The organism is Methylobacterium sp. 1A, assembly GCF_058072805.1.
In genome coordinates, this window is sequence record NZ_JBYQVE010000001.1 from 2,922,603 (window position 1) to 2,978,790 (window position 56,188).

Annotated in this window: 52 protein-coding genes (1 of these 52 running past the window's edge); 39 read left to right on the plus strand and 13 right to left on the minus strand. The window is 72.4% G+C overall.

Translation table 11 applies throughout. The features are described 5' to 3' along the window. The first annotated feature begins 100 nt into the window (after positions 1–100). Positions 101–499, plus strand: a complete 399-nt coding sequence (locus tag ACX9MN_RS14325; RefSeq protein ID WP_489724747.1) for an MAPEG family protein — start codon at positions 101–103, stop codon at positions 497–499. 45 nt (positions 500–544) lie between these two features. Here the strand turns inward: ACX9MN_RS14325 and ACX9MN_RS14330 are convergent, their stop codons facing one another. Beyond that, the gene (locus ACX9MN_RS14330; protein ID WP_489724748.1) at positions 545–1,876 is read right to left on the minus strand and encodes a bifunctional 2-C-methyl-D-erythritol 4-phosphate cytidylyltransferase/2-C-methyl-D-erythritol 2,4-cyclodiphosphate synthase; all 1,332 of its coding nucleotides are present in this window, start codon (positions 1,874–1,876) and stop codon (positions 545–547) included. Between the two features lie 171 nt (positions 1,877–2,047). Between ACX9MN_RS14330 and dusB the strand changes: the two genes are divergently transcribed. From dusB to ntrC, 3 genes are read left to right on the plus strand one after another with little or no spacing between them, the layout of a single operon-like run. Beyond that, positions 2,048–3,082, plus strand: a complete 1,035-nt coding sequence (gene dusB / locus ACX9MN_RS14335; protein ID WP_489724749.1) for a tRNA dihydrouridine synthase DusB — start codon at positions 2,048–2,050, stop codon at positions 3,080–3,082. Beyond that, positions 3,079–4,221 (plus strand): two-component system sensor histidine kinase NtrB, encoded by a 1,143-nt coding sequence (locus tag ACX9MN_RS14340; protein ID WP_020095410.1) that lies wholly within the window; start codon positions 3,079–3,081, stop codon positions 4,219–4,221. Before dusB ends, ACX9MN_RS14340 begins: the two co-directional genes overlap by 4 nt. Positions 4,222–4,269: 48 nt before the next feature. Further along, complete coding sequence (ntrC, locus tag ACX9MN_RS14345; protein ID WP_012319142.1) at positions 4,270–5,736, plus strand: nitrogen regulation protein NR(I); 1,467 nt, start codon at positions 4,270–4,272, stop codon at positions 5,734–5,736. Positions 5,737–5,836: 100 nt separating this feature from the next. Here ntrC and ACX9MN_RS14350 read toward each other — a convergent pair whose 3' ends face one another. After that, positions 5,837–6,106 (minus strand): hypothetical protein, encoded by a 270-nt coding sequence (locus ACX9MN_RS14350; protein ID WP_489724750.1) that lies wholly within the window; start codon positions 6,104–6,106, stop codon positions 5,837–5,839. A gap of 88 nt (positions 6,107–6,194) precedes the next feature. Here ACX9MN_RS14350 and ACX9MN_RS14355 point away from each other — a divergent pair, with 88 nt between their 5' ends. The 10 genes from ACX9MN_RS14355 to ACX9MN_RS14400 all read left to right on the plus strand — a co-directional run bounded on the left by ACX9MN_RS14355 (position 6,195) and on the right by ACX9MN_RS14400 (position 15,751). After that, positions 6,195–6,368 carry a ribosome modulation factor gene (locus ACX9MN_RS14355; protein WP_012319140.1) on the plus strand — a complete coding sequence of 58 codons (174 nt, stop codon included), beginning with the start codon at positions 6,195–6,197 and terminating at the stop codon, positions 6,366–6,368. A 107-nt stretch (positions 6,369–6,475) separates the two neighbouring features. Continuing rightward, positions 6,476–7,666, plus strand: coding sequence for a cystathionine beta-lyase (gene metC, locus ACX9MN_RS14360; protein WP_132367446.1), 1,191 nt, complete (start codon positions 6,476–6,478; stop codon positions 7,664–7,666). Between the two features lie 165 nt (positions 7,667–7,831). Beyond that, positions 7,832–9,553, plus strand: coding sequence for an ArnT family glycosyltransferase (locus tag ACX9MN_RS14365; protein WP_489724751.1), 1,722 nt, complete (start codon positions 7,832–7,834; stop codon positions 9,551–9,553). Continuing rightward, entirely contained in the window at positions 9,550–10,341 is a 792-nt protein-coding gene (locus ACX9MN_RS14370; protein WP_489724752.1) for a glycosyltransferase, read from the plus strand. The genes ACX9MN_RS14365 and ACX9MN_RS14370 overlap by 4 nt, the downstream gene beginning before the upstream one ends. Next, on the plus strand, positions 10,335–10,667 hold the full coding sequence (locus ACX9MN_RS14375) for a lipid-A-disaccharide synthase N-terminal domain-containing protein (protein WP_020095404.1): 333 nt from the start codon (positions 10,335–10,337) through the stop codon (positions 10,665–10,667). The genes ACX9MN_RS14370 and ACX9MN_RS14375 overlap by 7 nt, the downstream gene beginning before the upstream one ends. Next, on the plus strand, positions 10,664–11,266 hold the full coding sequence (locus ACX9MN_RS14380) for a pyridoxamine 5'-phosphate oxidase family protein (protein ID WP_489724753.1): 603 nt from the start codon (positions 10,664–10,666) through the stop codon (positions 11,264–11,266). Before ACX9MN_RS14375 ends, ACX9MN_RS14380 begins: the two co-directional genes overlap by 4 nt. 146 nt (positions 11,267–11,412) lie before the next feature. Continuing rightward, entirely contained in the window at positions 11,413–12,309 is an 897-nt protein-coding gene (gene rarD, locus ACX9MN_RS14385) for an EamA family transporter RarD (RefSeq protein ID WP_489724754.1), read from the plus strand. Positions 12,310–12,361: 52 nt separating this feature from the next. After that, entirely contained in the window at positions 12,362–14,752 is a 2,391-nt protein-coding gene (locus ACX9MN_RS14390; protein WP_489724755.1) for a hybrid sensor histidine kinase/response regulator, read from the plus strand. After that, positions 14,749–15,030 (plus strand): hypothetical protein, encoded by a 282-nt coding sequence (locus tag ACX9MN_RS14395; RefSeq protein WP_020095400.1) that lies wholly within the window; start codon positions 14,749–14,751, stop codon positions 15,028–15,030. Before ACX9MN_RS14390 ends, ACX9MN_RS14395 begins: the two co-directional genes overlap by 4 nt. A gap of 106 nt (positions 15,031–15,136) precedes the next feature. Then, positions 15,137–15,751 (plus strand): NIPSNAP family protein, encoded by a 615-nt coding sequence (locus ACX9MN_RS14400; RefSeq protein WP_489724756.1) that lies wholly within the window; start codon positions 15,137–15,139, stop codon positions 15,749–15,751. A gap of 66 nt (positions 15,752–15,817) precedes the next feature. On the opposite strand, the gene ACX9MN_RS14405 is transcribed toward ACX9MN_RS14400, so the two are convergent. Both ACX9MN_RS14405 and ACX9MN_RS14410 read right to left on the minus strand, forming a co-directional pair. Next, positions 15,818–16,084, minus strand: coding sequence for a GCG_CRPN prefix-to-repeats domain-containing protein (locus ACX9MN_RS14405; protein ID WP_100252347.1), 267 nt, complete (start codon positions 16,082–16,084; stop codon positions 15,818–15,820). A gap of 122 nt (positions 16,085–16,206) precedes the next feature. Then, positions 16,207–17,229: a P1 family peptidase gene (locus tag ACX9MN_RS14410; RefSeq protein WP_489724757.1), complete on the minus strand. Its 1,023-nt coding sequence runs from the start codon at positions 17,227–17,229 to the stop codon at positions 16,207–16,209. Here ACX9MN_RS14410 and ACX9MN_RS14415 point away from each other — a divergent pair. Together ACX9MN_RS14415 and ACX9MN_RS14420 are read left to right on the plus strand one after the other, a co-directional pair. Further along, on the plus strand, positions 17,182–18,207 hold the full coding sequence (locus tag ACX9MN_RS14415) for an NAD(P)-dependent oxidoreductase (protein ID WP_489724758.1): 1,026 nt from the start codon (positions 17,182–17,184) through the stop codon (positions 18,205–18,207). The genes ACX9MN_RS14410 and ACX9MN_RS14415 overlap by 48 nt on opposite strands. Positions 18,208–18,304: 97 nt before the next feature. Continuing rightward, positions 18,305–20,023, plus strand: a complete 1,719-nt coding sequence (locus ACX9MN_RS14420) for a methyl-accepting chemotaxis protein (RefSeq protein ID WP_489724759.1) — start codon at positions 18,305–18,307, stop codon at positions 20,021–20,023. 4 nt (positions 20,024–20,027) lie between these two features. On the opposite strand, the gene ACX9MN_RS14425 is transcribed toward ACX9MN_RS14420, so the two are convergent. Beyond that, complete coding sequence (locus ACX9MN_RS14425) at positions 20,028–20,885, minus strand: S49 family peptidase (RefSeq protein WP_091977340.1); 858 nt, start codon at positions 20,883–20,885, stop codon at positions 20,028–20,030. Positions 20,886–21,130: 245 nt separating this feature from the next. Here ACX9MN_RS14425 and ACX9MN_RS14430 point away from each other — a divergent pair, with 245 nt between their 5' ends. The 6 genes from ACX9MN_RS14430 (at position 21,131) to ACX9MN_RS14455 (ending at position 26,576) form a co-directional block, all read left to right on the plus strand. Continuing rightward, the gene (locus ACX9MN_RS14430; RefSeq protein ID WP_020095393.1) at positions 21,131–21,460 is read left to right on the plus strand and encodes a hypothetical protein; all 330 of its coding nucleotides are present in this window, start codon (positions 21,131–21,133) and stop codon (positions 21,458–21,460) included. Between the two features lie 213 nt (positions 21,461–21,673). Next, positions 21,674–24,406, plus strand: coding sequence for a DNA gyrase subunit A (gene gyrA / locus ACX9MN_RS14435; protein WP_091927538.1), 2,733 nt, complete (start codon positions 21,674–21,676; stop codon positions 24,404–24,406). 49 nt (positions 24,407–24,455) lie between these two features. Continuing rightward, a complete protein-coding gene (gene coaD, locus ACX9MN_RS14440) occupies positions 24,456–24,959 on the plus strand; it encodes a pantetheine-phosphate adenylyltransferase (protein WP_020095391.1) in 504 nt (167 codons plus the stop codon). Between the two features lie 27 nt (positions 24,960–24,986). Next, positions 24,987–25,535, plus strand: coding sequence for a peptidylprolyl isomerase (locus ACX9MN_RS14445; protein WP_020095390.1), 549 nt, complete (start codon positions 24,987–24,989; stop codon positions 25,533–25,535). A 7-nt stretch (positions 25,536–25,542) separates the two neighbouring features. Next, positions 25,543–26,040 (plus strand): UCP034077 family protein, encoded by a 498-nt coding sequence (locus tag ACX9MN_RS14450; protein WP_020095389.1) that lies wholly within the window; start codon positions 25,543–25,545, stop codon positions 26,038–26,040. A gap of 77 nt (positions 26,041–26,117) precedes the next feature. Next, complete coding sequence (locus ACX9MN_RS14455) at positions 26,118–26,576, plus strand: peptidylprolyl isomerase (protein WP_489724760.1); 459 nt, start codon at positions 26,118–26,120, stop codon at positions 26,574–26,576. A 152-nt stretch (positions 26,577–26,728) separates the two neighbouring features. On the opposite strand, the gene mobA is transcribed toward ACX9MN_RS14455, so the two are convergent. The 3 genes from mobA to ACX9MN_RS14470 form a co-directional block, all read right to left on the minus strand. After that, positions 26,729–27,277 (minus strand): molybdenum cofactor guanylyltransferase MobA, encoded by a 549-nt coding sequence (gene mobA, locus ACX9MN_RS14460; protein WP_489725227.1) that lies wholly within the window; start codon positions 27,275–27,277, stop codon positions 26,729–26,731. 70 nt (positions 27,278–27,347) lie between these two features. Then, the gene (gene apbC, locus ACX9MN_RS14465; protein ID WP_020095387.1) at positions 27,348–28,496 is read right to left on the minus strand and encodes an iron-sulfur cluster carrier protein ApbC; all 1,149 of its coding nucleotides are present in this window, start codon (positions 28,494–28,496) and stop codon (positions 27,348–27,350) included. Positions 28,497–28,651: 155 nt separating this feature from the next. Then, a complete protein-coding gene (locus ACX9MN_RS14470) occupies positions 28,652–28,954 on the minus strand; it encodes a hypothetical protein (RefSeq protein WP_489724761.1) in 303 nt (100 codons plus the stop codon). Positions 28,955–29,081: 127 nt separating this feature from the next. Here ACX9MN_RS14470 and ACX9MN_RS14475 point away from each other — a divergent pair, with 127 nt between their 5' ends. From ACX9MN_RS14475 to ACX9MN_RS14510, 8 genes are all read left to right on the plus strand, one after another. Continuing rightward, the gene (locus tag ACX9MN_RS14475; RefSeq protein WP_010686116.1) at positions 29,082–29,585 is read left to right on the plus strand and encodes a pyridoxamine 5'-phosphate oxidase family protein; all 504 of its coding nucleotides are present in this window, start codon (positions 29,082–29,084) and stop codon (positions 29,583–29,585) included. A gap of 122 nt (positions 29,586–29,707) precedes the next feature. Then, entirely contained in the window at positions 29,708–31,000 is a 1,293-nt protein-coding gene (gene pncB, locus ACX9MN_RS14480) for a nicotinate phosphoribosyltransferase (protein ID WP_489724762.1), read from the plus strand. Between the two features lie 279 nt (positions 31,001–31,279). Continuing rightward, entirely contained in the window at positions 31,280–32,734 is a 1,455-nt protein-coding gene (locus tag ACX9MN_RS14485; RefSeq protein WP_489724763.1) for an MmgE/PrpD family protein, read from the plus strand. Between the two features lie 114 nt (positions 32,735–32,848). Further along, positions 32,849–34,936, plus strand: a complete 2,088-nt coding sequence (locus ACX9MN_RS14490; RefSeq protein WP_489724764.1) for an AI-2E family transporter — start codon at positions 32,849–32,851, stop codon at positions 34,934–34,936. Positions 34,937–35,043: 107 nt separating this feature from the next. Further along, on the plus strand, positions 35,044–35,832 hold the full coding sequence (hisN, locus tag ACX9MN_RS14495; RefSeq protein WP_489724765.1) for a histidinol-phosphatase: 789 nt from the start codon (positions 35,044–35,046) through the stop codon (positions 35,830–35,832). A 46-nt stretch (positions 35,833–35,878) separates the two neighbouring features. After that, positions 35,879–37,006 carry a hypothetical protein gene (locus tag ACX9MN_RS14500; RefSeq protein WP_489724766.1) on the plus strand — a complete coding sequence of 376 codons (1,128 nt, stop codon included), beginning with the start codon at positions 35,879–35,881 and terminating at the stop codon, positions 37,004–37,006. A gap of 87 nt (positions 37,007–37,093) precedes the next feature. Beyond that, the gene (locus ACX9MN_RS14505; protein ID WP_489724767.1) at positions 37,094–38,539 is read left to right on the plus strand and encodes a YcjX family GTP-binding protein; all 1,446 of its coding nucleotides are present in this window, start codon (positions 37,094–37,096) and stop codon (positions 38,537–38,539) included. A 28-nt stretch (positions 38,540–38,567) separates the two neighbouring features. Further along, positions 38,568–39,596, plus strand: a complete 1,029-nt coding sequence (locus tag ACX9MN_RS14510) for a YcjF family protein (RefSeq protein ID WP_489724768.1) — start codon at positions 38,568–38,570, stop codon at positions 39,594–39,596. An 8-nt stretch (positions 39,597–39,604) separates the two neighbouring features. Here ACX9MN_RS14510 and ACX9MN_RS14515 read toward each other — a convergent pair whose 3' ends face one another. From ACX9MN_RS14515 to ACX9MN_RS14525, 3 genes are all read right to left on the minus strand, one after another. Next, on the minus strand, positions 39,605–39,832 hold the full coding sequence (locus ACX9MN_RS14515; protein ID WP_012319110.1) for a hypothetical protein: 228 nt from the start codon (positions 39,830–39,832) through the stop codon (positions 39,605–39,607). 154 nt (positions 39,833–39,986) lie between these two features. Next, positions 39,987–40,538, minus strand: a complete 552-nt coding sequence (locus tag ACX9MN_RS14520; RefSeq protein ID WP_489724769.1) for an RBBP9/YdeN family alpha/beta hydrolase — start codon at positions 40,536–40,538, stop codon at positions 39,987–39,989. Between the two features lie 46 nt (positions 40,539–40,584). Continuing rightward, complete coding sequence (locus ACX9MN_RS14525; RefSeq protein ID WP_091680382.1) at positions 40,585–41,658, minus strand: apurinic/apyrimidinic endonuclease family protein; 1,074 nt, start codon at positions 41,656–41,658, stop codon at positions 40,585–40,587. Positions 41,659–41,771: 113 nt separating this feature from the next. Between ACX9MN_RS14525 and ACX9MN_RS14530 the strand changes: the two genes are divergently transcribed. The 6 genes from ACX9MN_RS14530 (at position 41,772) to ACX9MN_RS14555 (ending at position 48,332) form a co-directional block, all read left to right on the plus strand. Further along, positions 41,772–42,962 carry a YihY/virulence factor BrkB family protein gene (locus ACX9MN_RS14530; protein WP_091680380.1) on the plus strand — a complete coding sequence of 397 codons (1,191 nt, stop codon included), beginning with the start codon at positions 41,772–41,774 and terminating at the stop codon, positions 42,960–42,962. A 99-nt stretch (positions 42,963–43,061) separates the two neighbouring features. Next, a complete protein-coding gene (gene msrB / locus ACX9MN_RS14535; RefSeq protein WP_020095375.1) occupies positions 43,062–43,472 on the plus strand; it encodes a peptide-methionine (R)-S-oxide reductase MsrB in 411 nt (136 codons plus the stop codon). A 318-nt stretch (positions 43,473–43,790) separates the two neighbouring features. Next, positions 43,791–44,780 (plus strand): hypothetical protein, encoded by a 990-nt coding sequence (locus ACX9MN_RS14540; protein WP_091680378.1) that lies wholly within the window; start codon positions 43,791–43,793, stop codon positions 44,778–44,780. Positions 44,781–45,011: 231 nt separating this feature from the next. After that, a complete protein-coding gene (locus ACX9MN_RS14545; RefSeq protein WP_026605282.1) occupies positions 45,012–46,385 on the plus strand; it encodes a dicarboxylate/amino acid:cation symporter in 1,374 nt (457 codons plus the stop codon). After that, on the plus strand, positions 46,385–47,323 hold the full coding sequence (locus ACX9MN_RS14550) for an ROK family protein (protein WP_489724770.1): 939 nt from the start codon (positions 46,385–46,387) through the stop codon (positions 47,321–47,323). The genes ACX9MN_RS14545 and ACX9MN_RS14550 overlap by 1 nt, the downstream gene beginning before the upstream one ends. Before the next feature lie 112 nt (positions 47,324–47,435). Next, complete coding sequence (locus ACX9MN_RS14555; protein ID WP_100252332.1) at positions 47,436–48,332, plus strand: bestrophin family protein; 897 nt, start codon at positions 47,436–47,438, stop codon at positions 48,330–48,332. A 3-nt stretch (positions 48,333–48,335) separates the two neighbouring features. Here the strand turns inward: ACX9MN_RS14555 and ACX9MN_RS14560 are convergent, their stop codons facing one another. Then, positions 48,336–48,917 (minus strand): histidine phosphatase family protein, encoded by a 582-nt coding sequence (locus ACX9MN_RS14560; RefSeq protein ID WP_489724771.1) that lies wholly within the window; start codon positions 48,915–48,917, stop codon positions 48,336–48,338. 186 nt (positions 48,918–49,103) lie between these two features. Between ACX9MN_RS14560 and ACX9MN_RS14565 the strand changes: the two genes are divergently transcribed. The 3 genes from ACX9MN_RS14565 to metH all read left to right on the plus strand — a co-directional run bounded on the left by ACX9MN_RS14565 (position 49,104) and on the right by metH (position 55,151). After that, complete coding sequence (locus ACX9MN_RS14565) at positions 49,104–50,129, plus strand: ArsR/SmtB family transcription factor (protein WP_020095369.1); 1,026 nt, start codon at positions 49,104–49,106, stop codon at positions 50,127–50,129. 56 nt (positions 50,130–50,185) lie between these two features. After that, positions 50,186–51,106 (plus strand): methylenetetrahydrofolate reductase [NAD(P)H], encoded by a 921-nt coding sequence (gene metF, locus ACX9MN_RS14570; protein ID WP_489724772.1) that lies wholly within the window; start codon positions 50,186–50,188, stop codon positions 51,104–51,106. Positions 51,107–51,398: 292 nt separating this feature from the next. Further along, entirely contained in the window at positions 51,399–55,151 is a 3,753-nt protein-coding gene (metH, locus tag ACX9MN_RS14575) for a methionine synthase (protein ID WP_489724773.1), read from the plus strand. A gap of 129 nt (positions 55,152–55,280) precedes the next feature. On the opposite strand, the gene ACX9MN_RS14580 is transcribed toward metH, so the two are convergent. Beyond that, positions 55,281–56,188, minus strand: partial view of an SMP-30/gluconolactonase/LRE family protein gene (locus ACX9MN_RS14580; protein WP_489724774.1) — the 3' portion only. Its footprint extends 97 nt past the window's final position; 908 of the gene's 1,005 nt are visible here — the last part of the coding sequence; its start codon lies beyond the right edge, outside the window; the stop codon is at positions 55,281–55,283.

The window sequence follows — 56,188 nt, forward strand, 5'->3', positions numbered from 1 at the left end:
GAACGGGCTCCCCTCGGGCGCCGCCGCCCTATCTCCTGTTGTGACCCATGGCCGAGCCCGGCTCAAGGACCGGCGGCCGCCGACTGGAGACAGCCCTTCCATGATCTTCCCCGCGACCACGGCCTTCTACGCCGGGCTGCTCGCCCTCGTGTATCTCGGCCTCTCGGGATGGGTGATCGGGGCCCGCGTCTCCGGGAACGTGCTGCTCGGCGACGGCGGCGACGACACGGTCCTCAGGCGCGTGCGCTCGCACGCCAATTTCGCGGAATACGTGCCGCTGGCCCTGATCGTCATCGGCCTGCTGGAGGCGAGCGGCGGCAGCCACGGGCTCGTCCGGGCGCTGCTGGTCGCCCTGCTGGTCGCCCGGATCCTGCACCCGTTCGGGATGTTCGCGCCCCCGAACTCGCCGCGCCAGTTCGCCTGCCGGGGCGGCGGCATCCTGCTGACGATGGCGGTCCTGGGCGTCGCGGCGATCGCGCTGCTGGTGCGGGTGGCCTGACACCGAGCGCGACGCGCCCGGTCCTGGCCGCCCGGTCCTGGCCGCTCAGCCCTGCCGCATCGCCGTCTCGGCCTGCGCGTCGAGGGCGGGGCCATCCTCCTCGGGCAGCCGGACCGTCGCGGCCGCCTGGGCGGCGAGCCCCTCCGCCCGGCCGACGAAGCCGAGCTTCTCGGTGGTCGTCGCCTTGATGGAGACCGCCGAGAGCGGGACGCCCGCGATGGCGGCGATGCGCGCGCGGATCTCCTCGCGGTGCTTGCCGATGCGGGGGGCCTCGGCGAGCACGGTGATGTCGAGGTGGTCGATGCGGCCGCCGCGGGCACGGACGAGGTCGCAGGCATGGGCCAGGAACTGGTCCGAGGAAGCCCCGCGCCAGCGCTCGTCGGAGGGCGGGAAGTGGGTGCCGATATCGCCGTCCGCGATGGCCCCGAGCAGGGCGTCGGTCAGGGCGTGCAGCGCGACGTCGCCGTCCGAGTGGGCGAGCACGCCGCGGTCGGCGGGGATCTTGACCCCGCCCAGCCAGACATGGTCGCCGGTGGTGAAGGCGTGCACGTCGAAGCCGGTGCCGAGGCGGGTCACGTAGGTGGTCATGGCGCGGGCTCCCGGCGCTGGCAATGCGGTGGTCTCGGTCGCGAAGGCGCGGTCCGCCTCGATCAGGTCGGCGGGCTGGGTGATCTTGCGGTTGGCGACGTCGCCCGCGAACACCACCACCGGCAGGCCGGCCCATTCGGCGAGGGCGCCGTCGTCGGTGAAACCGTCGAGGCCCTGCGCGGCGGCGTCCCGGTGGGCGCCGAGCAGCGGGCCGAACACGAAGGCCTGGGGTGTCTGGACCGCGCGCAGGTGCTCCCGCGGCGGGGTCTCGTGCACCCGGCCGATGCCGGGCGCGATGTCGACGACGCGCTTGACCGTGTCGGTGACCGGCACGCCCGGAACGGCCGCCCCGTGGTCGCGGCCGGCCGCGATCGCCCGGGCGATCAAAGCGGAATCCACGTAGGGGCGGGCGGCATCGTGGACGAGCACGATCTCGGGCGCGTCGCCGGCGGCCAGGGCCTCGAGACCGGCGCGCACGGAGAGCTGGCGCGTCGCGCCGCCCTCGACCGGCGGCGCGACCTTGGCGCGGATCGCGGGGGCGAGTTCCTCCAGGCAGTCGCGGAAGAACTCCGCCGCGTCGGCGGCGATCACAGGCTGGATCCGCGCGATCGCATCGTCCGCCGCGAGCGCCGCCAGGGTGCGGGTGAGGACCGCCTGGCCGCCGACGCGGCGGTACTGCTTGGGGGTGCCGCCGCCGATGCGGATGCCGCGTCCGGCCGCCACCACCACCGCGGCGACGCCGGCTTCCGCGCTGGCGGGTCCGGTGGCTGGCGTGCCGGTGGCGGGCATGGGCAACGAGCTCGTGACGTCCTGAGGGGCGGAATGGCGGCCAGCGTGCGGGCCAGGCGTGCCGCCGTGACCCTGCCGCGGAGGGTGCCCGTCGTTTAAGCGGGGGAGGGCCCGAAATCAACGCGCGGTCCCGCTTGCCAGCGGACCGGCTTTGCCTCATTGTTGTGCAGAATGACGACTGACCAATATTTGAGCGCGCTGCGCCGTGCGGAAGCGACCGCGGAGGGGGCAAACGGGACCGATCCCGCCCCGCTCTGCCTGCTCGCGCCGCTCTCGGGCGTCACCGACCTGCACATGCGCCGCATCGCCCGCCGCTGCGGCGCCGACGCGGTCGTCTCCGAGATGGTGGCGGCCCGGGAACTCGCGCGCGGGTCCGGCGAGGCCGCGATGCGCGCCGAGGGCTCCGGGGTCGACCTGCACGTGGTTCAACTGGCGGGCTGCGAGGCGGGCCCGATGGCGGAGGCCGCCCGGATCGCAGAGGCCGGGGGCGCCGACGTGATCGACGTGAACATGGGCTGCCCGGCCAAGATCGTGACGGGGATCGCCTCGGGCTCGGCCCTGATGCGCGACCTCGACCACGCCGAGCGCCTGCTCGCCGCGGTCCGGGGCGCGGTGTCGGTCCCGGTGACGGTGAAGATGCGCCTCGGCTGGGACGACGCGAGCCGCAACGCCGCGGATCTCGCCGCCCGGGCCGAGCGGCTGGGCCTGAACGCCGTGACGGTTCACGGGCGGACCCGGCAGCAATTCTACAAGGGCAGCGCCGACTGGTCGGCGATCCGGGCCGTCGTCGCGGCGGTGTCGATCCCGGTGATCGCCAACGGCGACGTGACCGACCTCGCCAGCGCCCGCGCCTGCCTGGACGCCTCCGGCGCCGCGGGCGTCATGATCGGCCGTGCGGCGACCGGCCGCCCCTGGCTGGTCGGCCAAGTCGCCGCGGCGCTCGCGGGCCGGCCGGCCGCGGAGCCGTCCCGGGCCGCGCAGGCCGCCCTGGCCGCGGAACACTACGCGGGGCTGCTGTCGCTCTACGGCCGCGACATGGGCGTGCGCCACGCCCGCAAGCACCTCGCCGCCTATGCCGAGACCGGCGGCGCGCTGGGTCCCGCGGAACGCGCGACCCTCCTCACCACCACCGACCCGGAGATCGCGCTCAACCTGCTGGCCCGGGCCTTCGCGGACGCGGCGAACCCCGTGCAGGAGGCCGCGTGAGCGACGAGCCCCTCCCGCGCGAACCCGGCACCCGGCGCGACACGGCCGCCGAGGCCGTCCTGAACGCGCTGCCGCTGCCGGTCCTGACCATCGGCGCCGACGAGCAGATTCTCCACTGCAACCACGCCGCGGAGGCGTTCTTCGACTACTCGGCGCGGCTGATGCAGCGCCGGCGCCTGCGCGACATCATCCCGTTCGCCTCGCCGATCATCGCGCTCGTGGCCGAGGTCCGACGGCGCCGCGCGAGCGTCAGCGAGTACCGGGTCGAGCTGACCCAGCCGCGCCTCGGCCTGGAGCGCAGCGTCGACGTGTTCGCGACGCCGCTCGGCGACGACGGCGAGGCCGTGGTGATGATGCTCCAGGAGCGCACCATCGCCGACAAGATGAATCGCCAGCTCACCCATCGCGGCGCGGCGCGCTCGATGGTGGCGCTCGGCGCGATGCTGGCCCACGAGATCAAGAACCCGCTCGCCGGCATCCGCGGCGCGGCGCAGCTCCTCGAGAGCACCGGTGCCGAGGAGGACCGGCTGCTCACCCGCCTGATCTGCGACGAGTCGGACCGGATCGTCCGCATCGTCGAGCGCATGGAGCTGTTCGGCGACGAGCGCCCCTCGGATCGCGGCGCCGTCAACGTCCACGGGGTGCTCGACCAGGTGAAGCGCTCGGCGCAGTCGGGCTTCGCCCGGCACATCCGGTTCATCGAGACCTACGACCCGTCGCTGCCGCCGGTGCTCGGCAACCGCGACCAGCTGATCCAAGTGATCCTGAATCTCGTGAAGAACGCCGCCGAGGCGATCGGCCCGGACGCGGTCGAGGGCGAGATCACCCTGTCGACCGCCTTCCGCACCGGCCTGCGCCTGCAGGTTCCGGGCTCCCGCGAGCGGGTCAGCCTGCCGATCGAGGTGGCGGTGCGCGACAACGGCCCGGGCATCTCGGCCGACCTGCTGCCCGACCTGTTCGACCCGTTCGTCACCACCAAGGCGCAGGGCTCCGGCCTGGGTCTTGCTTTGGTGGCCAAGATCGTCGGCGATCACGGCGGGATCGTCGAGTGCGATCCCGCCCCGCGCCGCACGGCGTTCCGCATCCTTCTGCCGATGTCGAGTGCCCGGGACGGGCGCGAATCGGCGGTCGATCCGTGATGTCGATCCCCGAATCCGGCCCCCCGTCGGAGGTCTGAGTAGAGAGTCATGCCGAACGGCCACATCATCGTCGCCGACGACGACGCCGCCATCCGCACCGTGCTGAACCAAGCGCTGTCCCGGGCGGGCTACGAGGTCCGCTCGACGGGCAACTGCGCCACCCTCTGGCGCTGGGTCGCGCAGGGGGAGGGCGACCTCGTCATCACCGACGTGGTCATGCCCGACGAGAACGTGTTCGACCTGCTGCCGCGCATCAAGCGGGTGCGGCCGGAGCTGCCGATCATCGTCATGAGCGCGCAGAACACCTTCATGACGGCGATCCGCGCCTCGGAGCGGGGCGCTTACGAGTACCTGCCCAAGCCCTTCGACCTGAAGGAGCTGATCGCCATCGTGGGCCGGGCGCTCTCGCGCCCCCGCGGCGCGGCGCCGGCCGGGGCGCCCCCCGAGAACGAGGACATCCCGCTGGTCGGCCGCTCGCCGGCCATGCAGGAGATCTACCGGGCGCTCGCCCGGCTGATGCCGACCGACCTCACCGTGATGATCACCGGCGAGTCGGGCACCGGCAAGGAGCTGGTCGCCCGCGCGCTGCACGATTACGGCCGCCGCCGCACCGGCCCGTTCGTGCCGGTCAACATGGCGGCGATCCCGCGCGACCTGATCGAGTCCGAGCTGTTCGGCCACGAGAAGGGCGCCTTCACGGGGGCGCTCCAGCGCTCCGCCGGCCGGTTCGAGCAGGCCGAGGGCGGCACGCTGTTCCTCGACGAGATCGGCGACATGCCCATGGAGGCGCAGACCCGGCTGCTGCGCGTGCTCCAGCAGGGCGAGTACACGACGGTGGGCGGGCGCGTCCCGATCCGCACCAACGTCCGGATCATCGCGGCCACCAACAAGGACCTGCGGGTCTCGATCCAGCAGGGCATCTTCCGCGAGGACCTGTTCTTCCGCCTCAACGTCGTGCCGCTGCGGCTGCCGGCCCTGCGCGAGCGCTCCGAGGACGTGCCGGACCTCGTCCGCCACTTCTTCGTGCTGGTCGAGCGCGAGGGCCTGACCCGGAAGACCCTCGACGGCGACGCCATGGAGCGGCTGAAGCGCTACCGCTGGCCCGGCAACGTCCGCGAGCTCGAGAACCTCGTCCGGCGGCTCGCCGCCCTCTACCCGCAGGAGACGATCACCGGCCCGGTGATCGAGGCCGAGCTCGACACGCTGCCGCTGGCGACACCCGCGGCGCCGGCCGCCAACGGCGCCGCCCGCAAGGCCAACGGCGAGTCGGAGACCCTGTCCAGCGCGGTGGAGCGCCACCTCTCGGACTACTTCTCCGGCTATCGCGACACGCTGCCGCCCCCCGGGCTGTATCACCGGATCCTGCGGGAGATCGAAGGCCCGCTGATCGGCGCGGCGCTCGCCGCCACCCGCGGCAACCAGATCCGGGCCGCGGAGCTGCTCGGCGTCAACCGCAACACCCTGCGCAAGAAGGTCCGCGACCTCGACCTGCAGGTCTTCCGGACGGCGCGGTAGGGCGATCCCCGGCCGATCCCAACAAATCCCAGGTCCCGAGGTGCGCGCGGCGCGCCCCGGGATCACGCGGAGGGTGGGATGAGCGCGATCCGGCCCGCGCTCAGCGGCCCGGCAGGATCGGGTCGCCGCGCATCAGCGCGTGCAGCCGCTCCGTGTCGAACCCGTTCGGGATGCTGGGCACGGCCGGCTTCGGCGCCGGTACGGCCTTCGCCGGAAGCGGGATCGAGCCCGTCGCCGACGGCTCGGCCTGGGCGGCACGGACCATCGGCGCCGGCGCCAGATGGGCGAGCCGGTCGGCGCTGACGAGGGCGACGGTCGCCGTCGAGACGAGGACGAGGACGGCGCCGAGGAGGGAACGCAGGATACGCAAGCGACGACCCGGGACGCGACTTGAGACGGCAACAGATTTACGGCGCGGCCGTTAACGAAGCCCCACTCCAAGTCTTCGGGAGGCGATATTGACCAACGTCCAGGCCACCGCGAGCGACAGCCCGTTCATCCAGGGCCGCAACGCGCGCCTCTACGGGAAGCCCGTGAGCGAATGCCCCTATCCGGAGGGCTCCCAGGAGCGCGCCGCCTGGATGGAGGCCTACGAGGAGGCCGTCGTCTCGGACCCGCCCGAGAAGCCGTGATCGCGGAAAACGCGGCGGCCCGGAGCCGCGAGGCCGCGCGTCCGGCTTGACCTCGCCGGGCGCGGCGCGCTTCGTGCGGTGCACCGAAACGCGATCTCCGAGCCTCGATGTCCCTGAAGCCCTCGCCCGACGCCACGCAGACCTTCGCGCCCGCGACGCGCCTCGTCCACGCGGGCCGCGACCCGGGCGAGCAGCACGGCTTCGTGAACACGCCGATCTACCGCGGCTCCACGGTCCTCTACCCGACCTACGACGCGATCAAGAACCGGCGCGGGCGCTACAATTACGGCACCTCGGCGACGCCCACCATGGACGCGCTGACGGGGGCCTGGACGGAACTCGCCGGCGCCGCCGGCACCGTCGTGACGCCCTCGGGCCTCGCGGCGCTCACCGTGGCGCTGATGGCCGCGGTGTCGGCGGGCGACCACCTCCTCGTCACCGATTCCGCCTACCGGCCGACCCGCCAGTTCTGCGACGGCGTGCTGGCGCGCTACGGCGTCGAGATCACCTACTACGACCCGGTCATCGGCGCCGGCATCGCGGAACTGATGCGCCCGAACACCCGGGCCGTGCTGGTCGAGGCGCCCGGATCTCAGAGCTTCGAGATGCAGGACATCCCGGCCATCGCCGAGGTGGCGCACGCCCACGATGCCTGCGTGATCATGGACAACACCTGGGCGACGCCGCTGCTGTTCCCGCCGCACGCGCGCGGCGTCGACATCGCCGTGGAAGCCGGCACCAAGTACCTGAGCGGCGGCTCGGACCTGCTGATCGGCCTGACCTCCGCCAACGCGCGCTACTACCCGGCCGTGCGCCGCACCTTCGACCATTTCGCCATGTGCGCCGGCGCGGAGGACATCTTCCTGGCGCTGCGCGGCCTGCGCACGATGAACCTGCGGCTGCGCGAGCACGGCCGCGCCGGGCTGGAGATGGCCCAGTGGTTCCAGGCGCGGCCCGAGGTGCTGCGGGTGCTCCATCCCGGCCTGCCGGAGGATCCGGGCCACGCGATCTGGAAGCGCGACTTCGCGGGCGCCTCCGGTCTGTTCGGGGTGATCCTCAAGCCGGTGCCCGAGGCGGCGGTGGCGGCCATGCTCGACGGGCTGCAGCTCTTTGGGATGGGCTTCTCCTGGGGCGGCTTCGAGAGCCTCGTGATCCCGTTCGACTGCGCGGGCTACCGGACCGCGACCCGGTGGGCCCCCGGCGGACCGGCGCTCCGCTTCCACATCGGCCTCGAGGACACCGCCGATCTCAAGGCCGACCTCGACGCCGGCTTCGCGCGCCTCCGGGCGGCGTCGTAGGGCAGTCCCGTCCCCGACAGGCGGGGACCGGCGAACCTCAGGGCCGGGACGCGCGGCGGGAGCGGCGCAACATCCGCGCATCGTGATGTGCGCGCGCGCCGTCGCGACCGGCGACGGCACCGCCGTATTTGACCTCGCGCCGCGTTCCTGATTGACCGGCCCGGCATGACCACGAGCCTCTCCGCCGGCGGCGCGCCGCGCCTTGCCCCCGTCGACCGGATCGGCCGCGGGCTCGACGCGCTGAGCCTCACCCACGGCAGGGCCGCCGCCGCCCTGCTGGCGCTGTGCCTGCTCCTGTTCCTGCCGGGCCAGATCTCGCTGCAGCCGATGGACCGGGACGAGCCCCGCTTCGCCCAGGCCTCGAAGCAGATGCTGGAGAGCGGCGACCTCGTGGATATCCGCTTCCAGGGCGAGGCGCGGCACAAGAAGCCGGTGGGGATCTACTGGGCGCAGGCCGCCGCCGTGGCGGCCGGCGAGGCGCTGGGCGTGCCCGGCGCCCGCACCCAGATCGCCCTGTACCGCATCCCGTCGCTGATCGGCGCCGTCGCCTCGGTCCTGCTCGCCTACTGGGGGGCGCTCGCCTTCCTGCCCCGACGGTCGGCGCTGCTCGCCGCCGCCCTCTACGGCGCCTGCCTGATGCTCTCGGCCGAGGCCCACCTCGCCAAGACCGACGCGCTGCTCGCCGCCTGCGCCACCGCGAGCCTCGCCGCGCTCGCCCGCGCGTGGCTGGCGCCGCGGGACGGCAGGCCGGTCTCGTGGCCGACCTTCGCGGCGTTCTGGCTCGGAATGGCGGTCGGGATCCTGGTGAAGGGGCCGATGGTTCCGCTCTTCGTCGCGCTGCCGGCGCTCGGCCTGTCGCTCGTCGCGCGGTCCGGCCGCTGGCTGCTGCCCCTGCGGCCGGGGCCGGGCCTCGCCCTGACGCTCCTGCTGGTGGCGCCCTGGTTCGCGGCGATCGCCTGGAAGAGCGGCGGCGCCTTCTACGCCGAGGCGGTCGGGCACGACATGCTCGGCAAGGTCGGCGGGGTGGCCGAGCGGCACTGGGGACCGCCCGGAGCCTACGCGCTCGTGTTCTTCGCGACCTTCTGGCCCGGGGCGGCCTTCGCCGCCATGAGCCTGCCCTTCGCGTGGCGGGCGCGGCGGGAGCCCGCCGTGATCTTCCTGATCGCCGCGGTGCTGCCGGCCTGGCTGATCTTCGAGGCGGTGCCGACCAAGCTGCCCCACTACGTGCTGCCGCTGATGCCCTGGCTCGCGATCCTGACCGTGGTGGCGCTGAACCGGGGCGCGCTGGACCCGCGCCTGCGGGGCGCCCGCCTGACGGCCCTGCTGCTGCCGGCGATCCCGTTCGCCCTGACCCTCGGCCTCTGCCTCGCCGGCTGGCGCCTCGACGCCCACACGATCCCGTGGCCGGCCCTCCCGCTGCTCGCCGCTGCCTGCGCGGTCGCATTCCTGGCCTGGCTCGCCTTCGCGCACGGGTCGGCCGAGCGCGCGCTCGTCCTCGGCGTGCTGGCCTCCGCCCTGCTCGGGCCCGCGGTGCTCGGCGTGGCGCAGCGCTCGCTGCCGGCCCTGAAGGTCTCGCCGCGGCTCGCGGCCCTGCGCGAGCGGATGCCCTGCCCGAACCCGCTCGTGGCGAGCCTCGGCTACCGCGAGCCGAGCCTCGTCTTCCTCGTCGGCACCGGCCTCGCCCTGCCGCCCGACGGGGCCGCCGCCCGGTCCTTCCTCGAGGGCGGCGGCTGCCGCCTGCTCTTCGTGGAGTCCCGGGACCGCGACGACTTCAACGCGGCCTGGCCGGTGGGACGCGGCGCGCCCGCGCCCCTGGCGGAGGTCGAGGGCTTCAACCTCAACACCGGCCGCCGGGTCTTCGTGACGGCCTACGCGGTGGCGCCGTGAGCGGATCCCCCCATCTCAGCGTCGTCGTCCCGGTCAAGAACGAGGCCGGCAACATCGCGCCCCTGGTGGCCGAGATCGAGGCCGCCTGCGCGGGCCTCGCCTTCGAGCTGATCTACGTGGATGACGGCTCCACCGACGGCACGCCGGCGGCCCTGGCGGCGGCCCGGGCGGGGCGCCCCTGGCTGCGGGTGCTGCGCCACGCGCGGAGCGGCGGCCAGTCGGCGGCGGTGCGCAGCGGCGTCCTGGCGGCCCGCGGCGGGATCGTCGCGACCCTCGACGGCGACGGCCAGAACGATCCGGCCTTCATCCCCGCGCTGCTCGGGGCCCTTGAGGCGGCGGGACCGGGGGCCGGCCTCGCCCAGGGCCAGCGGCGCGGCCGCAAGGACGGCCGCTTCAAGATGCTCCAGTCCCGGATCGCCAACGGCGTGCGCGGCCGGATCCTCAACGATTCCACCCGCGACACCGGCTGCGGCCTGAAGGTCTTCCGCCGCGCCGTGTACCTCAGGCTGCCGTATTTCGACGCCCTGCACCGGTTCATGCCGGCCCTGGTCGCCCGCGAGGGCTTCTCCGTCGTCCACCGCGACGTGGTCGACCGGCCGCGGCTGACGGGCGTGTCCAATTACGGCCTGTTCGACCGCCTCTGGGTGGGGCTTCTGGATCTCGCCGGCGTCTGGTGGCTGATCCGGCGCAAGCGCGCGGACCCGCGGCCCGAGGAGATCGCCGGCCCCGCCGGCGCGCCGGCGGAGCCGCCGGCCGGCCAACCCGCGGACCAGGACGTCGGATGCTGATCCAGCTCGCCCACGATCTGCCGGCCTATTTCTACGACGTGTTCGTCACCCGGCTCGACTTCTGGCTGGTGTTCGGAATCGTCGCCCAGGTGGTGTTCGGATCGCGCTTCATCCTACAATGGATCGCCAGCGAGCGGGCCGGGCGGAGCGTGATGCCGCTGTCGTTCTGGTTCCTGTCGATCCTCGGCGGGATGATGACGCTGGTCTACGGGTTCGTGCGCCGCGAGCCGGTGATCATCATCGGCCAGAGCCTCTCCACCGGCATCTACCTGCGCAACCTCGCGCTGATCTTCCGCGAGCGGCGGAGGAAGCGGGGCGCCGCATGACACGGACGCCGCTGCCCGCCTTCTACGACGACCGCGACGCCACCTTCGCGGAACTCTGGCGGCTGCTGGCGGACGGGGCCGCCCATGGCCGTGGCGGCTTCCACCTGCCGACCCTGGCGACGCTCGGGGCCGACGGCGGGCCGCGGCTGCGCACCGTGGTCCTGCGCGCCGCCGACCCGGCCGAGGGGACGCTCCGGTTCCACTGCGACCGCCGCTCCGACAAGGCCGCCGAGATCCTGGCCGATCCGGCCTGCGCCCTCGCCGCCTACGACGCGGCCGCGAAGATCCAGATCCGCGTCGAGGGCCGCGCCACGCTGCACACCGACGACGCTCTGGCCGAGGCGGCCTGGACCGGGTCCCGGGCGATGAGCCGGGTCTGCTACGGGGCCGAGCCCGGCCCCGGTACGTCGCTTCCAGCGGGGGACGCCTACAACCTGCCGGACGAGACCGCGGCCGCGACGCTCGGCCGGCCGCACTTCGCCGCCGTTCTGGTTCGGGCCGAGCGGCTGGATTTCCTCTATCTCGACCGCCGCGGACACCGCCGGGCCGCCTGGCATCGGCTGGCCGGCGGGTGGTCCGGTGGCTGGATCGCGCCGTAGCCGGAGCGCCGTCCGCGAGCCGGGCCGCCCGGGGTCGGCTCGCCGGTCCAGATGGCAGCCCTGCACCGCCCGGCCTGTCGCGATCGGGCCGTCCGGGCTAAAGCCCGCGGACCCGGCCGCCCATCCGGGTCGACCGGGAGGACTCCGTGGGCCTCGTCTACGCGCTCGCCGCCTATCTGAGCTGGGGCCTCGTGGTCCCGGTGCATTTCCGGATGCTCGGGGCCTACACGCCGTACCACATCCTGTCGGAGCGGATCGTCTGGTCGAGCGTGTTCGCCGGCGCGCTGGCGCTGATCCTCGCGGCCCGCCACCGCCTCAACCTGCCGCTGCCGCTCCGGAAGCGCCACGCGCTGCTGGTGCTCTCGGCGGCGATGATCGGCGTGAACTGGCTGCTCTACCTCTACGCCGTCAGCGGCGGGCACCTGCTCGACGCGAGCCTCGGCTACTACATCAATCCCCTCGTGAGCGTGGCGTTCGGCCGGGTGGTGCTGGGCGAGCGCCTGCGGCTGGCGCAGGCCGTCGCGATCGGTATCGCCGCGACGGGCGTCGCCGTCGCGGTGGTGTGGGCCGGGGAACTGCCGCTGATGTCACTGTCGCTGGCGGTGAGCTTCGCCCTCTACGGGCTCGCCCGGAAGATCGTCGGCGTCGACGCGCTGGTCGGGTTCCTGGCCGAGACCCTGCTGCTCCTGCCGGCCGCGATCGTCTGGCTCGTCCTGTCGCCGGAGCCGTTCCTGCCGGCCGCGCCGGGGGACCGCGCCCTGCTGATGCTCACGGGCCTGACCACCGCGCTGCCGCTGATCTGGTTCGCCGCCGCGGCGGTGCGCCTGCGGCTCACCACCTTGGGCCTCCTGCAGTACGTGGCGCCGACCTGCCTGCTCGTCCTCAGCGTCCTCGTCTACGGCGAGCGTGTCGAGCCGCATCGGGCCCTGATGCTCGCGCTGATCTGGGTGGCGCTCGCGCTCTACACGATCGACGCCCTGCGGTTTCGCCGGCTGCCGGCCCCCGCGGCCGCGCGGTCGGATCCCGACGCGATGCGTGTATAAGGAATACTGGTTCAAGCCGCCGTGGGGCGGGTGACGGGACAGCGTCGGGTCGATGAGCGAGACTGAGAGCGGCCCAGGGTCCGTCACGGATGCCGATTACCGCAACCTCGCCGAGACGCTGCCGCAGCTCGCCTGGATCGCCGAGGCCGACGGCACCATCGTCTGGTACAATCAGCGCTGGTACGACTACACGGGCACCTCCCTCGACGAGATGCGGGGCTGGGGCTGGCGCACGGTCCACCACCCGGACCACGTCGCGTCGGTGACCGAGCGCTACCGCGCCGCGATCACGCTGGGCCGGTCCTGGGAAGACACGTTCCCGCTGCGCGGCCGCGACGGGAGCTACCGCTGGTTCCTGTCGAAGGCGCTGCCCCACCGGGACGAATCCGGGCGGATCCTGCGCTGGTACGGGACCAACACCGACATCACCGTCCGCCGCGCGGTCGAGGAGCGCCTGCGCCATTCCGAGCAGCGCTTCCGGGCGCTGGTGGACGCCTCGGCGGCGGTGATCTGGAACACGGACGCGGCCGGCGAGCTGTTGCCGCCGCAGGTCCGGTGGAGCACCTATACCGGCCAGACCGAGGAGGCCTACCAGGGCTGGGGCTGGCTGGACGCCGTCCATCCCGACGACCGGGGCCACGCGGCCGATGCCTGGGCCGCCTGCGTGGAGGCGCGCGCGACCTACGAGGTCGAGTACAGGCTGCGCCGGCACGACGGGGCCTGGCGCGCCATGGAGGTGCGCGGCGTGCCGGTCCTCGCCGAGGACGGCTCCCTGCGGGAATGGGTCGGTACCTGCGTCGACGTCACCGAGCGCAAGGAGGCCGAAGAGGCGGTGGAGCGCGCCCGACAGGCCGCCGAGGCGGCCAACCGGGCGAAGAGCCAGTTCATCGCCAACATGAGCCACGAGCTGCGCACGCCGCTCTCGGCGGTGATCGGCTATTCCGAGATGCTCGGCGAGGAGCTGGAGGATATCGGCCAAGCGGCCCTCCTGCCCGACCTGCGCAAGATCGAGGCGGCCGCCCGCCACCTGCTGTCGCTGATCAACGACGTCCTCGACATCTCGAAGATCGAGGCCGGCCGCATGACCGCCTCGGCCGAGACCTTCACGGTGGCCGACCTGCTCCGGGACGTCTCCGATTCCACCGGATCCCTGGTCGAGAAGAAGGGCAACCGCTTCGTCCTCGACGCCGGCGCGGCGGGCGAGGCCGGCCTCGGGTCCATGCACCAGGATCAGACCAAGATCCGCCAGTGCCTGCTGAACCTGATCGGCAACGCCGCGAAGTTCACCGAGCGGGGGACGATCACCCTGACGGTGCGGCGGCACCGCGAGGCTGGGGCCGACTGGCTGTCCTTCGCGGTCGCCGACACCGGCATCGGCCTGACCGAGGCCCAGATCGACCGCCTGTTCGAGCGCTTCGTCCAGGCCGACGATTCGACCACCCGGCAGTTCGGCGGGACGGGCCTCGGGCTCGCCATCACCCGCGCGTTCTGCCGGACGATGGGCGGCGATATCGGCGTCGCCAGCACCCCGGGCGCGGGCGCGACCTTCACGATCCGCCTGCCCGCGACCCTGCGCCCGGAGGACGCGCCGCCGACCGAGGCCGAGGCGCACACGCCGGTGGAGCCGCACGAGGAGCACGAGACGGTGCTGCTGGTCGACGACGACCCGGCCGCCCGGGAGCTGCTCCAGCGCTTCCTGGAGCGCGAGGGCTTCCACGTCCGCACCGCCAACGACGGCCGCGCCGGCCTGACGCTCGCCCGGGCCCTGAAGCCGCGGGCGATCCTGCTCGACGTCGAGATGCCGCGCATGGACGGCTGGGCGGTCCTGCACGCGGTCCGCAACGACCCCGACCTCGCCGGGACGCCGGTGATCATGACCTCGGTGGTGGCCGAGCAGGGGCTCGGCCAGGCGCTCGGCGCCACCGACTACTTCGTCAAGCCGATCGACTGGGACCGGCTCAAGGGCCTGATGGAGCGCTACCGGCCCGCGGCGCCGAACGAGGCGCGGGTCCTCGTGGTCGACGACGACGCGGATGCCCGGGAGCGCCTGCGCCGGTCGCTCGGCCGCGAGGGCTGGACCGTCGACGAGGCGGAGAACGGCCGGATCGCCCTGGAACGGGTCAGCCAGGCGCGGCCGAGCCTGATCCTGCTCGACCTGATGATGCCCGAGATGGACGGGTTCGGCTTCCTGCGGGCCCTCCGGTCGCGGCCCGACGGCGACGTGCCCGTGGTGGTGCTCACCGCCAAGGAGGTCACGGCCGCCGAGAAGGAGAGCCTGAACCGGCAGGCCGACCGGGTGATCGCCAAGGGCTCGATGAGCCTCGCGGAGATCGGCCGGCAACTGCGCGTCCTCTACGCGCGTTCGGCGACCGAGCCGGTGCCGGGGCAGCTCCAGGGTTTGCTGGATCGGCTCGCCGAGAAGGACGCGGGAGAACCACGATGAGCGCGGACGGGATCGATCCGGAGAAGGCGGTGGCCATCCGGCTGCGGGCGCGGCTCGCGGTGGTGGAGCGGGCGGCGTGGTTCGGCTTCGTCCACGCGATGAAGACCCGGCCGGTCGAGACCGAGGCCTACATCGCCTCGGAGCGGGCGCGCTGCACGGACGGGTTCGGCAGCGGCGCCTGGGCCAAGGACCTCACCGACGCCGAGCGGACGATGCTCGCCGAGGAGGTCGATAGCGGGCTGGCGCAGCTGCTGGAGGATGCCCGCGCCGAGCTGTGAGATTCGGCCGGCGGCGCGGAGCTGGTCCGCGCGTCCCGATGGCAACGAAAGGCGTTCTCCCGCTTTGACGGCGTGACGTCGATGGGACGACGTCGCCGAGGCGCCCATGCTGTACGAACTCGCGACCCTCTCGTGCCCGCTGCTCGCGGTGGGTCAGGTCTCGGCCGGCGTCGAGGCCTGGCTGGACGATCCCGACGCCAAGGGCGAGCTGGTCGGCTGCTGGCGCACCGAGATCGGGACGCTGGGGCGCCTGATCGTGCTGCGCGGCTTCGCGGCGCCCGAGGACATGACCGCCGAGCGCCGGCGCGCCCTGCTCAGCGCCAACCCGTTCAACGCCGGGCACGTGATCACCGCGCTGGAGATGGACAGCTACGCCCCGTTCCCCTTCCTGCCGCCGATCCGGACGGGCGACCGGGGCGGGGTGTACGAGATCCGGACCTATCGCCAGAAGCCGGGGGGCCTGCCGCCGACCCTCGCGGCCTGGGAGGCCGCGATCGAGCCGGCACGCGCCTACACGCAGCACCTCGTCGTCAACATGTACGCCCTCGACGGCGCGCCGCGCATCACGCACGTCTGGGGTTTCCCGAGCCTCGAGGAGCGGGCCGCGCTGCGAGCCCGCGCCTACGAGGCGGGAATCTGGCCGCCGAAGGGCGGCCCGGACCAGATCGCCGAGGCGACCGCGACGATCGCGCTCCCCCAGGGGCGCTCGCCCCTGCGCTGACCGCCATCCCTCGAGAGCCGCAACCCGCGCTGGCGCCACCCCAGGGGGCGGCGCCAGCGCCGTCACTCAGCGGCGGCAGACGCCCCGCGGGCCGCGATAGAGGCCGGGCGGGCAGCCGCGGGGAGCGCCGGTGACGGCGCGGCGGATCGCGCCGCGCGGGCCGCGATTCAGGCGGCAGCCGCCGTAGGCCCCGCGATGGGCGCCGAACCCGCAGCCGCCGCGGACGAGGGTGACGGCGGCGTCGCCGCCGGTCAGCGGTGCCACGGGCATCGCCTGGGCTCCGCCGGCGAACAGCGCGACGGACGCGGCGACGATCAGGCCGGTCATTCTCATGAGATTCTCTCCCGCTGGGCACAGGGCGCGGACCGGTGCGATCCGGGCCGCGTCGCGGCCTCCGGCCGCGGCCAGTAACCCCGTGCCCGCGGCATCGTTCCGCGCGCGGGCGGGGCCGCCGATCAGGCGCCGAACAGGTCGCGCCAGGCCGGTGGAAGCCCCGTGCCGGCCAGGGGCGGCGACGGCGCGTGTCCGGGCAGGCTCGTCGCCGAGAACACGCCGCGGGCCACCGCCCGAGCCAGGACGCGCGCGGCGACGTCGCCGAGGCGGGCGAGGTCGACCACCGGTTCGGCGAGGGGCACGGCGCCGGTCGCCGCGGCGAAGACTAGGTCGCCGTCGAGGGGCGTGTGCGCCGGCACGAGCGCGCGGGCGAGTCCGTCCTGCGCGGCCACCGCGAGGCGCCGGCACTGCGCCTTGGTCAGCGCCGCGTCGGTCGCCACCACGGCCAGCGTCGTGGCGGCGCCCGGCAGCGCCCGGGCCGGGAAGGCGAGGGCCTCCGGCGGCATCCGGACCGGCGCGCCGAGACCACCGAACTCGTCGCCCTCTTCGAAGGGCGCCGCCCAGAAATGCGGCCCGGCTCCGATCGTCGCGTTGCCGAAGGCGTTCACGGCCGCGAGCGCCCCGACGCGGAAGCCCGTTCCCGGCACCTGCGCCGAGGCGGATCCGATGCCACCCTTCAGTCGCCCGGTGCGCGCGCCTGTCCCGGCCCCGACCGAGCCCAGGGCGAAATCCTCCGCCGCGGCCGCGGCGGCCTGAAAGCCCAGCTCGCGATAGGGCGGATAGCGGCCCCAGGCCTTGTCCCCGCCGTTGGGGAGATCGAACAGGACCGCCCCGGGGACGATCGGCACCCGCATGGCGCCGACCGGGAAGCCGCGCCCGGCCTCGGCGAGCCACGCCGCCACGCCCGCCCCCGCGTCGAGGCCGAAGGCCGAGCCCCCGGAGAGCACGAAGGCGTCGACCCGCTCCACGGTGCGCTCGGGGTCGAGCAGGTCGGTCTCGCGGGTGCCCGGCCCGCCGCCGCGCACGTCGACCGCGGCGATGGCCGGCTCATCGAACACGATCGCGGTGACGCCGCTGGCGAGCCGCAGGTCGGTGGCGTGGCCGACCCGCAGGCCGGGAATGTCGGTGATGCGATTCTGCGGCATGGATCGAGCTTGCCACGCCGTGCGAGCGCCGCAAATCCGGCCGGGGCCGTTGACCGCCGGCCGGGATTTCCCAGTTGGCAGACGGCACAGCGCGTCGAGGAGCACGGCATGGACGTCGGATTCATCGGGATGGGGCGGATGGGTCGCGCCATGGCGGCCAATCTCGCCCGGGCCGGCCACGCGGTCCGCGCCTGGAACCGCTCGCCGGAGGCCGCGCGCGGCATCGACGGCGTCACCCCGGTGGCGAGCGCCGCCGAGGCCTTCGCCGGGGACGCCGTGATCACCATGCTGGCCGACGACGCGGCCCTCGAGGCCGTGATCGTGGCCGGCGGCCTCCTCGACCGGCCGGAGCGCCCCGGCCTGCATATCGGGATGAGCACAGTCTCGGTGGCCCTGGCGAAGCAGCTCGCCGCCGTCCACGCGCGGGCCGGCGTCCCCTACGTCTCGGCCCCGGTCTTCGGGCGGCCGGACGTGGCGGAGGCCGGGAAGCTCAACATCGTTGCGGCGGGAGAGGGAGCCCTCATCGACCGCGCCGGCCCACTCCTCGACGCGATGGGCGCCAGGACCTGGCGCTTCGGCGACGACCCGACGCGGGCGAACGCCGTCAAGCTCGCCGGCAACTTCATGCTGATCTCGGCGATCGAGGCCATGGCCGAGGCCTGCGCCCTGACGGAGGGCCACGGCGTCCCGGGCGCCGAGTTCCTCGACCTGATGACCAACACGCTGTTCGCCTCGCCGGTCTACAAGGGCTACGGCGCCTCGATCGCACAGAACCGCTACGAGCCGCCGGGCTTCATCCTCAGGCTCGGGGCCAAGGACGTGCGGCTCGCCCTGCAGGCGGCCGAGGGCGCCGGGGTGCCGATGCCCTTCGCCAGCGTGCTGCGGGACGGTCTCATCGAGGCGATCAGCCACGGCGACGGCGAGAAGGATCTGGCGGCGCTCGCCCGCGTCTCCGCCCGGCGCGCAGGGCAGGGTTGAAATCTGCGGCAATGGCTCGCCTTTATGGCGAACCTTAACCCGTCATTTCAACCTCACGACAGAGTGTCCGGCCGGCTATAGGCACGGATACCAATAGATGCGCACACATTCCTATTCGCTGCGCAGGATGACTCTGTCGACGAAAGTCATCCTGCTGGCGATGCTCGCCGTGACACTCACCGCCGGCGCCATCTGGATTACGGTCTCGCGACAAACTTGGTCGCAGATGGAGGCGCGCCAGCGCACCAACGGCGAGCGCAACCTGAGAACTCTGGCGCTCGTCCTGGCGGCGCGGGTCGAGGGCGCGGCGGCGGATCTCGACGGCGCGCGCGTCGCCCGGGTGTCGACGCCGAGCCTGTCGGGCTTCGCCGATGCCCGCGTCGTGGACGACGCCGTCGCCTACTCGGGCGGCCTGGCGACGGTGTTCAGCTACGAGCCCGCCTCCGACAGCTTCGTACGGCGCCAGACCACCGTGCGCCGGGAGGACGGGACCCGCGCGGTCGGCACGGCGCTCGCCGCCGACAGCCCGGCCCAGGCCGCGATCCGCGCCGGGCAAACCTACGAGGGGCCGGCGACCCTGTTCGGGCGGCGCTACCACACGGTGTACCAGCCGACGGTCGACGCCGCCGGCAAGGTGAACGGCATCCTGTTCGTCGGCCTGCCGATCGAGATGTACTTCGACGCCCACGCCCAGACGATGACGAGCCTCAGCGTCGCCGCCCTGATCATCGCGGTGCTGGCCTGTGCCCTCGTCGGGCTGGCGGCGGCGCGGCTGTTCCGGCCCTTCTCGGCGATCGCGGCGCGGATCGAGGCCCTCGCGGCCGGCGACTTGGACTCGGCCATCCCCCACGCGGGGCGCGGCGACGAGATCGGCACGGTCGCGCGCGCCCTCGAGGTGCTGCGCGTCTCCGGCCTGCGGACCCGGGAGCTCGAGAGCCTGCAGAGCGCGGGCGCGGCCGACGAGACGCGGCGGCGGGCCGCGCTCGACCGCGCCATCGAGGCGTTCCGGGGCCAGATCGTCCGCCTGAAGGACGCGCTGACCGCCAGCACCGGCGCGATGCGCGCCCGAGCCGGCGAGATGGCGGCCAGCTCCGCCGAGGCGGAGGCCGCCGTCGCCGAGACCGAGCGCGGCTCGCACGAGACCTCCGCCAGCGTCCAGACCGTCGCGAGCGCCGCCGAGGAGCTCTCCGCCTCCATCGCCGAGATCGGGACCCAGCTCGACCACGCCGAGGCCCTGGTGGCCACGGCCGCCGCGGAATCGGACGCCATGAACGCCGAGATCGGCGAGCTCGCCGAGGCCGCGGGGCGCATCGGCGCCGTCGTCGGGCTGATCCGCCAGATCGCCGAGCAGACCAACCTGCTGGCGCTCAACGCCACGATCGAGTCCGCCCGGGCGGGCGCCGCCGGCAAGGGCTTCGCCGTGGTGGCCGCGGAGGTGAAGGCGCTGGCGTCGCAGACCGCGCGGGCGACCGAGGAGATCGGCAGCCAGATCGCCGGCGTGCAGGCCTCGACGACGGTGGCCGTGGCGGCCATCGGCCGGATGGGCGAGCGGATGCGGGCGGTCAGCGCCACCACGGGTGGGATCGCGTCGGCGGTCTCGGCCCAGGGCGCGGCCACCGCCGAGATCTCCCGCAACGTCGCCGACACGGCCGGCGCCACCGAGGCCATCGCGGGCGGCCTGACCACGGTCGCCGGCGCCGCGCGGCGCTCGGCCCGCATGGCCGCCACGGTCACCGAGGCGGCTCAGACCGTCGACGCGGTCGCGGCCGACCTCGAGGGCGAGATCGAGCGCTTCCTCGGTCAGGTCGCGGCCTGAGCCCTCAGAGCCCGTAGCGGGCGAAGGCCGCGCGCTCCGCGAACGCGGCCATCGCCCCCTCGGCCAGGTCGATCCCGCCCGGCGCGCCGCCCCGGCGCAGGATGCGGGAGAGCAGGCCGCCGCGCGCCTCGGCGACGAGGCGCAGGTCGACCTTCTCGCCGAAGCGCGCGCGCATCGCGGTGCGCACGTCGCCCAAGGCGTCGACGAGGCCGAGGGGCAGCGCCTGCCGCCCGGTCCAGACCGCGCCGGTGAACAGGTTCTCGGACGTCGACAGGCCCGGGCGCCGGGCCGTGACGAGGCCGGTGAACAGGTCCTGCACGTCGGCCTGGATGCGCTTCAGGCGCTCCACGTCGGCGGGATCCTCCGGGCGGAACGGGTCGAGCATCGACTTCGCCTCGCCCTGCGTGTGCACCCGCCGCTCGACACCGAGCTTCTCCAGGAGGCCGTGGAAGCCGAAGCCGGCCGAGACCACGCCGATCGAGCCGACGATCGAGGTCGGGTCGGCGACGATCTCGTCGGCCGCGCAGGCGATCATGTAGCCGCCGGAGGCCGCGACATCCTCCACGAAGGCGATCACCGGCACGCCCTTCTCCTCGGCCAGCGCCCGGATGCGGCGGTGGATCAGGTGCGACTGCGCCGGCGAGCCGCCGGGCGAGTTGATCACCAGCGCCACCGCCTTCACCCCCGGCATCCCGAAGGCGCGCTCCAGGCTGCCCGCGACGCCCCCGATCGAGAGCCCCGGCCGGAGCGGCGAGACCGCCCCGATCGTGCCCGACAGCCGGACCACCGCGACCCGCGGGCGTCGGTCCCGGAAGCGGCGCGGGAGGAGAGCACGGAATGTGTCGGGGAACGCGAACGCCATGGGGTCTTACGCGGCTCGTCGGGAAGCCGGGCGGGAGACGGCCCGGAAGCGCCTGCTCCGGAAACTGGGCGCTTTCCGGCCCCGCGCAAGGGCGGTGCGCGAGGGTGGTGCGCGAGGGCGGCGCATCTGCGCAGTCGGAACGGATCGAACCGTTTGCCGACCTTGGCCGTTTCAGGCGACGGCGCGAGCCTCGTGCCGGCCCGGATCCGCTGGACTCGGACGGGCGCTCACACGGGAGAGAAACGATGCGACCCTGGCCGATCCTGGTCCTCCTCGCCGCGCTGCTCGGCGGGCTGGCAAGTGCGCCCGCGCGCGCGGCGCCCCTGCCGGTCCCCGCGAGCGCCGAGGCCGCCGCCCCCGCCCCCGCGGTGCAGCAGGCCCACTGGCGCCACCGCCGCCACTGGCACCGCCGCCACCACTGGCGCCGCCACTGGCACCACCGCCGCCACTACTGGCACCGTCGCCATCACTGGCACCGGCACCACCATTTCCGCCGGCATTGGCACCGCCACCACGTCTGGCATGGCCGCCCGTACGCCCGTCCGTACGGCCACCGGCACGTCACGTTCTACTGAGCGCAGCCCTGCGCGCCCCGGCCCGATCGGGCCGGGGCGCATCCCTGCCGGGACCCGCGCCGGCAGCCGCGCTGCGACCTTGCGGGCGGCCTCGGAAAACCTTATTTAACCGTCTGATATCACTGCTCTTCCGAGAGGCCGTTCCGGCGCATCGCGCGCCACCCGGGAACGGCCGTGAGCACCGCCCGTCCGGGCTTCAGAACGGATACCGACTTGGCCGAGAACGATCCGACTGGCGCCGCCCCGCCCGCCAGCGACATCCGCCCCGTCTCCATCACCGACGAGATGCGCCGCTCCTACCTCGATTACGCGATGAGCGTGATCGTGAGCCGGGCGCTTCCCGACGCCCGCGACGGTCTCAAGCCGGTGCACCGGCGCATCCTCTACTCCGCCTTCGAATCCGGGCACCTGCCCGAGCGGAAATACGTCAAGTCGGCCCGCATCGTCGGCGACGTGATCGGTCTCTACCACCCGCACGGCGACCAATCGATCTACGACGCCCTCGTGCGGATGGCGCAGGACTTCTCCATGCGCCTCATGCTCATCGACGGGCAGGGCAATTTCGGCTCGGTGGACGGCGATCCGCCGGCCGCCATGCGCTACACCGAATCGCGGCTGGCCAAGCCCGCGACCGCGCTGCTCACCGACATCGACAAGAACACCGTCGATTTCGGACCGAACTACGACGAGTCGCGCGAGGAGCCGACCGTCCTCCCGGCCCGCTTCCCGAACCTGCTGGTCAACGGCGCGGGCGGCATCGCGGTCGGCATGGCGACCAACATCCCGCCGCACAATCTCGGCGAGCTGATCGACGCCTGCGTGGCGCTGATCGACGATCCGGGCCTGACCATCGAGCAGCTCACCGAGATCGTGCCCGGCCCGGACTTCCCGACCGGCGGCATGATCCTCGGCCGGGCCGGCACGCGGCAGGCCTACGCGACGGGCCGCGGCTCGGTGATCATGCGCGCCAAGTCGCATGTCGAGGAGCTGCGCAAGGAGCGCGAGGCGCTGATCTTCACCGAGATCCCCTATCAGGTGAACAAGGCGACGCTCGTCGAGAAGATCGCCGAGCTGGTGAAGGAGAAGCGCGTCGAGGGCATCTCGGACCTGCGCGACGAGTCCGACCGGACGGGCATGCGCATCGTCGTCGAGATCAAGCGCGACGCCATGGCCGACGTGGTGCTGAACCAGCTCTACCGGTTCACGCCGCTGCAGAGCTCCTTCGGCTGCAACATGGTGGCGCTGAACGGCGGCCGCCCCGAGCTGATGAACCTGAAGGACCTGCTCCAGGCCTTCGTGGATTTCCGCGAGGAGGTCGTCTCCCGGCGGACCAAGTTCCTCCTCGGCAAGGCCCGCGAGCGCGCCCACGTCTTGTGCGGCCTCGCCATCGCGGTCGCCAACATCGACGAGGTGATCCGCCTGATCCGGACCTCGCCGGACCCGAACACGGCCCGCGAGGCCCTGATGGCCCGCGACTGGCCGGCCCACGACATCGCGCCGCTGATCGCGCTCGTGGACGACCCGCGCCACCGCGTCGCCGAGGACGGGACCTACCGCCTGTCCGAGACCCAGGCCCGCGCCATCCTCGACCTGCGCCTGCAGCGCCTCACGGCGCTCGGCCGCGACGAGGTCGGCGACGAGCTGAAGACGCTCGCCGACGAGATCGCCGACTACCTCGACATCCTGCGCTCGCGCGCCCGCATCCAGGGCATCGTCAAGGGCGAGCTCGCCGAGGTCCGCGAGCAGTTCGCCACCCCGCGCCGGACCGAGATCGTCGACTTCGACGGCAGCGTCGAGGACGAGGACCTGATCGCCCGCGAGGACATGGTGGTGACCGTGTCGCACGCCGGCTACGTGAAGCGCGTGCCGCTCTCGACCTACCGAGCCCAGCGCCGCGGCGGCAAGGGCCGCTCCGGCATGGCGACCCGCGACGAGGATTTCGTCACCCGCCTGTTCGTGGCCAACACCCACACGCCGGTGCTGTTCTTCTCCAGCCAGGGCCAGGCCTACAAGGAGAAGGTCTGGCGGCTGCCGATGGCCGCCCCGAACGCCCGCGGCAAGGCGCTGGTGAATATCCTGCAGTTGCAGGACACCTCCGAGCGCATCACCACGATCATGCCGCTGCCCGAGGACGAGGCGTCGTGGGAGACGCTCGACGTCATGTTCGCGACCGCGCGCGGCAACGTCCGGCGCAACAAGCTCTCGGACTTCACCACGGTGAACCGCAACGGCAAGATCGCCATGAAGCTCGACCCGGGCGACCACATCGTCCACGTCGAGATCTGCCGGCCGGACCAGAACGTGCTGCTGACCACCGCTCTGGGTCAGTGCATCCGCTTCCCCGTCGAGGACGTGCGCGTCTTCAAGGGCCGCGACTCGACCGGCGTGCGCGGCATCCTGCTGGCCAAGGACGACCGGGTCATCTCGATGACCATCCTGAACGCCTTCGACGCCAGCGCCGAGGAGCGGGCCGGCTACCTGAAGATGCGCCGCGCCGTGACCGGCGAGGCCGAGGAGAACGGCGACGCGGAGCCCGAGGACGGCGCCGAGGCGGCGGCGATCTCGCTCGACCGCTACAACGAGATGGGCGCGGCCGAGCAGTACGTGCTGACCCTGTCGGAGCGGGGCTTCGGCAAGCGCTCCTCGTCGTTCGAGTATCGGACCTCGGGACGCGGCGGGAAGGGCATCACGGCGATGCGGGTCAATGCCCGCAACGGCAGCCTCGTGGCGTCCTTCCCGGTCGAGGCCTCGGACCAGATCATGCTGGTCACCGACGGCGGCCAGCTGATCCGCGTGCCGGTGGACGACATCCGCATCGTCGGCCGCGCCTCGCAGGGCGTGACGGTGTTCAACACCGCCAAGGACGAGAAGGTCGTCTCGGTGGAGCACATCGAGGGCGAGGACGAGGGCGCCGAGGCCGGTCCCGAGGGCGGCGAAGAGGCCTGAGGCGCCGCCCGGTTCCGTCCGGCGCGAAAATGCTCTAGGTCGGGTCGCGATGACCCGCACTGCCCTCTACGCCGGCTCGTTCGATCCGGTCACGAACGGCCATCTCGACGTGGTCCGCCAGGCCTGCCGGCTGGTGGACCGCCTCGTGATCGCCATCGGCGTCCACCCCGGCAAGGCCCCGCTGTTCTCCGCCGAGGAGCGGGCGGCGCTGCTGAGCGAGACCTGCGGGCCGGTGGCCCAGGCCGAGGGTGCGGCGCTGGAGATCGTCACTTTCAACGATCTCGCCGTCTCGGCCGCCCGGCGCTGCGGCGCCGCGATCTTCATCCGCGGCCTGCGCGACGGCACGGATCTCGACTACGAGATGCAGCTCGCCGGCATGAACGGCGCCATGGCGCCCGAGGTGCAGACCGTGTTCCTGCCCGCCTCGACGCAGGCCCGCCCGATCACCGCGACGCTGGTGCGCCAGATCGCCGGCATGGGGGGCGACGTCTCGCCCTTCGTGCCCGCGGCGGTCGCCGCGCGCCTCCGGCAGCGCTTCGCCGCCCATTCCTGACACCGGCCCGACCCTGGAAGGACTTCGATGAACCGACGCCACGCCCTCCTCGCGCTCGCCCTGACGCTCGGCACCGCTCAGGCGGCCCGGGCCGCCGACGCCAACACGGTCTATCTCCAGACCAAGGACGGGCGGATCACCATCGAGCTGCGGCCCGACATCGCGCCCAAGCACGTCAAGCAGATCAAGACCCTTGTCTCGCAGGGCTTCTACAACGGCCTCAAGTTCCACCGCGTCATCGACGGGTTCATGGCCCAGACCGGCGACCCGAAGGGCAACGGCACCGGCGGCTCCAGCCTGCCGAACATCCCGGCCGAGTTCACGCAGTCGGCCCAGTTCCGCCGCGGCACCGTGGGCATGGCCCGCTCGCAGGATCCGAACTCGGCGAACTCGCAGTTCTTCATCTGCCTCGGCGACGCGCCGTTCCTGAACGGCCAGTACACGATCGTCGGCAACGTCACGGACGGGCTCGACGTCCTCGACAAGATCAAGAAGGCCGCCCCGGGCGCGCCGGGCGGGGCCGTCCAGGATCCCGACAAGATCGTCAGCATGACGCTCGCCGAGAAGGCCAAGTAGCGGCCGCATGCCGGGCCGGCGCGCCGCCTCGATCCTCCTGCTGAGCTTGATCCCGGCGGCCGCCGCGGCCTATGACGGCGCGCCGTTCTACGGCTACGCCGAGGAGCCGGGGGGCGGCTACCCGCTGAGCCTGCCCCAGACCCTGCGCGCCACGGTCCCGGTCCCGGTCGCCCGGATGGCGACCAAGCCCGCCGACACCCTGGCCGAGCTCTACCCGGCGCTCGCCGCCTGCTGGCAGGCACCGGGCGGCCTCGGCCGCCCGAGCGGCGGGTCCGACGACATCGAGATCACCCTGCGGCTCGCGCTGCGGCGCGACGGCAGCCTGATCGGGCCGCCCCGCGTCACCTACGCGGCGGGGGTCGCGGGCGATCGGCGGAATACCCTGGTGCGCGGGACCCTCGACGCCCTCGCGCGCTGCACCCCGGTCCACATCACGCCGGGTCTGGGCCGGGCGATCGCGGGGCGGCCGGTGGCGCTCCGCTTCGTCTACCGCCCGCCGGCCTGAGCGCCGGCGAGACCGACACGGGCGCTGGCCGGATCCGGCACGCGCCGATACAGTTCCCCCAACCGGAAGGAAAGACTATGGCCGACAACGAGACCATCGTGCTGGAGACCACCAAGGGCCGCGTCGTGATCGCGCTGCGCCCCGACCTCGCCGCGGGCCACGTCGAGCGCATCAAGACGCTCGCCGCCCAGGGCTTCTACGACGGCGTGCCGTTCCACCGGGTGATCGACGGGTTCATGGCCCAGACCGGCGACCCGACCGGCACCGGCTCGGGCGGCTCCGACCTGCCGGACCTGAAGGCCGAGTTCAACGCCGAGCCGCACGTGCGCGGCACCTGCTCGATGGCGCGGACGAACTTCCCGCACTCGGCGAACTCGCAGTTCTTCATCTGCTTCGACGACGCCCGCTTCCTCGACAAGCAGTACACGGTGTGGGGCAAGGTCGTGGAAGGCATGGACGTGGTCGACACGATCAACAAGGGCGAGCCGCCGCGCTCGCCGGACAAGATCGTGAAGGCGACCGTCGCGGCGGCCTGAGCTCGGATCAAGCCTCACAGCCGAAGCCATCTCTCGATGGCTTCGGCTGTACCGTCTTTGCGAGCGGAGCGAAGCGAGCCAGTAGCGCCGCGTCATCACGCGTCGCGCTGCCCTGGGTCACTTCGCTTCGCTCGTGATGACGGCGGACCGCATCACCCGCGGTCCAGGTCTTCCGCCGCCGCCAGATCCGTCGGCGAATTGATGTTGAGGAACGGGTCCACCGGCTCGACCGGCCAGGTCGCGACCGCGGCCCCGTGGCGCGCGATGAAGGCGCCGACGCGCCGCTCGCCGCGTTCGAGATAGTCCCGAAGCGCGTCGCTCAGAGCCGTCGGCCAGAGCGCGATCGTGTAGTGCTGCCGCTCCCCTGAGGCCGCGAGCGCGATGCCGGTCTCCGGCCCGGCCGCGCCGAGGCGCGCTACCAGATCCTCCGGCAGGAACGGCGCGTCGCCCGACACGCTCACCACCCGCGCGATACCCCGCGCGCCGGCGTGCTCCAGCCCGGCGAGGATGCCGGCGAGCGGGCCCGGCTGATCCGGCACGGGGTCCGGTAGGACCGGACCGGGAAAGCCGGAGAACCGCGCCGGGTCGCCGTTGGCGCTGAGCGCCAGTCCCGCCCCGCATTGCGGCCCGAGCCGCTCGACCACCCGCTCCAGCAGGGTCCGCCCCCCGAGCCGCAGCAGCGGCTTGTCGCTTCCGCCCATCCGCCGCGCCCGCCCGCCGGCGAGGATCAGGCCCAGGACCGGCGGCGGAAGAGGCGGGGAGGGCACAGGATCACTCGAAGACGATCTTCGGCGCCGTCCGCCCGGCCGGAGCGCCGGACAGGTTCGCCCAGAGCTGGGCGGCGATGTCCCGGTAGACCTTGGCGTGCGGCCCCTCCGGATCGGTCGCCACCACCGGCCGACCGGCATCCGAGGTCTCGCGGATGGTCATGTTCAGCGGCACCTCGCCGAGGAACGGCACGCCGAGCCGCTGCGCCTCGTTCCGCGCGCCGCCGTGCCCGAAGATGTGCGAGGCGTGGCCGCAATTCGGGCAGACGAAGGTCGCCATGTTCTCGATCACGCCGAGGATCGGCACCGCGACCTTCTTGAACATGGTCACGCCGCGCCGCGCGTCGATCAGCGCGAGATCCTGCGGGGTGGAGACGATCACGGCGCCGGAGAGCGGCGTCGCCTGCGCCATGGTGAGCTGCGCGTCGCCGGTGCCGGGCGGCATGTCGACGAGCAGCACGTCGAGCTCGCCCCAGAGCACGTCGCGCAGCATCTGGGTGATGGCCGACTGCACCATCGGGCCGCGCCAGATCATCGCCGTCTCGGGCTCGATCAGGAAGCCGATCGACATGACCTTGAGGCCGTAGCCGACCATCGGCTCCATGGCCTTGTTGTCGACGACGTTGGGCTTGCCCGAGAGCCCGAACAGCTTCGGCACGGAGGGGCCGTAGATGTCGGCGTCGAGGAGGCCGACCTTCAGTCCCTGGGCCTGGAGCGCCAGGGCGAGGTTGCAGGCGGTGGTCGACTTGCCGACGCCGCCCTTGCCGGAGGCGACCGCCACGATGTGGCGCACGCCCGCGATCTGCGGGCCCTGGTTCGGCGGCGCGCCGGGCCGCGGCGGCGCGACCGGCGGCGGCGTCACGGGCCGGGGAGCGGCGCCGCTCTGGGCCGGGTGGCTCTGGTTCCGCTCGGAGGTGAGGCTCGCGAACACGCCCGAGACGCCCGGCATCTTCAGGACGCGCCCCTCGGCCTGGCGCCGCACCGGCTCGAACCGCTCGGCCTCGCTGGGATCGACGAGGATCGAGAACATCACGCGGCTGTTCGGATCGACCACGACCTGGGACAGCCGTCCCGAGCCGGGCAGGGTGGTGCCGGCGGCATCGACGGTGACGTCGGCGAGCGCCTTCAGCACGTCGTCGCGGGTGATCGCCAAAATCGTTCTCCACCGGGGCAAGCAGGTATGCCAGTGCATGTAACCGAGCGGGCCCAGAACACCAGACCCCGGGCCCGAGATCGGCGCGCGCCGGTGGCCCGCGTCCCCGCGGCCATCGCGCGCCGGAGCGGGGCGCCGCCCGGACCGTGCCGGCGTCAGTGCGGCCGGGCGATGAGGTTGCACGCCTCCATCGGGCCGCGCACCACGGTCCCGTCGCCGCGCCGGTAGAACCCGTGCCGCAGGCGACGGCAGCCGAGGGGGCCGCGCAGACGTTTCACGCGCTCGATGTGGACGCTGCCGTAGCGGCGGTTCGAGAAATCATGGCCGCCGATGCGCACGCCCGGGCCGAAGCGCACCTCGGCGCCGGCCGGCCGAGCGCCGAGACAGAGGGCGCCGAGACAGAGGGCGCCGAGCGCCAGCGCCGCGGCCGTGCGCCCCAACTTCCGAACACGTCGCATCCGAACCTCCTCACCGCACGGGCAAGCTGAACCAACGGGAGACTGATCCGTTGTCGGGGCAGCCTTCGGCCGGGGCACCCTCCGGAGACCCCGCCGGGACCGAAACGACGCGTAGGAGACCACTTTCATGCATCAGGGCAACCACCGCGACCACGAGGGCGCGAAGAAGCTGTTCGAGCTCATCAAGGACGTGAAGATCGCCATGATGACCACCGTCGACTCCGACGGCACGCTCAACAGCCGCCCGATGTGGAACAACGACGCCGACGAGAACGGCGACCTGTGGTTCTTCACCAAGCTGCACTCGCCCAAGACGGCCGAGATCAGCAAGGACAACCAGATCAACCTCGCCTATTCCGACCCGTCGAGCCAGAACTACGTCTCGGTGGCCGGCAAGGCGGAGATCGTCCGCGACCAGTCGATCATCGACGCGAAGTGGAATGAGAGCCTGAAGACCTGGTTCCCGAACGGGAAGAATGATCCCGAAGTCGCGCTGATCCGCGTTCACCCGGAGAAGGGTGAGTACTGGGACAGCCCGAACAGCACGATGCTGCACCTCTACGGCTACGTGAAGGCCTCGCTCACCGGCGAGAGCCCGAAGACCGAGACCAAGAAGGTCGACCTCGCCTGAGGATCGATCGTCAGGATCGGCGGTTTCGCGGGCGGTCTCCGGGCGGAGGCCGCCCGTCTTCTTGACGTGTGCAGTCCCGGCATGCGCTCTGCGCGTTCCAAGCGCGGCAGAGTGCCTGACGAATGCTCGATCTGGCGAAACGGGTCTACGATCACAGTTTCCGCATCGACCCGATCGTGCGGTCGCTCCTCGACACCGATTTCTACAAGCTCCTGATGGCGCAGACGATCCTGCGCCGGCACCCCGACATCCAGACCACCTTCGGCATCACCAACCGCACCCGCCGGATCCGGATCGCCGACGAGGTCGATGCCGGGCTGCTGCGGGAACAGCTCGACCACGCCCGAACGCTGCGCCTCAGCAAGGGCGAGATCACGTGGCTGCGGGGCAACGTGTTCCGCGGCCAGGGACGCATCCTCGGCCCCGAATTCGTCTCCTGGTTCGAGACCTTCCAGCTCCCCGAATACGAGCTCGCCGTCCATGACGGCCAGTACGAGCTGACTTTCCACGGCCCCTGGGTCGAGACCACCATGTGGGAGGTCCCGGCGCTCGCGATCCTGAACGAGCTGCGGGCGCGGGCCGTGCTGCGGGGCCTCGGCAAGCTCGACCTGCAGGTGCTCTACGCCCGCGCCATGACCCGGGTCTGGGAGAAGATCGAGCGGCTGCAGAGGCTTCCGGACCTGTCGGTGGCGGATTTCGGCACGCGTCGGCGCCACGGATTCCTGTGGCAGGACTGGTGCGTGCAGGCCATGGCGGAGGGCCTGGGCAGCGCGTTCCTCGGCACCTCCAACTGCCTGATCGCGGCCCGGCAGGAGGTCGAGCCGGTGGGGACGAACGCCCACGAACTGCCGATGGTCTACGCGGCGCTCGCCGAGGACGACGCGGCGCTCGCCGCCGCGCCCTACGCGGTGCTCGCCGACTGGCAGGAGGATTACGGCGGCAACCTGCTGGTGATCCTGCCCGATACCTACGGAACAACCGGGTTCCTGACGAACGCCCCCGACTGGGTCAGCGACTGGACCGGCATCCGCATCGACTCGAAGGACCCGATCGAGGGCGGCGAGGAGGTCATCCGCTTCTGGCAGGATCGCGGGCACGACCCGCGGGAGAAGCTCGCGATCTTCTCGGACGGCCTCGATATCGACGAGATCGAGCGCATCCACGCCCGGTTCCACGGGCGCATGCGCATCGGCTACGGCTGGGGCACGCTGCTCACCAACGATTTCCGCGGGCTCCTGCCGGACGGCAAGCTCGACCCGGTCTCCATCGTCTGCAAGGTCACGCAGGCCGACGGCCGGCCGACCGTGAAGCTCTCCGACAATCCCACCAAGGCGCAGGGCCCGGCCGACGAGGTCGCCCGGTACCGGCGCGTCTTCGGCGTGGGCGTGCAGGAGGCGTTGCCGGTGGTGGTGTGAAGGGGGGTTCGTACCGTTTCCGGTTGATCAGATCGGTTCCGCCGTCCTTGCGAGCGGAGCGAAGCAATCCAGATAGCGCCACGCTCCCTGCTGTCCCGCAGCCCTGGGTTGCTTCGCTCCGCTCGCAAAGACGGAGCGGGCCGCACCGACCGAAGCGTTCAACCGGAAACGGTATCAGACCCGGCCGTGTGAAACACGGATGCTGCCGACCCCGGGATGAATTCATTATCATGTCCGGCAATCGGAGCCGCCCCGGGCGGCCCCATCCGGGAGAACGCCATGTCGATGAATCGCCGCTCGCTCATCGGGGCCGCGGGCCTCGCCCTGACGGCGCCCGCCCTGCAGGGGGCGCAGGCGGCCGAGGCCGCGAAGCCGGCCGCGAAGGCAGCGCCGCCGCACGTCACGAAGATCCTCGCGCAGTGGATCCTGGGATCCTCCTACGACACGCTGCCGGAGCCCGTCCGCCGCGAGGGCGTGCGCAGCTTCCTCAATTGGGTCGGGGTGGCGATCGGCGGCTCGCACCACGAGACCGTCGACGTGGCGGTCTCGGCGCTGCAGCCCTTCTCGGGGCCGCCGCAGGCCGGGCTGTTCGGCCGGACCGAGCGGTTCGACATCATGAACGCCGCCTTCCTCAACGGCGTGTCGAGCCACATCTTCGACTTCGACGACACCCACCTGAAGACGATCATCCACCCGGCCGGCCCGGTCGCCTCGGCGATCCTGGCCTACGCGGCGATGAAGCCGGTCTCCGGCAAGGACTTCCTCGACGCGCTGGTGGTCGGGATCGAGGCCGAGTGCCGGATCGGCAACGCGGTCTACCCGAACCACTACGATGCCGGGTGGCACATCACCGGAACCGCGGGCGTGTTCGGATCGGCCGCCGCCGCCGGCAAGCTGATGGGGCTCACCGAGCAGCAGATGGTCTACGCCCTCGGCCTCGCCGCCTCGCAGCCGGTGGGCCTGCGCGAGTCGTTCGGCTCGATGAACAAGAGCTTCAACCCGGGCCGGGCCGCGTCCAACGGGTTGTTCGCCGCGATCCTGGCGGCCAAGGGCTTCACCTCGTCGGACGGCATGATCGAGGCCAAGCGCGGCTGGGCCAACACGATCTCCACCAAGCAGGACTGGTCGCAGATCACCGACGGCCTCGGCACCCGCTACGAGGCGCAGCTCAACACCTACAAGCCCTTCGCCTGCGGGATCGTCATGCACCCGACGATCGACGCGGCGATCCAGATCCGCGACCAGGACCACGTCAGGCCGGAGGACATCCAGCGCGTCGACCTGAAGGTCCACCCGCTCGTCCTGGAGCTGACCGGCAAGACCGCGCCGAAGACCGGCCTGGAGGGCAAGTTCAGCATCTACCACGCCGCCGCGGTGGCCTTCGTGGAGGGCGCGGGCGGCGAGAAGCAGTTCAGCGACCGGTCGGTGAACGATCCGCGGGTGGTGGCCCTGCGCCAGAAGGTGGTGCCGGTGATCACCCCCGGCGTCGATCCCGCGCAGGTCGACATGACCGTGACGCTGAACGACGGGCGGACGGTCCACCGCCATATCGAGCACGCGATCGGCAGCGTCGAGAAGCCGATGTCGGACGCGCAGCTGGAGGCGAAGTTCACCGACCTCGTCGCCGGCATCCTGCCGGACGCGCAGGCCAGGAAGGTGATGCAGCTGTGCTGGTCTCTGCCCGAGCTGAAGGATGCGGGCGAGGTGGCGCGGGCCGGCGTCGCGGGGGCCTAACCTGAACGCGAAACCCTCGGGATCGATTTCGCGTCCTGTGCCGTTCCCCGTCCGCGAGGCTTCCGCCGCTCCCGGCGGCCGCCCGCGCGTGGCGTTCGGGACGTGGATCACGGTATGGGCACGAGAACCCCGGTCGGGGTCGAACCGGTAGCACGGCCCGGGACTCCCCTGATCCCGCCGCGGCCGACCCGCGTCGCCGCGGCCGAGACGCCGCGGGCCGCCATGGCGTCGCCGGTCGTGGTCGGCGCCACCATCATCGCCGCCCTGTATTTCGGCCGCGAGATCTTCATCCCGATCGCGATCGCGCTGCTGCTGTCGTTCGTGCTGACGCCGCTGGTGAACCGCCTGCGGCGGCTGCGGCTGCCGCGGCTGGTGGCGGTGGGCGTCAGCGTGCTCCTGACCGTGGGCATCGTGGCCTCTCTGGCGACCCTGATCGGCATCCAGGCGGCCGATCTCGCGGGGGACGTCCCGCGTTACCGGGCCACGATCGAGCGCAAGATCAACGGCCTGCGCGACTCGCCCGTGGGCCACGTCACGGAATACGTCGCCAATATCGGCCGGGCGCTGCACGGCGGCGCCAAGGAGGCCGGGAGCCCGGAGGCGCAGCCGGCCGCGCCACCGCCGGCAACGCCGCCGTCGACGCCCTCGGCGGCTCCCGAGCCGGCCCAGGCCGCGCCCAAGCCCGTCCTCGTCGAGGTCGCCACGACCCCGCCGGGCTCCCTGGAGATGCTCTCGACCGTGCTCACGCCGGTGATGCATCCCCTGGCCACGGTCGGCATCGTCTTCGTGGTGCTGCTGTTCGTGCTGATGCAGCGCGAGGACCTGCGCGACCGCATGATCCGGCTGGCCGGATCGAGCGACCTGCACCGGACCACCGTGGCCATCGACGACGCGGCCAAGCGCCTGAGCCGCTACTTCGTGGTCCAGCTCGCCCTCAACGCCGCCTTCGGCGTGGTCATCGGCATCGGCCTCTACCTTATCGGCGTGCCGAACCCGGTGCTCTGGGCGATCTTCGCGGCCCTGATGCGCTTCGTGCCGTATCTCGGGGCGGTCCTGTCGGCGATCCTCCCGATGGCGCTCGCCGCGGCGGTCGATCCCGGCTGGAACATGATGATCGCCGTGGCGATCCTGTTCGTCGTCCTGGAGCCGCTGACCGGCCAGGTCTTCGAGCCGATCTTCTACGGGCAATCCACCGGGCTCTCGCCCTTCGCGGTCCTGGTCTCGGCCCTGTTCTGGACGTGGCTGTGGGGGCCGGTCGGCCTGCTGCTCTCGACGCCCCTGACCGTCTGCCTCGTGGTGCTCGGACGCTACGTCGAGCACCTGGAGTTCCTGGACGTGCTGTTCGGCGACCGGCCGGCGCTGACGCCCGTCCAGAACTTCTACCAGCGCATCCTGGCGGGCGATTCCGAGGAGGTACTGGGCCATGCCGAGCTGATCCTGCAGCAATGCTCGCTCTCGTCCTACTACGACGACGTCGTGCTCAAGGCGCTGGAACTCGCCGCCCGCGACGCGGCCCGCGGGGTGCTGACCGCGCAGCAGAAGGGCGCGATGCGCGCCGCGCTCACCGAGCTGATCGCCGACCTCTCCGACCGCAGCGACGCCGTCGCGGGGGCGACGGGCGACGGCGAGGAGAGCGCCTGCAGCCCGCTCCCGATGGGGCCGGCCCCGGAGGCGCTGCCCGCCGCCTGGACGCGCGAGGGCGCGGTGCTGTGCGTGGCGGGGCGCGGCTTCCTGGACGAGGCCGCGGCCGCGATCCTCGCGCAGATCCTGGAGAAGCGCGGCCTCGGCGTCCGCACGGTCCCGTTCGCCGAGACGGCCTCCGTGCGGATAGGCCGGTTCGAGGCCGGGCCGGCGCGGATCGCCTGCGTGGTCTCCCTGGCGCTCGACGGCGAGCCGACGCACCTGCGCCGCCTGATCCGCCGGCTGCGCGGCCGGGTCCCGGGCGTTCCGGTCCTGCTCGGCCTGTGGCTCGCCCAGGACAGCGGGGCGAACCGCCTCGCCGGCGGGCCGGGGGGCACCGAGGCCGACGCGCAGGTCGGATCGCTGCGCGAGGCCGTCGAGGCTATCCTGGCGGCCGCGCAGGAGGACGCGACCTGCGCGACCGCGACGGACGCATCGACGGACGCATCGGCGGACACATCGGAGGACACGTCGGACGCCCGCGGCCAGGCGGCGCGTCTGCCCGCGCCGGCCGGGGCGTGAGTCGCGGATGCGCGGGGCGGGGGCTTGACGGGCAGGGGCGCGCGCCGGTTTCGTCGGGACGGGCCGGTTGGCCGGGCGGCCTTCGGGCGGAACAGGGGACGGAACGGATGAGCGTCGTCGAACTCGGCCGGTTCATGGACGACCTCGCGGACGCGTCCGGGAAGGCGATCCTGCCGTTCTTCCGCGCCCAGTTCGGCCTGGACGACAAGGCCCGCGGCGGGGCGCCGTTCGATCCGGTCACCGAGGCCGACCGGGCCGCCGAGGTCGTCCTCCGGGCGATGATCGGCCAGACCTTCCCGGGCCACGGCATCCTCGGCGAGGAGTTCGGCGCGGAGCGCACCGACGCCGAGTGCGTCTGGGTCCTCGACCCGATCGACGGCACCCGCGCCTTCATCGGAGGCCTGCCGACCTGGGGAACCCTGATCGGGCTGACCCGAAACGGCATGCCGGTGCGGGGGATGATGCACCAGCCCTATCTCGCGGAGCGGTTCACCGGGGACGGGCGCAGCGCCAAGCTCCGCGCGCCGGCGGGCGAGCGGACCTTGCGCACCCGCCGCTGCGGTGACCTCGCCCAGGCGATCCTGGCGACCACGGATCCCCGGCTGTTCGCGGCCGGCGACGAGGCCGAGCGATTCCGGGCGCTGGAAGGCCAGGTGCGGATGTCCCGCTACGGCGCGGATTGCTACGCCTACTGCATGCTGGCGGCCGGCCAGATCGACCTCGTGGTCGAGGCCGGGCTCAAGCCCTACGACATCGTCGCGCTGATCCCGATCGTCGAGGGGGCGGGGGGGCGGGTCACCGCCTGGGACGGCGGCTCGGCCGCCGGCGGCGGCCGCGTGATCGCGGCCGGCGACCCGCGGCTGCACGAGGCCGCGCTCAAGGTTCTGAACCCGTGACGCGCGTCCGCATCGAGCCCGTCCGCCGCCGCGAAGGCCCGACCGCGTGCTGCTGAACGCGCTGATCCTGATCACGACCCTGGTGCCGCATGCCGAGGCCGGCGCGGACGCCCTCGCGCGCGCCCTTCCGCCCCCGGCGACCGTTTCCGCTCCGGCCGACAGCCCACCCCCGCGCTTCGACCCCGCGACCCGCTCCGTGTCCAACTGGCACGCCCAGACCGGCGCGCAGCTGACGCCGCGGGCGCTGGCGATCACCGCCTCGCTGGCCGACGATCCGCCCTACGTCGCCCGCTGCGTGCGGCTCAACAACGGCTGGTGCATCAAGTCCGCCCGCTGGTCCGGCGAGATCGGCGCCGACGGGGAGGGCCACACCGCCTTCGCCACCCTCGACGACGGCGCCGACGCCGCCGCGAGCCTGCTGCGGCGCTACTACCGCGACTACGGCCGCCGCACGGCGCTGGCCATCGTGCGCCGCTGGGCGCCGGCCGAGTGCCGCGTCGGTGCCGCCCCCGCGCGGCCGGGCCGGGCGGTGGCGGCGCCCGCCGTTTCGGCGGCCCTCGCGCCCCGCGGGCTCGGGCGGACCCTGCGGGCGCGCTACCTCGCCGCGCACCGCCCCGGCGGCGCGCCGCGGGGCCGGGCGGCCCTGCGGGTTCAGCCCTGGTCGCCGCTCGCCCGGATGGCCGGCCGCCCGACCCGACGCCCGGTCGCCATCCCGCGGGTGGCGATGCTCCAGCCGGTTCCCGACATCGCCGCGGGCATCTCCGCCTCCACCGGCCGCCCGGCCGGGAGCGTCGCCGACCCGTCGGCGCTGCTCGACCGGAAGCCAAGTCGCGTCCCGAGTGCCGACCGGATGGTCGCAGAATCCGCGCTGCTGCCGGCGATCGCGGCCGGCCTGCCGGTCCTCGACCTGCGCCTGCCGGCTCCGCTCTGCACCGGCGACGAGGTCAGGATCCAGGCCTACGCCAACCGCATCAGCGCCAGCGTCGGCCTGAAGCCCGGCGACGACCTCGACCTGTTCGGGCCGGACGGCGCGCCGCGCGCCAATCTGGCGCCCGTGATGCTGGCGATGTCGGCGGTGGAGCTCGGCACGCTGCGCGCCGGCCCGGACCTCGTCGCCGGGGCGATCGCCCGGCTGAAGCCGCCCACGCCGGCCGCCAGCACCGCGCCGCCCTAGGGGAGGCTTCCCGGGCGGCAAGCCTTGCGGTTCCGGCCCGCCCGCGCCACCTCTGCCCGGCCCGTTCCCCTTACCACGAGCCCGCCCGTGCCCCTGATCGACCTTGCCGCGCGCGCCGGCTCGGCCGTCAAAGCCTTCGCCGAAGCCTCGCACGACCTGCTGGTCCAGCCGACCCTGCGGCTGGGCGTGACCGGGCTCGCGCGCTCGGGCAAGACCGTGTTCACAACGGCGCTGATCCACCACCTCGTGGAGACCCACGCGCTGCCGGCCTTCGCGCCCGCCCAGGAGGGTCGCCTGCGCCGCGCCAAGCTGGTGCCCCAGCCCGACGACGACGTGCCGCGCTTCCCCTTCGAGGAGCATTTCGCGACGCTCACCGAGGCGCGGCGCTGGCCGCGCTCCACCGACCGGATCAGCCAGTTCCGCCTGGAGATCGCCTACGAGCGCGCCGCCGGCTGGCGCACCGGCCCCGCGACCCTGATGCTCGACGTGGTCGACTACCCCGGCGAGTGGCTCCTCGACCTCGCGCTGATCGAGACCAGCTACACGGCGTGGTCCCGGGCCACGATCGGCGGCACCCGCCGGCCCGGCCGCGCCGCCGTGGCCGCGCCCTGGCTGGAGGCGCTGAAGGGCTTCGACCCGAACGGCCCCCTCGACGAGGTCGCGGCCGAGCGGGCGAGCGACGCCTTCAAGACCTACCTCGCGGGCCTGCGCGCCGGCCCCGAAGCCGTGGCGACGACGCCCCCGGGCCGGTTCCTGATGCCGGGCGACCTCGCGGGCTCGCCGGCGCTCACCTTCGCGCCCCTCGACCGGCTCACCGAGACGATCGCCCCCGACAGCCTCGCCGGGCTGATGGAGCGGCGCTTCGAGGCCTACAAGGCCAAGGTCGTGACGCCGTTCTTCCGCGACCATTTCCAGCGGGTCGACCGGCAGATCGTGCTGGTGGACGTCCTGTCGGCGGTCGATGCCGGGCCGACCGCCCTGGCTGAGCTGGAGGAGGCGCTGGACGCGGTGCTGCTCAGCCTCAACATCGGCCGCAACACGGTGCTGTCGCGGCTGTTCGCGCCACGGGCCGACCGCGTGCTGTTCGCCGCCACCAAGGCCGACCATCTCCACCAGACGAGCCACGACCGGCTCGACGCGCTGCTGCGGCTACTCGTGTCGCGGTCCATGCGGCGGACGGAAGCCGCGGGCGCCCGGGTGGGCACCGTGGCGCTGGCCTCCGTGCGCGCCACCCGCGAGACCACCGTCCACGACGGGTCGGAGACGCTGCGGGCGGTGGCCGGCACCCCGGAGGCCGGCGAGGTGGTGGGCGACGAGGTCTTCGACGGCAACAGCGAGGCCGCGATCTTCCCGGGCGAGCTGCCGGCCCGCGCGGAGGCGGTGCTGGAGGGTGCGGTCGAGCCGGGCTCGCTGCGCTTCCCGCGCTTCCGGCCGCCGCTGGTACGCCCGGACGGGCTCGGCCGCGCCGGGCACCTGCCGCAGATCCGGCTCGACCGGGCGATGCAGTTCCTGATCGGCGACCGGCTGGCGTGACGATGTGTGCGATGCGGAGCCCGCGACCATGACCTCCGGCCAGAAACCCCGCGCCTTCCGGATCGGCCCCGAACCGGTCGGCGAGCCGAGCGTGACCACGACGCCGCTCGGACCGCGGCCGCCGCAGGCCCGGATCGTCGAGGAACCCTTCGAGATCCTCGACGCCGCCGACGGCGTCGCCGTGCCGGTGGCGCCGCGCTCGCGCTCCCCCTGGGGTGCCCTGTTCCTCTCGGCGGTGGGCGGCCTCGTCTCCCTGGGCGTCGGCCTGTCGGTCGAGCGGATGATCAGCGACCTGTTCCAGGCCGCCCCCTGGCTCGGCTGGGTGGCCCTCGCGCTGCTGGGCCTCGCCGCGCTGGCGCTGCTGGCGATCGTGGTGCGGGAACTCGCCGGCCTGCGGCGCGAGCGCAAGATCGAGCGGCTGCGCCAGTCGGCGCTGGACGCCCTCGCCACCCGCGACCACACCGGCGCGCAGGCGGTGGTGCAGGCGCTCTCGACCTTCTACGCGGACCGCGACGCCCTGTCGGCGGGCCGCGCCCGGATCGACGCCGCCGCCGACGCGATCCTCGACGTCGACGACCGGATCGGACTGGCCGAGCACGAGCTGCTGGCCGGCCTCGACCGGCAGGCGCGCAACGCCATCGCGACGACGGCCAAGCAGGTCTCGGCGGTGACGGCGCTCAGCCCGCGGGCGATCGTCGACGTGGCGTTCGTGGTGTTCGCGGCGGTGCGGCTGCTGCGCCGGATCGCCGCGATCTACGGCGGCCGGCCGGGCTTCCTGGGCTTCCTGAGGCTGGGGCGCGCGGCGCTCGCGCATCTCACGGTCACCGGCGGCATGGCGGTGGGCGAGAGCGTGATGCAGCAAGTTCTGGGGCTCGGGATCGCCGCCCGGGTCTCCGCCAAGCTGGGGGAGGGCGTGCTCAACGGGCTGATGACCGCCCGGTTCGGGCTCGCGGCGCTCAACGTCTGCCGGCCGCTGCCGTTCGTGCGGGAGGCCCCGCCGCGGCTCGCCGACGTCGCCGGCGAGCTGCTGCGCTCGGCCGAGGCCGAGCCGAAATAGGGGCGGGGCTACTTGGCGCCCGCGGCGGCGCGGCGGTTGGCGATGCGCGAGAACATGTTGCCGGTGTAGTCGGCGGTCTTCGGCTTCTCGGGCTCGCCGAGCTTGGCCTCGAAGGCCTCGATCCGCTTGAGCAGCGTCACGTCGTTGAACAGCGAGCTGTTGAAGTTGCTCTGGGCCCGGGGGCCGAGGGCGGTCTGCACCGCTTCGAGTCGTTCCAGAAGCTCTTTGCGCGTCACGGTGCTCTCCAGGGGCGGCTTCGGGACGAAGAACCGCCCGTGCCGCCACTGAAGAGGGCGGTGGTAAACAGCGCGTTAATACGACCCGTGCCGGTCCCATCCCGCCGAGCCACGGGGACGCCGATCGTCCTCGCGCGCCGCAGGGCTCGCAGGCTCAGAGCCCCTTCAGGAACCCGGCGAGCCGCATCAGCCCCTCGGGCCAGGGGCCGTGCCCGCTCGCCACGTTGAGGTGGCCGGATTCGCCCGCGTCGACCGTGAGCGCCCCCCAGGCATGGGCAAAGTCGTCCGCCCGCTCGTAGCGGCAGTACGGGTCGGTACGGCTGGCGACCAGCAGGGACGGGAAGGGCAGGGGATCGCGCGGCACCGGCGCGAAGGCCCGGACCGCGTCGGGCAGGCCCGGCGCTTCCTCGACGTCCGGGAGCGCCACCAGGAGGGCGCCGCGCACCACCCCCGTGGGAAAGCGCGGCACCGCCTCGACGCACGCCACCACGCCGAGGCTGTGGGCGATCAGGATGACCGGCCGCGTCGCCGCCGCGACCGCCTCGGCGATGCGGCCGCACCACGCCTCCGGGGTCGGTTCGTGCCACTGGTCCTGCTCGACCACGCGCGCGGTGGCGAGGCGGCCCGCCCAGCGGGCCTGCCAATGGTCCTCCTCGGAGCCCCCGAGCCCCGGGACGATGAGGATGTCGCAGTCGGCGGTCTTCATACCGGGATGCCTAGTGCGGACCGACGGACGCGTCGAGACCGTCCCGTCATTCGGCCGCGATCGGCGCCGCTCCCTCGAGGGCCAGGATGTGTCGGGCGATCTGCACGGAGGCGCGGTTCTTCGCCTTGGCCTCGATCTCGAAATCCGCCCAGGCAAGGTGCCGGGCGACGAGGTCGTTCACCGCCCGGTTCCACATCATGTCGGAATGGGCCGCGAGGTCGCGGACCGCGTGGCCGGCCGCGCGCAGGGCCGGGAAGTCGGGCAGGGCGTCCGGATCGCAGGCGGCGGAGACCGCCTCGCGCGACACGCTGATATGGGCCACGGGCCGGACGCCGCGCCAGGATTCCTGCACCCGGGCGATCCGGGGATCGTCCGGCTCGAGATACTCCCCGCCGCTCTCGACCCAGTGGTGGTGCAGGTCGAGCACCACGGGCACGAGGTCGGCGAGCCGCAGCACCGCGTCGAGGCCGAACACGTTCTCGTCGTTCTCGACCGTCACGAGGTCGCGCGCCACCCGGCTCGCTCGGGGCAGGGTCTCGCGGAAGCCCTCGACCCCCGGGTCGCCCGCGCCGACATGGATGTTGATATGGGCGCCGTGCGGATGCCAGCCGCCGCCGTAGCCCATCCGGTCGAAGATCTCAGCGTGGTAGTCGAGTTCGGACAGGCCGTTGGCGATCGCCGCCGGGTTGCGGCTCGCCAGCAGGCAGAACGGTCCCGGGTGGAAGCTCAGGCGCACCCCGAGCCGGCGGGCCAGCGCGCCGGCCTCTGCGAGGCCGCGCTCGACCAGCGCCGCCATCTCGGGCTCGGCGTAGAGCGGCTGCGCGATCGGGTGGGTGTAGCCCGGAAGGACGTTGCTCGCCATGCGCAGGAGGCGCTCCAGCGGCGGCCGGGCCCCGACCCAGGCGATCTGGCGGGCGAGGGCGTCGAGGTTGTGGGCGACGAGCCCGGTGAGCTTCACCCGCCGGGCGGCCGGCTCCAGCTTCGTGAGATGGGCCATAGTCACGCTGGTGAGGTTCATGTGCAGCGTGGCCTCCCGCTCCGCCTTGAGGGTGGCGTGGGTGCCGGGCGGCTCGTCCAGGACGAACTTGCAGCAGAATCCGAGTCGGGGCTGATCGCGCATAACGAGCACAACGCGCGGAGGGCCGCGGCGTCCCCGCGCGACGCGCGGAACGGCCGCGGCACGACGACGTTGGGAGTCCCGAGCGCGGCAGTTCCGCGCACTGGCCCCGATCCATGCCCCCGTCACCGTCGCGTTCGACCGGCCCCTCGGAGGGCGGCTCGATCCTCTGGATCCTGATGCTCGGTTCGGCGCTGGTCGCCCTCGCGGCGGCGCCGGCGCGGCGCCGCGTGCCGGCGGCTCTCCCCGCCGACGAGCCGCCGCTCGACCGCGATCCGTCCTGCGACGATCGGGGCCTGCGGAAGGGCGTCGCCGCGGGGGCGCGCTCGATCTCGGGGCGCGCCGCGCAGCTCACCGCCGCAACCCAGCCGGAGCGCGGCCGCGCCGCCGACAGCCCCGTCGAGATGACGCGGTCCGGCTGGAAGGACATCGTCGTCCGGGTCTACCTGGAGTTCAACAAGGACCGGGTCCTGGCGGTCGCCGCCGGGGTGACCTTCTACACGCTGCTGTCGCTGTTCCCCGCCATCGCCGCGCTGGTCTCCTGCTACGGCCTCTTCGCCGACGTGACCGTCATCAACGATCACCTCGCCCAGCTGCACGCGGTCCTTCCGTCCGGCGCGGTCGAGCTCATCGGCGACCAGGTCAAGCGCATCGCCGCCAAGGGCAGCGGCTCCCTCAGCATCACGTTCTTCTCCAGCCTGCTCCTGTCGATCTGGAGCGCCAACGCGGCCATGAAGGCGATGTTCGACGCGCTGAACGTGGTCTACGAGGAGGAGGAGAAGCGGAACTTCTTCTGGCTCAACCTCCGCTCGCTCACTTTCACGGTCGGCGCCCTGCTGTTCATCATCGTCGCGCTCAACGTGATCGTCGTCGTGCCGGTGATGTTGAACTTCCTGGGCCTCGGCTCGACCGCGTGGCTGCTCGCGGCCCTGCGCTGGCCGGCGATCCTGATCGTCCTGCTCGGCGGCCTGTCGGTGCTCTACCGGTTCGGGCCGAGCCGGGAGCACGCCCGCTGGCGCTGGGTCGGGTTCGGCAGCGTCGTCGCGGGCCTGCTCTGGCTCGCCGCCTCGCTCCTGTTCTCTTGGTACGTCGCCAATTTCGGCACCTACAACGAGACCTACGGGTCGCTCGGCGCCGTGATCGGCTTCATGACGTGGATCTGGATCTCCTCGACGATCGTGCTGCTCGGAGGCGAGATCAACGCGGAGCTGGAGCACCAGACCGCCCGCGACACTACCACGGGCGCGCCGCTGCCGATGGGCGCGCGCCGGGCGCGGATGGCCGACACCGTCGGCGCCGCCGCCTGAACGCCGCGTCTCCGATCCCGGAGACGCCCTGCGGCATCCTCCGGGACTGCCGGATAGGGCGCGCGATCCCTATATAGCGTGGCGAGAAGGGAGATCGCCATGGCCGACACGCCGACCACCAGCCCGGAGACCCGCAGCGACGCCGAGTGGCGCTCGGCGCTGACACCGGAGCAGTACCGGGTCCTGCGCGAGCACGGCACGGAGCGGGCCGGCACGAGCTGTCTGCTCGCCGAGAAGCGGGCCGGGACCTTCACCTGCGCCGGCTGCGGTCAGCCGCTGTTCGAGCAGGGCACCAAGTTCGAGTCCGGAACGGGCTGGCCGAGCTTCTTCGAGCCCCTCGACGGCGCCGTCGAGACCACGGTGGACCGCAGCCACTGGATGGTCCGCACCGAAGTGCACTGTGCGCGCTGCAAGGGCCATCTCGGCCACGTCTTCGACGACGGCCCGGCGCCGACCGGCCTGCGCTACTGCATGAACGGCGCGGCGATGAATTTCGAGCCGGCTGAATGAATCGCGGGGGCCGCTAACCTGGGTTCGAAAACGCGGCGCGAAAGCCGGGATATCGGGGACAGGGACCGCCGGGGCCGGATCCTCGAGCCGATCCGGTCTTGATTTCGTCGCGTTTTTGCTTAGCGCTCTATAGTCTCAGAATGTCGCTGTCCGGTGATTGGCGACGGAAGCGGTCAGGCTCTGGCGAATACGGCGTGGCAGTCAGCTTATACGCCGTGCGGGCCGGCTCCACGTGCCCCCTTCCGTGCGGCCCGGCGGCGCTGAGGGCTGTCCGCCGGATCGGCGCGCCGCCGACCAAGCGGGAGGGGTTTTGAGTTCATGAGCACCGTTCGCCGATTTCTGGTCGCACCATCCCTGGTCCGCCTGATCCGCAAGGAGCGGGGTGGCGCCCGCATCACCGAGGGTCACTTCGCGCCCCAGGGCGGCCGGGCCTCCTACGTGCGCGTCGACGGCCAGGTCTGCCAGCTGGTCCTGGTGAACAAGGGGCCGGACGGCGTCCCGGTCGAGGAGCGCACCGACGTCCCGCGCGCCCACGGCGACGCCCTGCTGGACGTGTGCCCCGGCAAGGCCGCCTACGACCGCACCACGCTGAATGCCGGCGGGCGCGAGATCGCCATCGACCGCTACGTCACCCCCGGCAGCCTGGACCTGATCAGCGTCACCTTCGACGATGACGGCGAGGCCGCCGGCTTCCACGCCCCGAGCTGGTTCGGCCGCGAGGTCAGCAGCGAGCCGGCCTTCGAGCGGGCGGCCCTGGCCATCCAGGGCGTGCCGGCGGCCGAGGAGGTGGCGCTGAGCAACGCCGCGCTGGACGCGGTGCTGGACCTGATCGAGCCGCGCTTCGGCTTCGGCCGTTACGGTAGCAGCAGCAGCCGGAGCACCGAGTCCGACGAGGGCGCGATGGGTGCTATGCGCCGGGCCGCGGCTCCCGCGGCGCTGGCCGCCGCCGCGCCGGTCGTCGCCGCCCCGCCGCCGGCTCCCGAGCCCGCCGCGGCCGCCCCGCGCCCGCCCGAGCCGGCCCCGGAGCATCACCCCGAGCCCGAGCCGCAGCCGGAGCCCGCGCCGGAAGCGGCCGCGCACGCCGCGCCGGCCGCCGAGACGCCAGCCCCGCAATCCGGCAGCGGCGACGCCCTGCACGGGGATGCCCGCATCGACGACGTCATCGAGAGCCTGTCGCAGGCCCTCGGCGCGGCGATCCACCAGCAGCCCGATCCCGCCGCCGAGAACAAGGACGGGAAGAGCGAGGATCCCGCCTCGATGTTCGAGCGCTGGACCGTCCGCCCCCGCCGGACCCAGCAGCAGACCTGACCCGCGTCGCAACGACGCGAGGCACGGCCGGGCCGCAGCGCAGATCGCGCTGCGGCCCGTCTGTTTTCGCGGGTCCGCGGCTCTCGGATACGAGAGATCTTCGTCCGGGAATGACAGGTTTTTGTCACGGATGGTTCCGGGCGGATAAGCGTGCAGCCGTTGAGGCGCCGGGTGATAGTCGCTAGCGTGCCGGCAAATCGGGAGGGTGCGCGGTCGTCGCACGGGATGGACATGGCACAGGCAATCCAGGCGACGGCTCCCGCCGCAGCGCCCCGCGAGCCCTGGTACAAGGTGCTCTACATCCAGGTGCTGATCGCCATCGCGCTCGGCGTCCTGCTCGGCTGGTACGACCCGGCCACCGGCAAGTCGATGAAGTGGCTCGGCGACGCCTTCATCGGCCTGATCAAGATGATGATCGCGCCGATCATCTTCTGCACGATCGTCCACGGCATCGCGTCGATCGGTGACCTGAAGAAGGTCGGCCGCGTCGGCCTGAAGGCGCTGGTCTACTTCGAGGTGGTGTCCACCATCGCGCTGCTGATCGGCGTCATCGTCGGCGAGGTGATCCGGCCCGGCGCCGGCTTCAACGCCGACCCGTCGAAGCTCGACGCCAGCAAGGTCGCGACCTACGCCAGCAAGGCGGCCGCCGATTCCACCGTCGCCCACATCCTGGCGATCATCCCGAAGAGCTTCCTCGACCCCTTCGCCACCGGCGACCTGCTGCAGGTGCTGCTGATCTCGATCCTCACCGGCGTCGTGGTGACGAATCTCGGCGAGCGCGCGGCCTCGGTGAACCACGCGATCGACACCGCCGGCCAGATCTTCTTCCGGATCATCGGCATCGTCGTGAAGCTCGCCCCCGTTGGCGCCTTCGGCGCCATGGCGTTCACGATCGGCGAGTACGGCATCCAGAAGGTCTACGACCTCGCGTGGCTGGTCGGCACCTTCTACATCACGGCGATCCTGTTCGTGCTCGTGGTGCTCGGGACGATCGCCCGGGTCGCGGGCTTCTCGATCCTGCGCTTCCTCGCCTACATCAAGGACGAGCTGCTGATCGTGGTCGGCACGTCGTCCTCCGAGACGGTGCTGCCGCAGCTCATGACCAAGATGCGCCGCCTCGGCGCCTCGGACTCGGTCGTCGGTCTCGTGGTCCCGACCGGCTACTCGTTCAACCTCGACGGCACCAACATCTACATGACGCTGGCGACGCTGTTCCTGGCGCAGGCCGTGGGCGTGGACCTGTCGATCAGCCAGTACGCGACCATCATCCTGGTGGCGATGCTGACCTCGAAGGGCGCATCGGGCGTCACGGGTGCCGGCTTCATCACCCTGGCGGCGACGCTCTCGGCGATCCCCAACAGCCCGGTGCCGGTCGCCGCCATGACCCTGGTCCTCGGCATCGACAAGTTCATGTCCGAGTGCCGCGCGCTCACCAACCTCGTGGGCAACGGCGTCGCCTGCGTGGTGGTCAGCCGCTGGGAAGGCGAGCTCGACGTCGCCAAGCTCAACGAGGTGATGGCCCACCCGGTCGCCATCGGCACCCACATCGCCGACGAGTCGCCGCAGCCGATGGGCACCGACAGCAAGGTCGCCGCCGCCGAGTGATGGGATCGCCGACGGCGGAGAACGCAGGTCGCCCGCGCCTCGGCATCGATCTCGGCGGCACCAAGATCGCCGGGATCGTGCTCGGCCGGGACGGGTCGACCCTGGCCGAGGCGCGGATGCCCGCCCCGCGGGGCGCCTACCGGGCCACCGTCGAGGCCGTGGCCGACCTCGTCCTGCGTCTCGAGGCCGAGGCCGGCACGCCCTGCAGCGTCGGCATCGGCATGCCCGGGAGCCTGTCCCCGGCGACGGGCCTCGTGCGCAACGCCAACTCGCACTGGCTCAACGGACACCCGTTCGCGGCCGATCTCGGCGCGCGCCTGGAACGCCCGCTCCGGATCGAGAACGACGCCAACTGCCTGGCGGTGTCGGAGGCGATCGACGGCGCCGGCGCCGGGGCCCGCGTGGTCTGGGCGGTGATCCTGGGCACCGGCGTCGGGTCCGGCATCGCCCTCGACGGTCGGGTGCTCACGGGCCGCAACGGCATCGCGGGCGAGTGGGGCCACGGCCCCCTGCCGGCGCCCCGCGACGACGAGCGGCCGGGCGCCGCCTGCTACTGCGGTCGCCGGGGCTGCGTGGAGACCTGGCTGTCCGGTCCCGGGCTGGCGGCGGACCACGCGCGGCGGCACGGCGGCAACCTCACCGCCGAGGCGGTCGTCGCCGAGGCCCGGGCCGGAAGCCCGGCGGCGCGGGAGACGCTCGCCGTCCACCTCGAGCGCCTCGGGCGCGCGGCCGCCCAGGTGGTGAACCTCCTCGACCCGGACGTGATCGTGATCGGCGGCGGCCTGTCCCGCATCCCGGAGCTGATCGCGGGCCTGCCGGCGGCGATCGCCCCCCACGTCTTCTCCGACGCCTTCGACACGCCCGTGCGAGCGAGCCTGCACGGCGACGCGTCGGGCGTGCGCGGCGCGGCGTGGCTGTGGGAGGCGGAGACCGTCTGAGACCCGTCCGCGGCCCGGCCTTGGTCGATCGAACTGCCGAGCTCACAGAGACGTCGGTTGCGGGACCGGAGGGCGCAGGGCAGGACGGCAGCACCGCATCGCCGAAGCCCCGATGATCGTCCGCACCCGGCCCAACCTGCTGACCCTGCTGTTCACCCTGCGCGGCTCGATCGTGCCGCGGGTGGCGCCCAAGCTCGCGGGGATCGTCGCGGTCTCGTGCGCGGTGGTGTGGGCGGAATCGCGGTGGCCCGCGCTGTTCCCGGTTAGCGCAGGGGTGACGCCGTTCACCGTGGTCGGCCTCGCCCTCTCGATCTTCCTGAGCTTTCGCAACAACGCCTGCTACGAGCGCTGGTGGGAGGCGCGGAAGCACTGGGGCAACCTGATCGGCGAGGTGCGCAACCTCGCCCGCGCCCTCCCGGCCCTGCTGCCCGAGCGGGAGGCCGCGCTCCAGCTCCGGCGCCTGTCGGCCTTCGCGCACGGCCTCCACGCCCGCCTTCGCGACCTGGACGAGGCCGCCGCCGTCGACCGGACGAGCCCCGGATCGGACCTGTCCGGCCCGAATCCGACCGACTCGGTCCTGGCCGCCATTACCCGCGACCTCGCCGCGCTGACGCGCGCGGGCCGGCTCAGCGACATCCAGTTCGGCCTCCTCGAGGCCCGGATCGAGGCGCTGTCGGGCGTGCACACCGCCTGCGAGCGGCTCGCCAACACGCCGCTGCCCTTCGCCTACACGTTGCTCGTGTACCGGACGGCGTGGCTCTACTGCCTGCTCCTGCCGGTGGGCCTCACCGGCTCGCTCGGCTGGGCGACCCCGGTCGTGGTGGCGCTCGTGGCCTACACGTTCTTCGGCCTGGACGCTCTCGGGGACGAGCTCGAGGAGCCGTTCGGCACCGAGCCCAATGACCTGCCCCTCGACGCCATGGTCCGCGCCGTGGACCGCATCGTCCACCACGCCCTCGGCGAGCCGATGCCCCAGGCGCTGGCGCCCGACGGGTACTGGCTGCGCTAGCGCCTACCCGTTCCAGGCGCGCAGCACCGGCTCGGTGCGGTCGTGCTCGTAGCCGAGCACCGAGACGCTCGCGGTGCCGAGGACGAGGAGCGCGCCGCCCCGCGGCTCCAGGCCGATCCAGCGCGCGGCCAGCACCCGCAGAAAATGTGCGCTGGAGAAGACGATGAGGTCGGCGTCGCGGGCGCGGGCCCGGGCGATGACCCGGTCCGCCCGGGCACCGACATCCGCCGCCGTCTCGCCCCCGGGGCAGCCGTCGCGGAACAGCCGCCAGTCCGGCCGCTCGGCCAGGATCGCCTTCGTGGTCCGGCCCTCGTAGGCGCCGTAATCCCACTCCGCGAGATCCGGGTCGATCGCGCGGCGGTCGCCGAAGCCCGCCAGCGCGCAGGTCGTGGCCGCCCGGCTCGACGGGCTCGACCACACCTCCGCGTAGGCGCGGCGCGCCAGGCGCGGTGCGAGGGCGCGCGCCGCGTCCTCGCCCTCCGGCGTCAGGGGGATGTCGCTGCGCCCGGTATGCTGACCGGACCGGCTCCAAGCGGTCTCGCCGTGGCGGACCAGCGTGATCTGCGGGAACGGGCTCTCGGCCATGCGTGCCTCCCCGGGCACGCGGTCCGCGGCCCTGTCATCGATCCAGTCATCGACCCTGCCATTAACGCCGCCGCCGCGCTTCGGTCTCATCGGTTCGGCAATGCCGTCGGGAGCCGTCACGCGCCGACGTGGACCCGATCAAGATCGTGCTTGCGCCCGCGGGAAAACGGACATAAACATATCTTTATGTCTATCGAACGCAGGCAAGAAGCGGGGTCGATCCCCTTTCCGGAAGCCCTGGGCGTCCTGCGTGCCGCCGCGGAGGAGACGCGCCTGCGCATCCTGGCGCTGCTCGTCGAGGGGGAACTGTCGGTGTCCGACCTCACCGACATCCTGGGTCAGTCGCAGCCGCGGATCTCCCGCCACCTCAAGCTCTTGGTGGAGGCCGGGCTGGTCGAGCGCCACCGCGAGGGGGCCTGGGCGTTCTTCCGGCTGTCCGACGCCCGCGCCGGCCTGGCGGACCCGCTCCTGTCCGGTCTCGACCGGACCGCGCCGCCCCTGTCGGAGGACCGCGCGCGCCTCGACGCCGTCCGGGCGCAGCGGGCGGATGCCGCCACGACCTTCTTCGCCCGGCTGGCCCCCAAATGGGACGAGCTGCGCTCCCTGCACGTGCCCGAGGCGATCGTGGAGGCCGCGGTGCTCGACGCCCTGGGCGACCGCCCGATCGGCAGCCTGATCGATCTCGGCACCGGCACCGGCCGGATGCTCGGCCTGCTGGCGCCCCGGGCCGGCCGCGCTACCGGGCTCGATTCGAGCCACGCCATGCTGTCCGTCGCCCGGGCCAACCTGGAGCGCCAGGGCTTGGCAAGGGTGGACCTGCGGCAGGGCGACATCCACGCGCCGCCCTTCGCGCGGGCGAGCTTCGACCTCGTCGTGGTCCATCAAGTACTGCACTATCTCGACGACCCGGCCCGGGCGCTCCGCGGGGCCGCGCGGCTCGTGGCGCCGGGCGGCCGCCTGCTGGTGGTGGACTTCGCGCCGCACGAGCTGGAATTCCTCCGCACCGGGCAGGCCCACCGGCGCCTCGGCTTCTCCGCCGAGCAGGTCTCCGGCTGGCTCGCCGAGGCCGGCCTCGCGACGGTCGCCACCCGCGATCTGACGCCGCGCGAGTCGGGCCAGCTCACCGTCACCCTCTGGCTGGCCCAGGACGGGCTGGCTCAGGACGGGCTGGCCGACACCGACACAGAACAGCCTCAGCGCGCCGTCGCCTGAGACACTGACCTCCGCAGACTTCGTCTGAACCGACCGACATAGAGGACGAGACCCTGATGCGCCGCTCCACCCACCGCGCCAGCCGCGACGGCTACCACCCGATCCGCGTCTCGATCGAGTTCTTCCCGCCGAAGACCGACGAGATGGAGAAGATCCTCTGGAACTCCATCGAGCGCCTCGCGCCGCTGCAGCCGAGCTTCGTCTCGGTGACCTACGGCGCTGGTGGCTCCACCCGCGAGCGCACCCACAACACGGTCGCCCGCATGGTCCGCGAGACCGGCCTCAAGCCCGCCGCCCACCTCACCTGCGTGGACGCCTCTCGCGACGAGATCGACGCGGTGGTCCAGTCCTACTGGGACGCGGGCGTGCGCCACATCGTGGCGCTGCGCGGCGACCCGGCCGAGGGTGTCGGCCACGCCTACCGGCCGCACCCGGAGGGCTACGCCTCGACCGCAGAGCTGGTGAAGGGGATCAAGCGGATCGGCGACTTCAAGATCTCGGTCTCGGCCTATCCCGAGAAGCACCCCGAGGCGGCCTCCCTCGACGCCGACATCGACGCCCTGAAGGCCAAGGTCGATGCCGGGGCCGACCAGGCGATCACCCAGTTCTTCTTCGAGAACGAGATCTACCTGCGCTACCTGGACAAGGTCCGGGCCGCCGGGATCACGATCCCGATCATCCCGGGCATCCTGCCGGTGCAGAACTTCAAGCAGGCGGCGAACTTCGCCCGCCGCACCGGCGCCTCGGTGCCCTACTGGCTGGCCGCCCGGTTCGAGGGGCTGGAGGACGACGTCGAGACCCGCCGGCTCGTGGCCGGCGCGGTGGCGGCCGAGCAGGTGCTCGACCTCGTGGACGAGGGCGTCAACGACTTCCACTTCTACTCGATGAACCGATCGGATCTGGTCTACGCGATCTGCCACCTGCTCGGCCTGCGCGCTCAGGCGCCGAAGCTGGCGGCCGCGAAGGCGGCGGCTTAACTTCTCGGGGCCGCGGTCCGTCATCGCGAGCGCAGCGAAGCGACCCAGGGCAGCGCGACCTCCGTGAGCGTGGCGCGGCTGGATTGCTTCGCTGCGCTCGCAAAGACGGCTTGTGTCCGAGACAGCAGCCAGGGCACGCACGAGAGACCGAAGATCCCCCTCCACCTCGTCCTGAGGGGCCGCGTGAGCGGCCCCGAAGGAGGGTTCCAGGGAACACCGAGATATCTGGAGGCCTCCAAGGCCTCCGCTTCGCTCCGGCACCTCAGGACGAGGTGATCTGACAGGACGCACGATGACCAATTTTGCCCCCGTCGACGGCACCGAGATCGCGAAGGCCCTGCGCCAGCGCGCCGCGGAGAAGATCCTCGTCCTCGACGGGGCGATGGGCACCGTCATCCAGCGCCTGAAGTTCTCGGAAGAGGACTTTCGCGGCGACCGGTTCAGGGATCACGGGCACGATCAGAAGGGCAACAACGACCTCCTGATCCTGACCCAGCCCGACGCGATCCGGCAGATCCACCTCGACTACTTCCTGGCCGGCGCCGACGTCTGCGAGACCAACACCTTCTCGGGCACCACCATCGCCCAGGCCGATTACGGCATGGAGTCGATCATCCACGAGCTGAACGCTCAAGGAGCGCGGCTCGCCCGCGAGGCCGCCAAGCTCGCCGAGGAGAAGGACGGCCGCCGCCGCTTCGTGGCCGGCGCCATCGGCCCGACGAACCGCACCCTGTCGATCTCGCCGGACGTGAACAACCCGGGCTTCCGGGCCGTGACCTTCGACCAGGTGAAGCAGGCCTACGTGGAGCAGGTCCGCGGCCTGATCGACGGCGGCGCCGAGCTGATCTTGATCGAGACCATCTTCGACACGCTCAACGCCAAGGCTGCGGTCGCGGCGGCGTGGCAGGTCTTCGACGAGACCGGCATCCGCCTGCCGATCCAGATCTCCGGCACGATCACGGATCTCTCGGGCCGCACCCTGTCGGGCCAGACCCCGGCGGCCTTCTGGCACTCCCTGCGCCATTCCGAGCCGCTGACCTTCGGCCTCAACTGCGCGCTCGGCGCCCGCGAGATGCGCGGCCACATCGCCGAGCTGTCGCGGATCTGCGACACGCTGGTCTGCGCCTATCCGAATGCCGGCTTGCCGAACGAGTTCGGCCTCTACGACGAGAGCCCGGAGGCCATGGGCAAGCTGGTCGGCGAGTTCGCCGAATCCGGCCTCGTCAACATGGTCGGCGGCTGCTGCGGCACCACCCCGGACCATATCCGCGCCATCGCGGAGGCCGTCGCCGGCAAGGCGCCGCGGCCGATCCCCGAGGTGCCGCGCCTGATGCGTCTGTCGGGCCTCGAGCCCTTCGTGCTCACGCCGGAAATCCCGTTCGTGAACGTGGGCGAGCGCACGAACGTCACCGGCTCGGCCAAGTTCCGCAAGCTCATCACCAACGGCGACTACGCGGCGGCGCTGGACGTCGCCCGCGATCAGGTGGCGGCCGGCGCCCAGGTGATCGACGTCAACATGGACGAGGGCCTGCTCGACTCGCAGAAGGCGATGGTCGAGTTCCTGAACCTCGTCGCCGCCGAGCCCGACATCGCCCGGGTGCCCGTGATGGTCGATTCCTCGAAGTTCGAGGTGATCGAGGCCGGCCTCAAGTGCATCCAGGGCAAGCCGATCGTGAACTCGATCTCCATGAAGGAGGGCGAGGAGAAGTTCATCGAAGCCGCCAAGATCTGCCGCTCCTACGGGGCCGCCGTGGTGGTGATGGCCTTCGACGAGCAGGGGCAGGCGGATTCCTACGAACGCAAGGTCGAGATCTGCACCAAGGCCTACCGGATCCTGACCGAGCAGGTCGGCTTCCCGCCCGAGGACATCATCTTCGATCCGAACATCTTTGCCGTCGCCACGGGTATCGAGGAACACAACCCGTACGGCGTCGCCTTCATCGAGGCGACCCGCACTATCCGCGAGACCCTGCCGCACGCCCACATCTCGGGCGGCGTCTCGAACCTCAGCTTCGCCTTCCGCGGCAACGAGCCGGTGCGCGAGGCCATGCACGCGGTGTTCCTGTTCCACTGCATCAAGGCCGGCATGGACATGGGCATCGTCAATGCCGGCCAGCTCGCCGTCTACGACGAGATCCCGGCGGAGCTGCGCGAGCTCTGCGAGGACGTCGTCCTCAACCGCCGCGAGGATTCGACCGAGCGCCTGCTGGAGGCCGCCGAGCGCTTCAAGACCGGCGCATCGGCCCAGGCCAAGACCGCCGACCTGACCTGGCGCGAGGCTCCGGTCGAGAAGCGGATCGAGCACGCGCTGGTCAACGGCATCACCGAGTACATCGTGGCCGACACCGAGGAGGCGCGGGCCTCAGCCGAGCGCCCGCTCCACGTCATCGAGGGCCCGCTGATGGCCGGCATGAACGTGGTCGGCGACCTGTTCGGCTCCGGCAAGATGTTCCTGCCGCAGGTGGTGAAGTCAGCCCGCGTGATGAAGCAGGCGGTCGCCTATCTCGAGCCGTTCATGGAGGAGGAGAAGCGCGCCAACGGCGGCGACGGCAAGCGCCAGGCCGCCGGCAAGGTGCTGATGGCGACCGTGAAGGGCGACGTCCACGATATCGGCAAGAACATCGTCGGCGTCGTGCTGGCCTGCAACAACTACGAGATCATCGATCTCGGCGTGATGGTGCCGGCCGCCAAAATCCTGGAGACCGCCAAGACCGAGAAAGTCGACATCGTCGGCCTGTCGGGCCTGATCACCCCGTCGCTCGACGAGATGGTCCACGTGGCCGGCGAGATGGAGCGCGAGGGGCTCGACGTGCCGCTGCTGATCGGCGGTGCCACCACGAGCCGCGTCCACACGGCGGTGAAGATCCACCCGGCCTACGCCAAGGGTCAGGCGGTCTACGTCACCGACGCGAGCCGCGCGGTCGGCGTGGTGTCGAGCCTGATCTCGAAGGAGACTCGTGGGCCGACGATCGAGAAGGTCCGGGCCGAGTACGCCAAGGTGGCGGACGCCCACAGGCGCTCGGAGGCCGACAAGCAGCGGCTGCCGCTCGCGAAGGCGCGGACCAACGCCTTCAAGATCGACTGGTCGGGCTACAAGCCGGCGAAGCCCTCCTTCACCGGCACGAGGGTCTACGGCTCCTACGAGGTCGCCGACCTCGTGCCCTACATCGACTGGACGCCGTTCCTGCAGACCTACGAGTTCAAGGGCCGCTTCCCGGCGATCCTGGACGATCCCGAGCAGGGCCCGGCCGCCCGCGCCCTCTACGAGGACGCGCAGGCGATGCTGAAGCAGATCGTTGAGGAGCGCTGGTTCAACCCGAAGGCGGTGATCGGCTTCTGGCCGGCCAACAGCGTCGGTGACGACATCGCGCTCTACACCGGCGAGAGCCGGTCGGAGCGGCTCGCCACCTTCCACGGCCTGCGCCAGCAGCTCTCGAAGCGCGATGGGCGGTCGAACACCTGCCTGTCGGACTTCGTGGCGCCGGCCGAGACCGGCATCGCCGACTATGTCGGCGGCTTCGTGGTGACGGCGGGCCTGGAGGAGGTGCGGATCGCCGAGCGCTTCGAGCGGGCCAACGACGATTACCGGGCGATCCTCGTGAAGGCGCTCGCCGACCGCATCGCCGAGGCCTTCGCCGAGCGGATGCACGAGCGGGTGCGCAAGGAGTTCTGGGGCTACGCGTCCGACGAGGCCTACGGGCCCGAGGAGCTGGTGCTGGAGAAGTACGACGGCATCCGCCCGGCCCCGGGCTATCCGGCCCAGCCCGACCACACCGAGAAGACCACCCTGTTCGACCTCCTGAAGGCCGAGAGCCGGATCGGCGTGAAGCTCACCGAGTCCTACGCGATGTGGCCGGGTTCGTCGGTATCGGGGATCTACATCGCCCACCCGGACGCGCATTACTTCGGCGTCGCCAAGGTGGAGCGGGATCAGGTCGAGGATTACGCCGCCCGCAAGGGGATGGATGTCCGCGAGGTCGAGCGCTGGCTCGGCCCGATCCTGAACTACGATCCGGCGCGGTACATGCCGCAGGCGGCGGAGTAGGGGCGGGGCACCACCGTCATCGCGAGCGCAGCGAAGCGACCCAGGGCATCGCGACATCGGTCGGCGTGACGCCCCTGGATTGCGTCGCTCCGCAAGGACGGCAGGGCGGCGCGAGCCGCCCATCCAACCTCAGCAGGTCCCCGCACCCCGCGTGTTCACGTACAGTGAATAGACCGAGTGCGTGGACGTCATCAGCAGCAGGTTGCGGTTGAGTCCGCCGAAGCACAGGTTGGCGCAGCGCTCCGGCAAGCGGATCCGGCCGATCAGCTTGGCCTGAGGCGAGAGCACGATGACCCCGTCCTCGGCCTCGCTCATCCCCCAGCCGCACCAGAGATTGCCGTCGACGTCGACCCTAAAGCCGTCCGGCGTGCCGGTCCCGGCATCGTAGAAGACGCGGCCGTTCGCGGTCCTGGTGCCGTTCTCGACCACGTCGTAGACGCGGATCAGGCGGTTCGGCTTCGCCCGCGCCTCGATGAGGTAGAGCTTGGACTCGTCCGGCGAGAAGCAGAGCCCGTTCGGACCCGCCACGCCCTCGACCGCGACGCTGGCCTGTCCCGTCCTCGGATCGATCCGGTAGACGTTGCCGGGAAGCTCCGGCGCGGCCATCGACTCGTGCGGATTCGGCCCGAAGGCCGGGTCGGTGAACCAGATCGCGCCGTCGGAATGGCAGACCACGTCGTTCGGCGAGTTCAGCGGCTTGCCGTCGAACCGGTCCATCAGCGTGGTCAGGCTGCCGTCGTGCTCGGTGCGGGTGACGCTGCGGGTCCTGTGCTGGCAGGTGACCAGCCGGCCCTGCCGGTCGCGGGTGTTGCCGTTGGCGTAGTTCGACGGCTTGCGGAACACCGAGAGCGCGCCGGACGCCTCCTCCCACTTCATGATCCGGTCGTTGACCACGTCGCTGAACAGCAGCGATCCCATGTCGCCGAACCAGACCGGCCCCTCGGCCCAGCGGAAGCCCGTGGCGACCCGCTCGACCGTCGCCGAGGCGAGCCGGTACTTGGCGAAGGCCGGGTCGAGGATCTCGACGGCCGGGTCGG

Coding starts and splice junctions, on each gene's coding strand:
- ACX9MN_RS14445 (WP_020095390.1), top strand. CDS start 24,987: ATGAACCGACGCCACGCCCTCCTCGCGCTCGCCCTGACGCTCGGCACC.
- ACX9MN_RS14470 (WP_489724761.1), bottom strand. CDS start 28,954: ATGCGACGTGTTCGGAAGTTGGGGCGCACGGCCGCGGCGCTGGCGCTC.
- ACX9MN_RS14540 (WP_091680378.1), top strand. CDS start 43,791: ATGAGCACCGTTCGCCGATTTCTGGTCGCACCATCCCTGGTCCGCCTG.
- ACX9MN_RS14560 (WP_489724771.1), bottom strand. CDS start 48,917: ATGGCCGAGAGCCCGTTCCCGCAGATCACGCTGGTCCGCCACGGCGAG.
- ACX9MN_RS14390 (WP_489724755.1), top strand. CDS start 12,362: ATGAGCGAGACTGAGAGCGGCCCAGGGTCCGTCACGGATGCCGATTAC.
- ACX9MN_RS14525 (WP_091680382.1), bottom strand. CDS start 41,658: ATGCGCGATCAGCCCCGACTCGGATTCTGCTGCAAGTTCGTCCTGGAC.
- ACX9MN_RS14530 (WP_091680380.1), top strand. CDS start 41,772: ATGCCCCCGTCACCGTCGCGTTCGACCGGCCCCTCGGAGGGCGGCTCG.
- ACX9MN_RS14565 (WP_020095369.1), top strand. CDS start 49,104: ATGTCTATCGAACGCAGGCAAGAAGCGGGGTCGATCCCCTTTCCGGAA.
- ACX9MN_RS14545 (WP_026605282.1), top strand. CDS start 45,012: ATGGCACAGGCAATCCAGGCGACGGCTCCCGCCGCAGCGCCCCGCGAG.
- ACX9MN_RS14475 (WP_010686116.1), top strand. CDS start 29,082: ATGCATCAGGGCAACCACCGCGACCACGAGGGCGCGAAGAAGCTGTTC.
- metH (WP_489724773.1), top strand. CDS start 51,399: ATGACCAATTTTGCCCCCGTCGACGGCACCGAGATCGCGAAGGCCCTG.
- pncB (WP_489724762.1), top strand. CDS start 29,708: ATGCTCGATCTGGCGAAACGGGTCTACGATCACAGTTTCCGCATCGAC.
- dusB (WP_489724749.1), top strand. CDS start 2,048: ATGACGACTGACCAATATTTGAGCGCGCTGCGCCGTGCGGAAGCGACC.
- ACX9MN_RS14330 (WP_489724748.1), bottom strand. CDS start 1,876: ATGCCCGCCACCGGCACGCCAGCCACCGGACCCGCCAGCGCGGAAGCC.
- ACX9MN_RS14325 (WP_489724747.1), top strand. CDS start 101: ATGATCTTCCCCGCGACCACGGCCTTCTACGCCGGGCTGCTCGCCCTC.
- ACX9MN_RS14550 (WP_489724770.1), top strand. CDS start 46,385: ATGGGATCGCCGACGGCGGAGAACGCAGGTCGCCCGCGCCTCGGCATC.
- metF (WP_489724772.1), top strand. CDS start 50,186: ATGCGCCGCTCCACCCACCGCGCCAGCCGCGACGGCTACCACCCGATC.
- ACX9MN_RS14490 (WP_489724764.1), top strand. CDS start 32,849: ATGGGCACGAGAACCCCGGTCGGGGTCGAACCGGTAGCACGGCCCGGG.
- ACX9MN_RS14430 (WP_020095393.1), top strand. CDS start 21,131: ATGCGACCCTGGCCGATCCTGGTCCTCCTCGCCGCGCTGCTCGGCGGG.
- ACX9MN_RS14455 (WP_489724760.1), top strand. CDS start 26,118: ATGGCCGACAACGAGACCATCGTGCTGGAGACCACCAAGGGCCGCGTC.
- ACX9MN_RS14425 (WP_091977340.1), bottom strand. CDS start 20,885: ATGGCGTTCGCGTTCCCCGACACATTCCGTGCTCTCCTCCCGCGCCGC.
- ACX9MN_RS14395 (WP_020095400.1), top strand. CDS start 14,749: ATGAGCGCGGACGGGATCGATCCGGAGAAGGCGGTGGCCATCCGGCTG.
- ntrC (WP_012319142.1), top strand. CDS start 4,270: ATGCCGAACGGCCACATCATCGTCGCCGACGACGACGCCGCCATCCGC.
- coaD (WP_020095391.1), top strand. CDS start 24,456: ATGACCCGCACTGCCCTCTACGCCGGCTCGTTCGATCCGGTCACGAAC.
- ACX9MN_RS14450 (WP_020095389.1), top strand. CDS start 25,543: ATGCCGGGCCGGCGCGCCGCCTCGATCCTCCTGCTGAGCTTGATCCCG.
- ACX9MN_RS14485 (WP_489724763.1), top strand. CDS start 31,280: ATGTCGATGAATCGCCGCTCGCTCATCGGGGCCGCGGGCCTCGCCCTG.
- ACX9MN_RS14365 (WP_489724751.1), top strand. CDS start 7,832: ATGACCACGAGCCTCTCCGCCGGCGGCGCGCCGCGCCTTGCCCCCGTC.
- metC (WP_132367446.1), top strand. CDS start 6,476: ATGTCCCTGAAGCCCTCGCCCGACGCCACGCAGACCTTCGCGCCCGCG.
- ACX9MN_RS14380 (WP_489724753.1), top strand. CDS start 10,664: ATGACACGGACGCCGCTGCCCGCCTTCTACGACGACCGCGACGCCACC.
- ACX9MN_RS14555 (WP_100252332.1), top strand. CDS start 47,436: ATGATCGTCCGCACCCGGCCCAACCTGCTGACCCTGCTGTTCACCCTG.
- hisN (WP_489724765.1), top strand. CDS start 35,044: ATGAGCGTCGTCGAACTCGGCCGGTTCATGGACGACCTCGCGGACGCG.
- ACX9MN_RS14405 (WP_100252347.1), bottom strand. CDS start 16,084: ATGAGAATGACCGGCCTGATCGTCGCCGCGTCCGTCGCGCTGTTCGCC.
- ACX9MN_RS14510 (WP_489724768.1), top strand. CDS start 38,568: ATGACCTCCGGCCAGAAACCCCGCGCCTTCCGGATCGGCCCCGAACCG.
- ACX9MN_RS14420 (WP_489724759.1), top strand. CDS start 18,305: ATGCGCACACATTCCTATTCGCTGCGCAGGATGACTCTGTCGACGAAA.
- msrB (WP_020095375.1), top strand. CDS start 43,062: ATGGCCGACACGCCGACCACCAGCCCGGAGACCCGCAGCGACGCCGAG.
- ACX9MN_RS14375 (WP_020095404.1), top strand. CDS start 10,335: ATGCTGATCCAGCTCGCCCACGATCTGCCGGCCTATTTCTACGACGTG.
- ACX9MN_RS14410 (WP_489724757.1), bottom strand. CDS start 17,229: ATGCCGCAGAATCGCATCACCGACATTCCCGGCCTGCGGGTCGGCCAC.
- ACX9MN_RS14400 (WP_489724756.1), top strand. CDS start 15,137: ATGCTGTACGAACTCGCGACCCTCTCGTGCCCGCTGCTCGCGGTGGGT.
- ACX9MN_RS14520 (WP_489724769.1), bottom strand. CDS start 40,538: ATGAAGACCGCCGACTGCGACATCCTCATCGTCCCGGGGCTCGGGGGC.
- mobA (WP_489725227.1), bottom strand. CDS start 27,277: ATGGGCGGAAGCGACAAGCCGCTGCTGCGGCTCGGGGGGCGGACCCTG.